This is a genomic window from Stenotrophomonas sp. 10N36, from assembly GCF_056395005.1.
On record NZ_JBFTIS010000004.1, the window covers coordinates 114,039 to 169,974 of the forward strand.

The 55,936-nt window shown below is 64.8% G+C and carries 53 protein-coding genes and 1 pseudogene (2 of these 54 only partly in view); 34 read left to right on the forward strand and 20 right to left on the reverse strand.

The window, feature by feature from the left end; translation table 11 throughout:
- The 4 genes and pseudogenes from AC1DCJ_RS06575 to AC1DCJ_RS06590 form a co-directional block, all read left to right on the forward strand.
- Positions 1-1,456: the 3' portion of a glycoside hydrolase family 3 protein gene (locus tag AC1DCJ_RS06575; RefSeq protein ID WP_478070523.1), read on the forward strand. The gene continues 1,205 nt to the left of window position 1, outside the view; the window shows 1,456 of its 2,661 coding nt (coding positions 1,206-2,661); its start codon lies off the left edge, out of view; its stop codon occupies positions 1,454-1,456.
- Positions 1,410-2,939: pseudogene (locus AC1DCJ_RS06580) on the forward strand (MFS transporter); the annotation flags it as partial. The gene AC1DCJ_RS06575 and the pseudogene AC1DCJ_RS06580, both read left to right, overlap by 47 nt.
- Positions 2,913-3,926: a glycoside hydrolase family 43 protein gene (locus tag AC1DCJ_RS06585; RefSeq protein ID WP_478070524.1), complete on the forward strand. Its 1,014-nt coding sequence runs from the start codon at positions 2,913-2,915 to the stop codon at positions 3,924-3,926. The pseudogene AC1DCJ_RS06580 and the gene AC1DCJ_RS06585, both read left to right, overlap by 27 nt.
- Positions 3,916-4,764, forward strand: coding sequence for an aldose epimerase family protein (locus AC1DCJ_RS06590; protein ID WP_478070455.1), 849 nt, complete (start codon positions 3,916-3,918; stop codon positions 4,762-4,764). Before AC1DCJ_RS06585 ends, AC1DCJ_RS06590 begins: the two co-directional genes overlap by 11 nt.
- 25 nt (positions 4,765-4,789) lie before the next feature.
- Here AC1DCJ_RS06590 and gcvA read toward each other — a convergent pair whose 3' ends face one another.
- Positions 4,790-5,731: a transcriptional regulator GcvA gene (gene gcvA, locus AC1DCJ_RS06595; protein WP_478070456.1), complete on the reverse strand. Its 942-nt coding sequence runs from the start codon at positions 5,729-5,731 to the stop codon at positions 4,790-4,792.
- Positions 5,732-5,832: 101 nt separating this feature from the next.
- Here gcvA and AC1DCJ_RS06600 point away from each other — a divergent pair, with 101 nt between their 5' ends.
- The 4 genes from AC1DCJ_RS06600 (at position 5,833) to AC1DCJ_RS06615 (ending at position 8,735) form a co-directional block, all read left to right on the forward strand.
- The gene (locus AC1DCJ_RS06600) at positions 5,833-6,687 is read left to right on the forward strand and encodes an MBL fold metallo-hydrolase (protein WP_478070457.1); all 855 of its coding nucleotides are present in this window, start codon (positions 5,833-5,835) and stop codon (positions 6,685-6,687) included.
- The gene (locus AC1DCJ_RS06605; protein ID WP_478070458.1) at positions 6,684-7,544 is read left to right on the forward strand and encodes an MBL fold metallo-hydrolase; all 861 of its coding nucleotides are present in this window, start codon (positions 6,684-6,686) and stop codon (positions 7,542-7,544) included. Before AC1DCJ_RS06600 ends, AC1DCJ_RS06605 begins: the two co-directional genes overlap by 4 nt.
- Positions 7,545-7,603: 59 nt before the next feature.
- A complete protein-coding gene (locus AC1DCJ_RS06610; protein WP_478070459.1) occupies positions 7,604-8,302 on the forward strand; it encodes a hypothetical protein in 699 nt (232 codons plus the stop codon).
- 73 nt (positions 8,303-8,375) lie between these two features.
- Positions 8,376-8,735 carry a nuclear transport factor 2 family protein gene (locus AC1DCJ_RS06615; protein ID WP_478070460.1) on the forward strand — a complete coding sequence of 120 codons (360 nt, stop codon included), beginning with the start codon at positions 8,376-8,378 and terminating at the stop codon, positions 8,733-8,735.
- A 571-nt stretch (positions 8,736-9,306) separates the two neighbouring features.
- Here AC1DCJ_RS06615 and AC1DCJ_RS06620 read toward each other — a convergent pair.
- The 3 genes from AC1DCJ_RS06620 to AC1DCJ_RS06630 form a co-directional block, all read right to left on the reverse strand.
- Positions 9,307-10,266, reverse strand: coding sequence for a hypothetical protein (locus AC1DCJ_RS06620; protein ID WP_478070461.1), 960 nt, complete (start codon positions 10,264-10,266; stop codon positions 9,307-9,309).
- A 76-nt stretch (positions 10,267-10,342) separates the two neighbouring features.
- The gene (locus tag AC1DCJ_RS06625; protein WP_478070462.1) at positions 10,343-11,065 is read right to left on the reverse strand and encodes a hypothetical protein; all 723 of its coding nucleotides are present in this window, start codon (positions 11,063-11,065) and stop codon (positions 10,343-10,345) included.
- A gap of 591 nt (positions 11,066-11,656) precedes the next feature.
- Positions 11,657-11,935: a hypothetical protein gene (locus AC1DCJ_RS06630; RefSeq protein ID WP_478070463.1), complete on the reverse strand. Its 279-nt coding sequence runs from the start codon at positions 11,933-11,935 to the stop codon at positions 11,657-11,659.
- 154 nt (positions 11,936-12,089) lie between these two features.
- On the opposite strand from AC1DCJ_RS06630, the gene AC1DCJ_RS06635 reads away from it, so the two are divergent.
- Both AC1DCJ_RS06635 and AC1DCJ_RS06640 read left to right on the forward strand, forming a co-directional pair.
- Entirely contained in the window at positions 12,090-12,314 is a 225-nt protein-coding gene (locus AC1DCJ_RS06635; protein WP_478070464.1) for a hypothetical protein, read from the forward strand.
- 114 nt (positions 12,315-12,428) lie between these two features.
- A complete protein-coding gene (locus AC1DCJ_RS06640; protein WP_478070465.1) occupies positions 12,429-12,776 on the forward strand; it encodes a hypothetical protein in 348 nt (115 codons plus the stop codon).
- Positions 12,777-12,833: 57 nt separating this feature from the next.
- Here the strand turns inward: AC1DCJ_RS06640 and AC1DCJ_RS06645 are convergent, their stop codons facing one another.
- The 4 genes from AC1DCJ_RS06645 to AC1DCJ_RS06660 form a co-directional block, all read right to left on the reverse strand.
- Complete coding sequence (locus AC1DCJ_RS06645; protein WP_478070466.1) at positions 12,834-13,094, reverse strand: hypothetical protein; 261 nt, start codon at positions 13,092-13,094, stop codon at positions 12,834-12,836.
- Positions 13,091-21,802, reverse strand: coding sequence for a GH36-type glycosyl hydrolase domain-containing protein (locus AC1DCJ_RS06650; RefSeq protein WP_478070467.1), 8,712 nt, complete (start codon positions 21,800-21,802; stop codon positions 13,091-13,093). The genes AC1DCJ_RS06645 and AC1DCJ_RS06650 overlap by 4 nt, the downstream gene beginning before the upstream one ends.
- Positions 21,803-21,907: 105 nt before the next feature.
- Positions 21,908-22,690: an SDR family oxidoreductase gene (locus tag AC1DCJ_RS06655; protein ID WP_137189520.1), complete on the reverse strand. Its 783-nt coding sequence runs from the start codon at positions 22,688-22,690 to the stop codon at positions 21,908-21,910.
- Positions 22,687-23,016, reverse strand: a complete 330-nt coding sequence (locus AC1DCJ_RS06660; RefSeq protein ID WP_313244252.1) for a nuclear transport factor 2 family protein — start codon at positions 23,014-23,016, stop codon at positions 22,687-22,689. The genes AC1DCJ_RS06655 and AC1DCJ_RS06660 overlap by 4 nt, the downstream gene beginning before the upstream one ends.
- 99 nt (positions 23,017-23,115) lie before the next feature.
- Here AC1DCJ_RS06660 and AC1DCJ_RS06665 point away from each other — a divergent pair, with 99 nt between their 5' ends.
- Positions 23,116-24,030, forward strand: a complete 915-nt coding sequence (locus tag AC1DCJ_RS06665; RefSeq protein ID WP_478070468.1) for a LysR family transcriptional regulator — start codon at positions 23,116-23,118, stop codon at positions 24,028-24,030.
- Positions 24,031-24,283: 253 nt separating this feature from the next.
- Positions 24,284-25,039 carry a hypothetical protein gene (locus AC1DCJ_RS06670; RefSeq protein WP_137189523.1) on the forward strand — a complete coding sequence of 252 codons (756 nt, stop codon included), beginning with the start codon at positions 24,284-24,286 and terminating at the stop codon, positions 25,037-25,039.
- Positions 25,040-25,715: 676 nt separating this feature from the next.
- Here the strand turns inward: AC1DCJ_RS06670 and AC1DCJ_RS06675 are convergent.
- Complete coding sequence (locus AC1DCJ_RS06675; RefSeq protein ID WP_478070469.1) at positions 25,716-26,120, reverse strand: DUF3693 domain-containing protein; 405 nt, start codon at positions 26,118-26,120, stop codon at positions 25,716-25,718.
- Between the two features lie 138 nt (positions 26,121-26,258).
- On the opposite strand from AC1DCJ_RS06675, the gene AC1DCJ_RS06680 reads away from it, so the two are divergent.
- The 9 genes from AC1DCJ_RS06680 to AC1DCJ_RS06720 all read left to right on the forward strand — a co-directional run bounded on the left by AC1DCJ_RS06680 (position 26,259) and on the right by AC1DCJ_RS06720 (position 32,332).
- Positions 26,259-26,477 carry a hypothetical protein gene (locus AC1DCJ_RS06680; protein ID WP_478070470.1) on the forward strand — a complete coding sequence of 73 codons (219 nt, stop codon included), beginning with the start codon at positions 26,259-26,261 and terminating at the stop codon, positions 26,475-26,477.
- Positions 26,478-26,888: 411 nt separating this feature from the next.
- Positions 26,889-27,821: a rolling circle replication-associated protein gene (locus AC1DCJ_RS06685; RefSeq protein ID WP_448134844.1), complete on the forward strand. Its 933-nt coding sequence runs from the start codon at positions 26,889-26,891 to the stop codon at positions 27,819-27,821.
- On the forward strand, positions 27,818-28,102 hold the full coding sequence (locus AC1DCJ_RS06690) for a single-stranded DNA-binding protein (protein ID WP_128097230.1): 285 nt from the start codon (positions 27,818-27,820) through the stop codon (positions 28,100-28,102). Before AC1DCJ_RS06685 ends, AC1DCJ_RS06690 begins: the two co-directional genes overlap by 4 nt.
- 3 nt (positions 28,103-28,105) lie before the next feature.
- Positions 28,106-28,327, forward strand: a complete 222-nt coding sequence (locus tag AC1DCJ_RS06695) for a hypothetical protein (RefSeq protein WP_128097226.1) — start codon at positions 28,106-28,108, stop codon at positions 28,325-28,327.
- A gap of 19 nt (positions 28,328-28,346) precedes the next feature.
- Complete coding sequence (locus tag AC1DCJ_RS06700) at positions 28,347-28,589, forward strand: hypothetical protein (RefSeq protein ID WP_478070471.1); 243 nt, start codon at positions 28,347-28,349, stop codon at positions 28,587-28,589.
- Between the two features lie 302 nt (positions 28,590-28,891).
- A complete protein-coding gene (locus tag AC1DCJ_RS06705; protein WP_478070472.1) occupies positions 28,892-30,148 on the forward strand; it encodes a hypothetical protein in 1,257 nt (418 codons plus the stop codon).
- A complete protein-coding gene (locus AC1DCJ_RS06710; protein WP_448133688.1) occupies positions 30,148-30,468 on the forward strand; it encodes a DUF2523 family protein in 321 nt (106 codons plus the stop codon). Before AC1DCJ_RS06705 ends, AC1DCJ_RS06710 begins: the two co-directional genes overlap by 1 nt.
- On the forward strand, positions 30,465-31,652 hold the full coding sequence (locus tag AC1DCJ_RS06715; protein ID WP_478070473.1) for a zonular occludens toxin domain-containing protein: 1,188 nt from the start codon (positions 30,465-30,467) through the stop codon (positions 31,650-31,652). The genes AC1DCJ_RS06710 and AC1DCJ_RS06715 overlap by 4 nt, the downstream gene beginning before the upstream one ends.
- Positions 31,649-32,332 (forward strand): TraX family protein, encoded by a 684-nt coding sequence (locus AC1DCJ_RS06720; RefSeq protein ID WP_478070474.1) that lies wholly within the window; start codon positions 31,649-31,651, stop codon positions 32,330-32,332. Before AC1DCJ_RS06715 ends, AC1DCJ_RS06720 begins: the two co-directional genes overlap by 4 nt.
- A 532-nt stretch (positions 32,333-32,864) precedes the next feature.
- On the opposite strand, the gene AC1DCJ_RS06725 is transcribed toward AC1DCJ_RS06720, so the two are convergent.
- Positions 32,865-33,128 carry a DUF3653 domain-containing protein gene (locus tag AC1DCJ_RS06725; RefSeq protein WP_478070475.1) on the reverse strand — a complete coding sequence of 88 codons (264 nt, stop codon included), beginning with the start codon at positions 33,126-33,128 and terminating at the stop codon, positions 32,865-32,867.
- Between the two features lie 237 nt (positions 33,129-33,365).
- Between AC1DCJ_RS06725 and AC1DCJ_RS06730 the strand changes: the two genes are divergently transcribed.
- Positions 33,366-33,734, forward strand: coding sequence for a DUF3653 domain-containing protein (locus AC1DCJ_RS06730; RefSeq protein WP_478070476.1), 369 nt, complete (start codon positions 33,366-33,368; stop codon positions 33,732-33,734).
- Positions 33,735-34,241: 507 nt separating this feature from the next.
- On the opposite strand, the gene AC1DCJ_RS06735 is transcribed toward AC1DCJ_RS06730, so the two are convergent.
- Positions 34,242-34,787 carry a hypothetical protein gene (locus AC1DCJ_RS06735; protein ID WP_478070477.1) on the reverse strand — a complete coding sequence of 182 codons (546 nt, stop codon included), beginning with the start codon at positions 34,785-34,787 and terminating at the stop codon, positions 34,242-34,244.
- Between the two features lie 205 nt (positions 34,788-34,992).
- Positions 34,993-35,631 (reverse strand): hypothetical protein, encoded by a 639-nt coding sequence (locus AC1DCJ_RS06740; RefSeq protein WP_478070478.1) that lies wholly within the window; start codon positions 35,629-35,631, stop codon positions 34,993-34,995.
- Between the two features lie 276 nt (positions 35,632-35,907).
- Between AC1DCJ_RS06740 and AC1DCJ_RS06745 the strand changes: the two genes are divergently transcribed.
- Complete coding sequence (locus AC1DCJ_RS06745) at positions 35,908-36,474, forward strand: hypothetical protein (RefSeq protein ID WP_313422712.1); 567 nt, start codon at positions 35,908-35,910, stop codon at positions 36,472-36,474.
- A gap of 9 nt (positions 36,475-36,483) precedes the next feature.
- Here the strand turns inward: AC1DCJ_RS06745 and AC1DCJ_RS06750 are convergent, their stop codons facing one another.
- Together AC1DCJ_RS06750 and AC1DCJ_RS06755 are read right to left on the reverse strand one after the other, a co-directional pair.
- Positions 36,484-37,617: a hypothetical protein gene (locus AC1DCJ_RS06750; RefSeq protein WP_478070525.1), complete on the reverse strand. Its 1,134-nt coding sequence runs from the start codon at positions 37,615-37,617 to the stop codon at positions 36,484-36,486.
- A 73-nt stretch (positions 37,618-37,690) separates the two neighbouring features.
- Positions 37,691-38,059 (reverse strand): hypothetical protein, encoded by a 369-nt coding sequence (locus tag AC1DCJ_RS06755; protein WP_478070479.1) that lies wholly within the window; start codon positions 38,057-38,059, stop codon positions 37,691-37,693.
- 113 nt (positions 38,060-38,172) lie between these two features.
- On the opposite strand from AC1DCJ_RS06755, the gene AC1DCJ_RS06760 reads away from it, so the two are divergent.
- Positions 38,173-38,607 (forward strand): hypothetical protein, encoded by a 435-nt coding sequence (locus tag AC1DCJ_RS06760; RefSeq protein WP_478070480.1) that lies wholly within the window; start codon positions 38,173-38,175, stop codon positions 38,605-38,607.
- 34 nt (positions 38,608-38,641) lie between these two features.
- Here the strand turns inward: AC1DCJ_RS06760 and AC1DCJ_RS06765 are convergent, their stop codons facing one another.
- The 5 genes from AC1DCJ_RS06765 to AC1DCJ_RS06785 all read right to left on the reverse strand — a co-directional run bounded on the left by AC1DCJ_RS06765 (position 38,642) and on the right by AC1DCJ_RS06785 (position 44,306).
- The gene (locus AC1DCJ_RS06765; RefSeq protein WP_478070481.1) at positions 38,642-39,571 is read right to left on the reverse strand and encodes a hypothetical protein; all 930 of its coding nucleotides are present in this window, start codon (positions 39,569-39,571) and stop codon (positions 38,642-38,644) included.
- A 211-nt stretch (positions 39,572-39,782) separates the two neighbouring features.
- Positions 39,783-40,253, reverse strand: a complete 471-nt coding sequence (locus tag AC1DCJ_RS06770; RefSeq protein ID WP_478070482.1) for a hypothetical protein — start codon at positions 40,251-40,253, stop codon at positions 39,783-39,785.
- A gap of 192 nt (positions 40,254-40,445) precedes the next feature.
- The gene (locus tag AC1DCJ_RS06775; RefSeq protein WP_478070483.1) at positions 40,446-41,828 is read right to left on the reverse strand and encodes an aldehyde dehydrogenase family protein; all 1,383 of its coding nucleotides are present in this window, start codon (positions 41,826-41,828) and stop codon (positions 40,446-40,448) included.
- Between the two features lie 35 nt (positions 41,829-41,863).
- Entirely contained in the window at positions 41,864-43,519 is a 1,656-nt protein-coding gene (locus AC1DCJ_RS06780) for an acetolactate synthase large subunit (RefSeq protein WP_478070484.1), read from the reverse strand.
- Positions 43,520-43,715: 196 nt separating this feature from the next.
- Positions 43,716-44,306: a hypothetical protein gene (locus tag AC1DCJ_RS06785; RefSeq protein WP_478070485.1), complete on the reverse strand. Its 591-nt coding sequence runs from the start codon at positions 44,304-44,306 to the stop codon at positions 43,716-43,718.
- Between the two features lie 260 nt (positions 44,307-44,566).
- Between AC1DCJ_RS06785 and AC1DCJ_RS06790 the strand changes: the two genes are divergently transcribed.
- The 4 genes from AC1DCJ_RS06790 (at position 44,567) to AC1DCJ_RS06805 (ending at position 49,251) form a co-directional block, all read left to right on the forward strand.
- Positions 44,567-45,715: an SPFH domain-containing protein gene (locus AC1DCJ_RS06790; RefSeq protein WP_478070486.1), complete on the forward strand. Its 1,149-nt coding sequence runs from the start codon at positions 44,567-44,569 to the stop codon at positions 45,713-45,715.
- Positions 45,716-45,736: 21 nt separating this feature from the next.
- The gene (locus AC1DCJ_RS06795) at positions 45,737-47,074 is read left to right on the forward strand and encodes a TFIIB-type zinc ribbon-containing protein (RefSeq protein WP_478070487.1); all 1,338 of its coding nucleotides are present in this window, start codon (positions 45,737-45,739) and stop codon (positions 47,072-47,074) included.
- Complete coding sequence (locus AC1DCJ_RS06800; protein WP_137189530.1) at positions 47,071-47,322, forward strand: hypothetical protein; 252 nt, start codon at positions 47,071-47,073, stop codon at positions 47,320-47,322. The genes AC1DCJ_RS06795 and AC1DCJ_RS06800 overlap by 4 nt, the downstream gene beginning before the upstream one ends.
- A gap of 276 nt (positions 47,323-47,598) precedes the next feature.
- On the forward strand, positions 47,599-49,251 hold the full coding sequence (locus AC1DCJ_RS06805; RefSeq protein WP_478070488.1) for a tyrosinase family protein: 1,653 nt from the start codon (positions 47,599-47,601) through the stop codon (positions 49,249-49,251).
- 78 nt (positions 49,252-49,329) lie between these two features.
- Here the strand turns inward: AC1DCJ_RS06805 and AC1DCJ_RS06810 are convergent, their stop codons facing one another.
- Complete coding sequence (locus AC1DCJ_RS06810; RefSeq protein WP_478070489.1) at positions 49,330-49,761, reverse strand: GFA family protein; 432 nt, start codon at positions 49,759-49,761, stop codon at positions 49,330-49,332.
- 137 nt (positions 49,762-49,898) lie between these two features.
- Between AC1DCJ_RS06810 and pip the strand changes: the two genes are divergently transcribed.
- From pip to AC1DCJ_RS06840, 6 genes are all read left to right on the forward strand, one after another.
- On the forward strand, positions 49,899-50,864 hold the full coding sequence (gene pip / locus AC1DCJ_RS06815) for a prolyl aminopeptidase (protein WP_478070490.1): 966 nt from the start codon (positions 49,899-49,901) through the stop codon (positions 50,862-50,864).
- A gap of 169 nt (positions 50,865-51,033) precedes the next feature.
- Complete coding sequence (locus AC1DCJ_RS06820) at positions 51,034-51,684, forward strand: hypothetical protein (RefSeq protein WP_478070491.1); 651 nt, start codon at positions 51,034-51,036, stop codon at positions 51,682-51,684.
- 100 nt (positions 51,685-51,784) lie between these two features.
- Positions 51,785-52,384, forward strand: a complete 600-nt coding sequence (locus AC1DCJ_RS06825; RefSeq protein ID WP_478070492.1) for a DNA-3-methyladenine glycosylase — start codon at positions 51,785-51,787, stop codon at positions 52,382-52,384.
- A gap of 109 nt (positions 52,385-52,493) precedes the next feature.
- Positions 52,494-54,161 carry a hypothetical protein gene (locus AC1DCJ_RS06830; RefSeq protein ID WP_478070493.1) on the forward strand — a complete coding sequence of 556 codons (1,668 nt, stop codon included), beginning with the start codon at positions 52,494-52,496 and terminating at the stop codon, positions 54,159-54,161.
- A 67-nt stretch (positions 54,162-54,228) separates the two neighbouring features.
- Entirely contained in the window at positions 54,229-54,927 is a 699-nt protein-coding gene (locus AC1DCJ_RS06835; protein WP_478070494.1) for a DUF3348 domain-containing protein, read from the forward strand.
- A gap of 10 nt (positions 54,928-54,937) precedes the next feature.
- Positions 54,938-55,936, forward strand: partial view of a DUF802 domain-containing protein gene (locus AC1DCJ_RS06840; protein WP_478070495.1) — the 5' portion only. It continues 1,563 nt past the right edge of the window; 999 of the gene's 2,562 nt are visible here — the first part of the coding sequence; the start codon lies at positions 54,938-54,940; its stop codon lies beyond the right edge, outside the window.

The window sequence follows — 55,936 nt, forward strand, 5'->3', positions numbered from 1 at the left end:
ACTGCTCGGCAACTACTTCGGCACGCCTGCAGCACCGGTGACCATCCTGCAGGGGATCCGCGATGCGGCCCAGGGCGTGGAGGTGCGGTACGCGCGCGGCGTGGACCTGGTCGAAGGGCGCGACGATCCCGGCGCAACGCCGTTGATCGAAGCGGCCTACCTGCGTCCCTCGGCAGACTCCCCCGAACGTGGCATGCGCGGTGAGTACTTCCGCACGGCCGATCTCTCCGGGACGCCGGCGCTGGTCCGCACCGATGCACAGATCGGCTTCCGTTGGGACCGCGGTTCACCGACCGACAATCTGCTGGCCCGCGGCGAGGCGGCTCCGGGGCAGGGCATTCCCAGCGACGGGTTCAGCATCCGCTGGCGTGGCCAGCTGCTGCCGCCGGTGTCAGGCCGCTACCGGATCGAGGCGGCTGCCGACGACGGCTTCCGCCTCTACGTGGACGGCAAGCGGGTACTGGACCACTGGGCCAACAGCGACCGCCTGCGCAGCGACGGCGTGGAGCTGGACCTGCAAGCGGGCCGTGCGTACGACCTGAAGCTGGAGTACTACGATGCCGAGCGCGACGCCGGCGTGCGCCTGGGCTGGCGCATGCCCGGAGCGAAGCCGCCGTTTGAAGAAGCACTTGATGCAGCCCGGAGCGCGGATGTGGTGGTGTTCGTCGGTGGGCTGACCGGCGACGTGGAGGGCGAAGAGATGACGGTCAACTATCCGGGCTTCGCCGGCGGCGACCGCACCGACCTGCGCCTGCCCGCGACGCAGCGCGCCCTGCTGGAAGCGCTGCACGCCACCGGCAAACCGGTGGTGATGGTGTTGACGGGGGGGTCGGCGTTGGCGGTGGAATGGGCCCAGGCGAATCTGTCCGCGATCCTGATGAGCTGGTATCCCGGGCAACGCGGCGGCACGGCCGTGGGCAACGCGCTGTTCGGCGACGTCAACCCGGGCGGCCGACTGCCAGTGACGTTCTACACCGCAGACCAGGCGATGCCCGCGTTCGACGATTACACGATGGAAGGCCGCACCTACCGCTACTTCCGCGGCACACCGCTGTATCCCTTCGGCTACGGGCTGTCCTATACCCGGTTCGACTACGGCAGTCTCCACCTCGATGCGCCCCGCATTGCCGACAACGGCACGCTCAAGCTGCAGGTGGACGTGACCAACACCGGCAAGCGCGCGGGCGATGAAGTGGTGCAGCTGTATGTGCGACGCCTCGCCGCCGGAGCAGGGGACGCGCAGCAGACCCTGCGTGGCTTCCAGCGCGTTCACCTTGCCCCGGGCGAGCGGCGCACCGTGGCATTCAGCCTGGACGCGCACCAGGCGCTGCGCGAGTACGACGAAGCGCGCGGCGCCTATGGCGTGCCGCCCGGGGCGTACGAGGTGCGGATAGGCGGCTCAAGCGCCGATGCCCGCGTGCAGAGCCGCTTCAACGTGGAGGCGAATCGTGACTGATTCGCGACCCCTGGAGACCCCCGAGCACACGCTGTCCATCCGGGAGAAGCTGGGCTACAGCCTGGGCGACCTTGCGGCCAACCTGATCTTCCAGACGCTGATCACCTACCTGGCGTTCTTCTACACCGATGTGTACCGCTTGCCGCCCGCCACGGCGGCCACGATCATTTTCGTGATCGGTCTGCTGGGAGCGTTTGTCTTCACGCCGCTGATCGGCATCGCGGCCGACCGCACCGCCACCCGCTGGGGAAAGTTCCGGCCCTGGATCCTGTGGACGGCGATCCCGTTCGGCGTGTTGTCGCTAATGGCGTTCAGTACGCCGGACCTCGGTGAGCACGGCAAGGTCGTCTATGCCCTGACCACCTATGGCCTGCTGATGCTGGTGTATGCGGCCAACAACCTGCCGTATTCCGCGCTCAGCGGGGTGCTGACCGGCAGCATGGCCCAGCGAAACAGCCTCTCGGCCTACCGCTTCGTGGCGGTGATGATCGCGCAGTTCATCATCCAGGTGCTGCTGTTGCCGCTGGTATTGATCTTGGGCGACGGCGATCGCGTGCAGGGCTTCGAGCGGGTGATGACCGTCTTCGCGGTAGTGGGAACGCTGTTCTTCCTGATCACCTTCGCCACCACGCGCGAGCGCATCGTGCCTGCCAAGGAACAGACGGGCGGGGTGCTGCAGGATCTGACCGACCTGCTGCACAACCGGCCGTGGAAAGTGATGCTGGCTCTCACCGTGCTGGTCTTCATCAACCTGGCCCTCAAGGGCGGCACATACATCTACTACTTCCAGTACTACATGAGCGAAGCCGCTTTGGCGGGCTTCCTCGACACGTCCGGCTTCAACCACTTCATCGGGGGATTGAACGCGACGCTCAATGGATGGGGTCTGTCCGGCTTCACCTGGCCGGAGGATCCGGCGACCTCTGCGTTCAGCCTGTTCAACGCCTGCGGCATCCTCTGCATGATCCTGGGCATTGGCGTGTCCCGCCATCTCGCCGATCGCTTCGGCAAGCGCAGTGTCTTTGGCGGCGCGCTGTTGGTATCTACCGTGTTTCTGCTTGCGTTCTACTTCCTTCCGCCCACGGCGGTTGCCGTGGGCTTCGCGGCCTTCATGCTGCACGGGTTCTTCTACGGCATCACCATCCCGTTGCTGTGGGCGATGATCGCCGACGTCGCCGATTATTCCGAATGGAAGAACCACCGCCGCGCCACTGCGATCATCTTTTCGGCGATGTTGTGTGGCCTGAAGATCGGCCTGAGCATCGGCGGCGCACTGGTCGCCGGCATTTTGGCGCACCACGGCTACCAGGCGGGCGCGGAACAGCAACCCCAGGCCGTGGTAGACGGCATCCGCCTGACCGTGAGCGTGTACTGCTCCCTTCCGTTCCTGCTCGCGGTCGTGCTGCTCCTGCTCTATGAGATCGACAAAAAGATGGAAGCCCGCATCGAGCACGACCTGCATGCGCGCCGGCAGGCCGGCAACGTGGATCACCTCACGGCACGCGCCATCTCTCGGCCGCTGGTGACCCACATCTACACGGCCGATCCGTCGGCCCATGTGTTCGAGGGGCGCCTGTACATCTACCCGTCGCACGACATCGACAGCGGCGCGCCCTTCGACGATGAGGGCGGTCACTTCGGCATGGAGGACTACCACGTACTGCGGATGGACACGCCCGACGGCGAGACCACCGACTGCGGCGTGGCGCTGCATGTCCGCGACGTGCCGTGGGCCGCACAGCAGATGTGGGCGCCCGACGCGGCCAGCCGGGACGGACGCTATTACCTGTATTTCCCGGCCAAGGACAGGCAGGGTATGTTCCGCATCGGCGTAGCCGCGTCACATCGCCCCGAGGGTCCGTTCACCCCCGAGCCCGAGCCGATGGAGGGGACATACTCGATCGACCCTGCGGTGTACGAGGACGACGGCACGCACTACCTCTATTTCGGCGGCATCTGGGGCGGTCAGCTGCAGAAGTACCGGGAAAACCGTTACGACGCAGCGCACGAAGAGCCGACCGGTGACGCGCCTGCACTCGGCCCGCGGGTCGGCCGACTCGATGCCAGCATGACCCGTCTTGCCGAAGCCACGCGCGAGATCATCATCCTCGACGAGCACGGGCAGCCGCTGCGCGCCGACGACCACGCGCGCCGGTTCTTCGAGGGACCGTGGCTGCACAAGTACCAGGGGCGCTACTACCTGTCGTACTCCACGGGTGACACCCATCTGCTCTGCTATGCCGTGGGCGACAGCCCGTACGGACCGTTCACCTATGGCGGCGTGATCCTCACGCCCGTGGTGGGCTGGACCACGCACCACTCCATCTGCGCCTTCGAAGGGCAGTGGTACCTGTTCTACCATGACGCCGCGTTGTCCGGCGGCGTGACCCACCTGCGCTCGGTCAAGTGCACGCCCCTGCACATGGACGCGGACGGCAGCATCCGGACGATCGATCCCTATGGCGCTTGAAACGGCCTCACCCAGGGACGATGCGCAGGCGCCGCTGCCTGCCGGCCCCCTTTACTGGTTGCGGGCAGGCAGGCTGGAGGTCGCGCTTGCACCGGATGCCGGTGGGCGCATTGCCCACCTGCGCTACGACGGCGTGGAGTGGCTGGTGGGTCCGGACGAGGTGGGGCAGGCAACCATCGCGTGGGGGTGCTACCCGATGGTGCCCTGGGCCGGACGGATCCGGCAGGGCCGCTTCAGCTTCGATGGCCGGCAATTTGGCCTGCCGGTGAACTTCGGGGCGCACGCCATCCATGGGGTAGGGTTCTCCCGGCCTTGGCGAATCGACAGCGCTGGTGCGGACAGCGCCACGCTGATGCTCTCGCTTCCAGAGGATGGCTACTGGCCCTTCGGCGGCGTTGCGACGCAGGCCATCCACGTACGCTCCAACCGGCTGGAGCTACACCTCGCCGTGCAGGCCGGCGACCAGGCAATGCCCGCCGTGCTCGGCTGGCACCCGTGGTTCCGGAAGCCGGAGCGCTTGCTGTTCGCCCCCCATGCCATGTATCCACGGGATGCTGAGGGCATTGCCACGTCACCCTGCGGCAGCCCCGAGTCCGGGCCTTGGGATGACTGCTTCATCAACCAGGGCGACGTGACCTTGGTGTCGGCGGGCCAGCGGCTGCGGCTGCGGGCGGACACCGATCACTGGGTGGTCTACGACGGTGCGCCGCACGCAACGTGTGTTGAGCCGCAGACCGGGCCGCCGGATGGTTTTACGTTGGCACCGAATCGGCTGGAGCCGGGGCAGCGGCTGCAGCTGAGGTTCGAGATTGAGTGGGAAAGCGACGACCTGGGGTAGCACCGGAACCGTGGCCCCCGATGTCTCAGGGGCGATGGCGTGCATCCAGCCCCAGGGTAGGGCAGGTTGAGGCCTCGGCGTGTATCCAGCTGCAGAACGCGTCCGTCGCTGCCTGGCGCTGACCCTTTGAGGGTCGGATGATCCAGAACGCATAGGCGTTGGGAAGATGGTTCTCAACGGGCCTCACAAGGCGTCCCCGGTGCAGATCGTCCTCCACCAAGGGCGCCAACCCCAACGCAACGCCGTGCCCGTGGATCGCTGCCTCCTGGGCTAGATAGATGCTGGGAAACACGGGGCCGGCGTCGGCGGATATGCCCTGCAGGCCAGCCGCGTGCAGCCAGGCCGCCCAGTCGGGAACGCCCGGCCGTCCCTCAGCGCTTTGATCGTGGATGAACGCGACATGGGCGAGATCGGCGGGCGATGCAATCGGCGTTCCATACTTCCGTGACGTGCCCGGAGCGCACACCGGAAACACCGGGGCGTCCATCAATTTCTCAACCTGCACGCCCGGGTATGTCCCCAGGCCGTACCGGATCGCGACATCAACCTGCTCCTGGCCAACGTCGACCAGCTGATCGGTGGTCAGCACCCGCACGTGGATATCCGGGTGCGCCTCGTGGAACCGATGAAGCCGGGGCGCCAGCCATTTCGCGGCGAACGACTCCATGGTGCTGACACGCAGATGGCCGGGTTCCGCCGGTGCGGCTCGGTCCAGCGCAAGATCGAGCATCCCGAAAACCTCGGCGAGGGACGCCGCAAGGGTGGCGCCCTGCGTTGTGAGCGTCACCGCCCGGTGGCCGCGCTCGAAGAGCTCGGTGCCCAGGTAGGCTTCAAGTCGTTTCATCTGGTGACTCACCGCCGCCGGTGTAACAAACAACTGGGTAGCGGCCTTCTGGAAGCTGAGGGATCGGGCTGCGGCCTCAAACGCTCTCAACGCATTCAAGGGAGGGGCGTGGCGTGGCTTCATCAGGCGTTCCTACCAGCACGGGTAACCGATCTTATCAGGTTAGTTTTAGTAATCTGAAGGTCAAATCTTCTCGTTTGTCGGCGTCTGCGCACCCGTCAATCATGGCGGCCTCCATTCAACGGGAAGCCGCTGTGCATCTGAAACCGCTGGGTCCGGACGTGTTCTTGTGCGTCGGCGAGGACCACCACTCCGTTGCAACCGTGTTCCTCGATGGCAATGACGCGCTGCTGGTGGATGCACTGGGAAGTGCGGCGGACGCGGCGGCGTTGCGCGTGCTGATCTGCGACGAGCTGGGGAAGACGGTGCGCGTCATCGTCGCCACCCATTTCATGAGCGACCACATCGCGGGGCTCTCGATCTTCCCCGATGCCATGGTCATCGCGCACCGCAACTACCGGCACACCTTCCTGTCACAGAACCGCCGTGTCGACGCGTTCTACCGCGAGCCGCAGGTTGTGTTCGACAGCGCGATGCGTATCCGCTGGGGCAGCCACGAGCTACGCCTGCTGCACAATCCCGGCAAGACGATGGATCACATCAGCGTCGATGTTCCCACCGCCGACCTGGTCTGCATCGGCGACAACATCGTGGGCAACATCGTCTACCTCTCAAAGGCCGACCCCGTCCAGATTCGAACGGCCATTGGTCGGGTGAAGCAGTTCGGGCGCGGCACCGTCGTCGGCGGGCACATGGGCTGCTTTGATGCCGCCGTGCTCGACAACGCACTGCACTACCTGGACCGGATCCGCCAGAGCGTGGTGGCGATACGCGCGCAAGGCGAGGGTGCATCGCTGGCGTCCCGGTTGGCTGCCATTCGGATCGGAGATTGCCTGGCGCCCGGCGTCGAGGCAAGCGCGTTCGAAACGGCGTGGCATCTGGGCAACCTGGAGGCCATTCAAGTCCAAGGCATCTTTGAGCTGGACACCTACCTGGCCGGTTCGGCGGATGTCGCATGAGCGGCGACGTGCCAGAGGGCGCACGCATGGGCCGCCGCGTCTTTCTTTCCGGCCTCGCCGCTGGCGCCACGGCCGCACTGTTGCCGGTCCCCCACGCCGTCGCACGGTCAGCGTTGGACGACCTGCGGATTCAGCGGCTTGCGTGGGCGGGCATTCGCCTGCAGCTGCCAGGCGCAACCTTGTTCATCGATCCCCTGACCAACGCCGCAGAGTGGGGCAGGGCGCTGCCCGATGTCCTGGTTCCCATTGAGGGCGGAATCGGCGACACGACGGTATTGCTGACGCACGTCCACTCGGACCACTTCGACGCCGGGGCGGTGGCGCAGGCGCTGCGGAACGGCGGGAGCTTGATCTACCCCGAGGGGACCCATCCGCTTCCCGTCCCTGGAGGCGCCCGGGCACGGCCCGCACCGCTTTGGGAGCCGCAGTTGCTGGGTGACTTCACCGCCACGGCGGTACCCGCCTCGGACGGATACGGCGATACTCAGGTGTCCTGGGTAGTGTCGGCCGCGGGCCGGCGGGTATTCCATGGGGGAGACACGATGTGGCACGGCCATTGGTGGAAGATCGGCCGTCAGTTCGGGCCCTTCGACGTGGCGTTCCTGCCCATCAATGGTGCCAGGTTCGGATGGCGCACGCCGGTCAGCGGGCAGCCCGGCGTCCTGACGCCCGAGCAGGCCATCGCCGCCGCCACCGTGCTGGGCGCACGTACTGTGGTGCCGATTCATTACGGCATCTCGGGCGTTGATGCGTACCAGGAAGTGGACGATCCTCTTGGCGCCCTGATCCGGGTGGCGCGGGGGACGGCCATCGAGGTCCAGTCAGTGCAGCCGGGGGCGTGGGTGGCGTGGCGGTGAGGTCCTGCCGCAACGTCGAAGCGCCCAGCCAGAAGCCACTCACCGCCACGGGAACCTGCATGAAGAACCTTGCCCTCGCTGCTTTCATTGCCTCGATCTTTGTCAGTCCCCTGTCCCATGCGACGGAGGATTCAGGGCCGTCGCGACCCTCGTTGGGTGCGCTGCAGCGCATCATCGAGTCCCGCCGTCCGGAGACAACGGTCGCCACGCCTGACCATGATCGAATCACTGCCCAACGCATCGATATCGTCGACGAGAACGGGGTGATCCGCATGACCCTTTCAGGCCGGACGCCGGCCCCCATCATCGACGGGATCCAATACCGACGGGCATTCAACGTCGCCGGGCTGGTGCTTTACGACGACAAGGGCAGCGAGCGGGGCGGCTTCGGCACCGCCGATGTGGCCGGGGGGATGGCCGTTCTGGCCCTGGATCACCCGGCGATGGATGCCATCGGCTGGCGCGTCTCGCCGGACGGCGAGGTGGCGTTCTCGATCAACCAGGCGCCGCCACTGCTGCGCGAGCCTGCCCTCGGCAACCGCCTGGTTCCCGGGGTCAAGACGTCCACGCGGATCCGCATGGTGGTGGGTGCTGACGGTACCCCCGCGATCGCGTTGAACGACAAAGCGGACAAGACACGCCTGCGGCTGACGGTGACCGAAGAGGGCTACGGCGCCATCGAGTTCCTCAACGCGCAAGGGGAGGTGATTCACACCCTGGCGCCAGAGGCGGATGCGGAACTGGCGAAGGCGCACTAGGTCTGGTACTGAAACGGGCCAGGGGTGTTGCACGGCACTTGGGGATGGGGCGCTATCAGGAGAGCTGACGCACATGCAGATTGAAGAATATGAAGAGCGGCTTCGCGTTGCCATGCTGCACAGCGATGTGGCGGAGCTGGACGTCCTGATTGATGACGACCTAGTGTTCGTCGGGCCAGGGGGCGGCATTTATACCAAGGCGGATGACCTGCAGCTGCACCGCTCGGGGGCGCAACGCATGTCTCAAGCGGACTGGCTTGCTGTGGAGGTGCGTTTGGACGGTTCGACATGCATCACTGTGGTAACTGCTGCGCTGTCTGGCACGCTCATGGGAGAGCCATTTTCTGGCCGGTTCCTTTATCTGCGCACCTGGGTGCAGAAAGAGGGCGGTTGGCGCGTGGTTGCCGGCAGTGTGTCGGCGATCAGCGAATAACGGGCCTATGCGAACCTTCCTCGAATCCGTGCAGAATCGGCACGAAGGAGAACATGAGGCTACATGGACGTACGCCTGGCGTTGCTTGTCGTCGGTTTATTGGTTTCATCGGCGGCGGCTGCACAGATTCACACGGCTACGGGGCCTGCGCCTCGGCCCACGCCTGCCGCTCCGAAGGCGGCGCACAACTCCATGTCGAAGACCACCACGCCCTTCGACTGCCAGCAGTATCGGTGGCCCAGCCACCGGCACCGCGGCCAGGCAGAAGCTCTGGTGGCGCACCCCCAAGAAGCATCCTCACCAACACACTCAACCACGACGGCCTGCAAACCTGCCGAGGCTGTCCGCCCATCCCGTGCCTGAAGCTGCGTGGGTTCTGGATACACCCGCTGGGCATCGAGCCGGGCACCGGGCTGTATGTGCACACCAAGCCCGGCGGGAACATGCTCACCTTGAATGAGCCTGCGGCAGCCGATGCCCCTGTGGTTGCGTACCGTTCGCCGCCGCGCAGCTTCGCCGCCTCGATGGAGGTCTCATCCGGGGTAGGGGAGTGCTGTTGCCGAGCCGAGTTTTACGGTGCCAGCCCGGGTGAGGAATAGCACTGTTCCGCTGCGTCAACATTGATGGGCGCCTGACCTGAAAACTCCCGGGCAAACGTCGCTGCCGCCCATGCGTCTGCCTGGGCTATCTGGGTTGGCGATAGTACGCCCAGCTTTCTGAGTTCGGCCAGGTTGTACTCAATGCGTTCGCGCTGTCCCGGCAAGCTTCGCAGCGACGCGAGGCGCGCCCCCCGCCAGGTCAGGACGGGGTCCGCCTTCGGTACGGCATCACGCCAGGACGGATGGACCGCAGGAGAGGCCGCATACCTGCCCAGCGCCCTCACCGCAACGCGGGGGTCACCCCGTTCAAGCGCCTTTTGGCTGAACACAGGCGCGTACGCCACGTATCTGTCCACCAGCGACTTAACGAACGACGCGGATTCCGACCCGTCCGAGGCCGATATCCCACTCATCACAAAACACACTTCCGCATCCGGATTCCCGCGTACGGCGGCATCAAACACGGCGGCCGACGATGCCTCAGCCAATGCCTGCGGATCAGAGCCGCTGCAGAACGCGTCCAACGTCTTTACCGTTGAGAGCACTCTGGACGCGCTGGCGTCCATCGCCTCAAGCGTCGCCAGCGTTTCGCTGGAAAGCGAATTCCATTGCTTCCCCTCCAGCAGTGCATCCACTTCATGGCGCGCGGAATGGTACAGCAGGCAGTCGTTGGCCTCCTTGTACGCCCTCACCACGGTGTCCAGGTCGCGGGATGCGCGCGTAGCTTCCCGGCGTCGTGCCCATTTGCTGGCATCCTTCCCGGCGGAATCCGCACCTGCTGACGCGTGGCCCTCAGCCACAGCATTGGCTGTGCGTGCTAAAGCCGCCGGTTGCGCAGTGGCGGGTTTATCGTGGTGACGCCATTGCCACGCGCAAACGCCCACTACTGCAGCAACGACAACCACCGATGAAATCTGCTTTACGTAATGCATGTTGCAATCCTCAAGGGCCCAGCGGAAATGGCTTTGTTACCTCACAAGCCCAACGCCCAGTCGTCCCGGCATCGACTCAATTCGAGTGGCCAGCACACTTTGCGCCCTTATCATTTCTGTAATTCGAAACGGCATTGATGCCATACCAGTCCGCAAGCTCCTCATTTTTCGCGTTTCCGCGCAAATGACTTGCCTCGTGCCCCGCGACATAGAGAAATTTCTCAAACGCCGTCATGGTTCCATTAATGGAATTGTCGGGATGACCTGCGCGAAACCCGCTTAGGGAATAGTTTCCACCCTGAAATGCCTGGTTGTACATCCGCCCATATGCAGTGCCGGGAGATGTAATCCCGGCGATGGGCACCCACCCTGAACCGGATGGCGGTGTGGCCGTGGCTCGGAACTCATACCCCCAGACATCAGAGGCATTCTTCTTCCCGAACGCGTACGCGTTGACTCGCTTCATACTACGTCCCGCGCCGAGTTTGACATCGCTATGAAGATAGTTGGATAAGGCGCACTCCAGCTTTGGAGACAAGCCGCGATCTACGAGATCGAGCTGTGGAGTGCCGCCGCCACCGCCGTACCCCCAGTCTCCGCCCCCTTCATACCCGCCACCCAGGCCGTCATCCTGGAATTCACAGTCCATCATGTCGGGCATCTGATGCATCACGCCGTCAACTGTGACTTTGCCGCCTGGTATGCTGGAGCAATTGAATGTGGTTCCGGCATGCGTCCCACGAGGAATCATCGAGAAAACAAGTACCAGAAGTACTGCACACAAAAGCTTTCTATCCATGAAAACCCCGGTCATTAGACGATGTGATAAGCGGACACCAGACCTTCTAGCTCAGCCTCTATCGATGGCACCCATCGACTCGAGTTCGGAAGGCGGACACGTGTTCGTGCATGCCGGAGTGATTGGAAACATGCTCGACAGCCGCATGCGCTCCCCCGAACGCAGCCCGCATGCTGCCGTGTTCAAGGCGCATTGTCTACTCCGGTCGCTCAGAGCTCACGCAGCTTCGCACCAAAACTGAAGATCCAATCGCCCTCGCGCTTGAACCGGGATGGCCAAGGACTTGAAGAACGTAGTGGCGGAGAGACTCAAGATCGTTCTCAACGCCATCGACACCTAATCTGGTTTGTGGTGATTCGTTTACTGCGCGGGATTGCCATCGTCTTCCGTGCCTCGCGTCGTATGAGCGGCGGATACGGGCGCTGGGCATCGAACCGGACAGCCGGCCGTATGTGCAGACGAAATCCAGCGGTATCATGTTCACCCTGGATGAGCCTGAGGCAGCCGATGCTCCTGTGAGTATCGAGCACCGCAGCGCAGCTTTGCTGCCTCGATGGAGGTCTATCGGGGGTAGGGGACGGGATCGTCGTCTCAGCCGGGCAGCTCGCATTTCATTTCGCCGTCCAAGTAGTACGGCTTGGGTACGTTCGGGTTGTCGCTGGTCTTCTCGAAGACCACCTCGAACGACGCCGCGTCGGGCGAGCCCTTGCGGTCGGTGCACGCGTCCCGCAGTTTCTTCTTTACCACCGTGATGCCGGCATCGCGGTTGGCGCCGTGGGCGCTGTTGGTGAGATTCACGGTTTCAGCCGACGCAACCGCACTGAACCCAATCAGGCAACCCGCGATCAACAGAGTTTGGAGCTTGGTCATGAAGCACTTCCTTGCAGAATGGAACAGGCGTCCAACATAGGGCGGGCGGGTTAAGAGGCCGTGGTCGGCGGGCGGAGAAACGGCAGGCGCAGGCGCGCGCTTCACGCTAGGATGCGTGGATCGGTACAGGGGCCGACGTGCCAGAGGAACAGCAATGGAGTTGCATGCACGGGCGGGGCGGGGTTCGCCGCAGCCGCAAGTCAAGGAGGCGCTGTCGTTCCAGTGCCTCCATCAACTGGTACAGGGGCTGGTCGATCACGGCATCCACCCGAAGGCGGGCAGGGTGGAGAAATGGTCATTCCGGGCGGGCATGGCGGCGGCGGGCATTGGCATCCTGACCGTCTTCCTCCCGACCGAATGGCTTCCACGTGGGGCGTGACTAATCGCTGCTTGTCTGCTGCTGGAGCTTTCCGGGTTTGCACTGGGCGGTCTCCTCGCGGCGCGCAGGGAGATCCGCCAGTACAGTCAGCCAAGGCTGTCGCATGCCCGGGAGATGGACAGCAACTTTGCGCACTGGCAGGCCGTCGTTGCCGATCTCTGCCAGTTCGCCAGAATCCTTCGCAAGCAGCGCCTCAGGTATGTCAGCAGCCTGCGAACCCAAATGATTGATCGCATGGGGCTCATGTATGGCGGGCTGCAACGCGTCGGGCCGTTCCCGCTGCTGGTTGCGCTGTATCTGCAGTTCCGTGGCTGGAAGTGGGGCGATTGGGGAGCCGTGTTCGACGTTGGCTGGGTAGGTGCGCTGCTTATCTTTGCGATGACCCTGCTGTATCTAATGGGCTGGGTGTTGATCGGCCGGCGCATACGGCTGGATACCTATGTCGCGCTGCTGGAGGCGTAGGTGCAGAAGCCCGGCGCGGGGCGAGACGGCGTTACGCCAGCGTAGCGCTACTGGCCATCACTCTTCTGGCGTGCCCGGCGGCAGAGGGTCGTCGCGCTCGTGCCAGGGCGGGAGCCCCAGTGCGTGGCGTTCCAGCATGGCGTGGATGCATGCGCGCGCATGGTCGCTCTCCGCGTTCTCGCATTGGTCAAGAATCTCGCCACTCAGCTGTTCAAACTGCGGCCAGAATTGCGCTGGGTGGCGCACGCGCGCCACCCAGTGGTCCAGCGTGTCGCCCAGCGCATCAAGTTGCACCTGTATCTCGGGACGAACGTTCATCCCGGAGGTGCACCCAGATCAAGCGCGACACGGTAGTAATGGCCGTCGTCGCGGAGCAGGACGGTGAGGTCCGGCTGCAGGACGTCATCCACATGCAGGGTCGGCTGACCCTGCGCGGTGCGGGTCACCACGAACTCGTACAGGCTGCGCCCGAAGCGGTAGCTCAATTCGAACGACGGCCAGTGATCGGGCAGGCAAGGTTCAAGCGAAAGACGATCACCGTCGCGACGGATGCCGAGCAGGGATTCCACCAGCAGGCGATACATCCACCCGGCCGACCCGGTGTACCACGTCCAGCCGCCTCGCCCGACGTGCGGCGACACGGCGTAGACATCGGCGGCCAACACATAGGGTTCGACGCGGTAGGTCTGGACCGCCTCGGCGTCCAGCGTGTGGTTCAGGGGGTTGATCATGCCGGCCAGCTCCCAGGCACGCACCGCATCGCCCTGTTGGGCGAATGCCATCGCCGCCCACACCGCCGCGTGGGTGTACTGGCCGCCATTCTCGCGCACGCCCGGGACGTAACCCCGAATGTAGCCGGGGTCCTCGGTGGTCTGGTCGAAGGGCGGGTCGAGGAGCTGGATCAGTTTGGCGTCCTTTCGCACCAGATGCGTGTATAGCGAATCCAGCGCTTGGCTGGCACGCTCAGGCCCGGCCACGCCCGACAGCACCGACCAGCTCTGGGAGATCGAATCGATGCGGCACTCCTGATTCTGTGACGAGCCCAACATGGCGCCGTCGTCGAACCAGGCGCGGCGATACCACGCGCCGTCCCAGGCATGCTGTTCCAGGTTCTGGCGCAGGCGTTCGGCCTGTTCTTCGCACCATTGCGCACGGGCGGCATCGCCACGCGCGTTGGCCAGCCCGATGAAGCGACGAAGCGTGTCATGCAGGAAGAACCCGAGCCACACACTTTCACCGCGCTGCTGGTCGCCGACGCGGTTCATGCCATCGTTCCAATCGCCGCTCCCCATCAACGGAAGCCCACGTTCGCCGAGCAACCGGCACCCGCGCTCCAGCGCGACGACGCAGTGCGTATACAGTGTCCCGCGCTGTGCCGAAAGGGTGGGCATGTCGTAGTAGCCTTCCTCTTCCGGGGTCACCGCGCGCCCCTCGATGAAGCCAACCACTTCGTCCAGCACGCTGGCGTCGCCGGTGACCTCCAGGTAGCGGCATGCGCCCTGCGGCAGCCACAGATAGTCGTCCGAGCAGCGGGTGCGCACGCCGCGACCTTGCGGCGGGTGCCACCAGTGCATCACATCGCCTTCGGTGAACTGGTGGGCCGCGCAGAGCAGCAGGTGTTCGCGGGTCAGGTCCGGGCGCGCGTGAACGAGGGCGAGCGCGTCCTGCAGCTGGTCGCGGAAGCCGAACGCGCCGCCGGACTGATAGTAGCCACTGCGTGCCAGGTAGCGGCAGCCCAGGGTCTGGTAGACCAGCCAGCCATTGGCCAGTGCGTCGAACGCCGGGTCCGGCGTGCGTACCTGCACCGTGGCCAGCACATTGCGCCAGTGGATGCGCACGGCGTCCAGTGCATCGATGGCCTCCTGATTGCCCTGGCGGCTTCGTGCCAACGCCAGCGTTTCCTCGCGGTCGCGCCCCGCGCCAAGGCGGAACGTGGTTTCACTGCGATCACCCGGCGCCAGCTCCAGCGGCACCTGGATCGCCGCGCAGGGATCCATGCCCGCACCGGACCGTGCATCCAGACGCTCGCGACGCAACGCCGCAGGTGCGTGCAGGCCGCCGTTGCGGCCGATGAACTCCAGGCGGTCGCAGGTCCAGCCGCAGCCCTCGGCATCGGTGTCGAAGAAGGCCATCCGGCCGCCGAACTCGGTGCTGTAGCTGTTGCGCGCCAGCAGCGCCCCGGTCTGCGGGTCGCGTTCGGTGACCACGTGCATGCGCGACTTCGGGCGCAGGTCACCCATGACCCACTCCACGTAGCCGATGGCCGACAGCCGCCGCGGCCGGCCCGAGAGGTTGTGCAAGCGCAGGACCGAGAACTTCAGCGGTGCGTTGACATCGACGAAGACCCACAACTCGCTGGCGATGCCGTCTTCGATGTGCTCGTAAACCGTGTAGCCGAAGCCATGGCGGGTACGGTACGCCCCGGTGCCCCGGCATGGCAGCGGCATCGGCGACCAGACACGGCCGGTGTCCTCATCGCGCACGTAGAAGGCTTCGCCGCCGGTATCGGACACCGGATCGTTGAGCCACGGCGTCAAGCGGAATTCGTGTGCGTTTTCAAACCAGGTATAGCCCGGTGCACTTTCGCTGACGACCGTGCCCAGGCGGGCGTTCGCGATCACGTTCGCCCACGGGGCCGGCGTCGGGGCACCTTCGCGTACCACCACCACGTACTCGCGGCCATCCTCGCTGAAACTGCCGGTGCCGTTGTCGAATCGGCCAGCGCCGCGGTACGGAAGGAACGGCCACGGGTCGTCCAGCTCTTCGTCGTGCTCAACGCCCGGGGGCAGGCCGGGTTCGGGCCCCGGGTCGGCGACGACGGGCAGCCCGGGCGTCGCGTCCATCGCCAGGGCCAGCTCCTGCTGCTCCGCCTGCGGCACCAGGGCCGGAATGCGTCGTACAGGCAGCGGCTGGCGCCCCACCTGCGCCGCCAGCGTGCCGTCCTCGTCGCTGAGCACCACCCGTGCCACCGCCTGCAGCAGAACGCGGTCCTCGTGGCTCATGTTCTGCACCGGCCGCACGAAAATGCCGCCGGGGCGATCGAGCAGGCCCGTCTCCGAACTGGCGGCCACCATCCCCAGGATCTGGTCCTGCAGTTCCTGCCGATAGCCGGCCTTGCTGTCGTTCCAGATCACCAGGTCGGTGTTGAGTCCCTTCTGGCGCCAATACGCATGCGCCTGCACCAGCTGCCTGACCAGTTCCACGTTCTCCGCGTCGGTGACCTTGAGCAGCACGATGGGCAGGTCGCCCGAGATGGCATGGCCCCACAGCCCGGATTGCCCGCGCTGGTTCTGCTGCAGGACGGCGTCGCCGGCGCGCAGCAGCGGATTGGCATACAGCACGTGGCTGGCCAGTCGCTCGTACAGCGAGGCCTCGGCCTGGCTGGCGTTGATCTGCCGGCGCACCACCTGACTGTGTGTCCAGGACAGGTCAAAGACGCGGTCTGCCAGGCGGCGATCCCGGTACTTGTCGACCATCGCCTCGCACCCGGTGCGGTCGGCGCCGATGCCAAACACCATGTCCAACTGCACGGTCTGCTCGGGCTCCAGCACCACCCGCACGCGGATGGCCACGATCGGGTCGAGCACCGAGCCGTCCGTGCCGGAGAGGTCGATATCGGTGGTCAACGCCTGCGGCGTCCGCGGCGTGTTGCCACGGCCCAGGAAGCGCGCACGGTCGGTTTCGTAGGAGATCGACACGACCTCGGCGTCATGCACCGCGACCAGATGGAACATCCACGGTGGCACTTCGTCGTGCGAACGGGGCCGGCGCGTGCAGAGCACGGCCTGCTTGGCGGCCAGGATCTCGCTCTGCACGAAGAGGTTGCTGAAGGCCGGATGCGCGTCGTCCGACGCTGCGGGTGCCAGCACCACTTCGGCATAGGTGGTGATTTCCACCGTGCGTTGGCGACGGCCGCGGTTGGTCAGGCGCAGGCGCCTGAGCTCGATGTCGTCCTCGGCGGAAATGGCGACCTGCAGATGGCTCTCGCAGCCGCGGCGGGCACCGCGGAACTCTGCCTTGGCGTCGGAGAAGATCGCCTCGTAATGGTCCAGCGCCACGCAGGTGGGCTGGTAGGCAGCAGACCAGAACTCGCCGCTGTCCACGTCGCGCAGGTAGCAGAACGACCCCCAGGCATCGGTGGTGCCGTCTTCGCGCCAGCGGGTGAGCGACAGGTCGCCGTGGCGGCTGTAGCCGCCGCCGGCATGGGTCAGCATGCCGTGGTAGCGGCCGTTGGAAAGCAGCTGCACTTCCGGGCGCGGGCCCGCCGGGTCGCGCAGGACGCGCAGGGAGGTCTCGTGCTCGGCCATGGCCGAGTGCTCGCCCAGGGCTTCGACCTCATGCGGATGGAACACGCCGATGCGCGGAATACGTTCCTGCAGTAGCAGCAAGGTGGCCTGGAACTCGGTATCGGCAACGAAACGGCGCTGCATCGGCTGGTCGCGCAACAGGTAATCCAGCGACAGCAGGCCCATGCCCTGGTGGTGGGCCATGAACGAACGCAGCAGAACGTGATCCTGCCCCGGCGGCACCCGGGCGGGGGTGTAGTCGATTGCTTCGTACATACCGAAGCGCCCGGAGAACCCGAGACCTTCGAGTGCCTGGAGGTTCTGGCACGCCGCCTCCGGCGCCACCATCAGCGCCATCATGCTGGCATAGGGCGCGATCACCCGATCCTGGCCCAGGCCGCGCTTCAGACCCAACCCCGGCACGCCGAACGCACGGTACTGATAGTTCAGGCGGGCATCGGCAGCATTGTAGCCCGACTCGGACACGCCCCATGGCAGGTTCAAGCTGCGGCCGTAGACGATCTGCGCCTCGACCGCATGTCGCGCGGTCTGGTCGAGCAGCGTATCCGGATAGCTGGGCATCACCAGCTGCGGCATGAGGTACTCGAACATCGAGCCACTCCATGACAACAGCGTCGGCGTGCCGTTGACCTCGGTGAGCATCCGCCCGAGCGCGAACCAGCTCTCCTGTGACAACTGCCCTTGGGCGATGGCGACGAAGGCGCACAGCCGCGCTTCGGACGCCAGCAGGTCGTAGAAGCTGTTGTCGAGGCGATGGTCGTCGACGTTGTAGCCGATCGAGAGCAGGTTGCGGGTACGGTAGAACAGGAACCCGTACTCCATCAGCGAGAACTGCCCGGCGCGGTGCGCCAGCGCCTGCAGCTGCTCGATGCGCACGCGCGCGTCCGCACCGGCGGAACCGGGCAGGGCGGCCAGGTGGCGCAGGCTGGGTACTGGCGCCTCCTCGTCCCCGCCGGCATCGGCAGGGAGGTCGGCGAGTGTCGCGTGGGCGGCATGGCATTCGGCAGCGAACAGGGCGGGCCAGTGCAGCGCACCTTCTTCCGGCGACTCCGGTGCCGGCCATTGCGCCAGCACGGCGTCGGCCAGACCGGCCAGCTCCTGCAACCGGGCGAGCAGCTGCGCGGTCCCACGGAGGTGGTCGGTACGCGTTGATGCCAGGCGCTGGCGAAGGTGGTTGAGCGCCTCGCCCAGTGTCGCGTCAGCGGGGCGATGGCGTTGCCGCTCCTCTTCCAGCACCCCGAGCGTATCGGCCAGGCCGTCGAACGTGTGCGGCGCCAGCACCGGCGCGTCCACCAGCGCGAGCAGGCCTTGGCGCAGCGTCAGCAGGTGGCCGGCCAGGTTGCCGCTGTCCACGGTGGAGACGTAGCGCGGCTGCAGCGGCGCCAGGGTTTCGGTGTCGTACCAGTTCAGGAAGTGGCCGCGGTGGCGCGGCAGCTGGTCCAGCGTATCGAAGGTGAGGGCGGTACGTTCCGCGACCGCGCCCAGCTGGAGCCAGCCGAAATCCCACGCGGACAGATTGGCCAGCAGGGACAGGCCGATGTTGGTCGGCGAGGTGCGCCGCGCCACCACCAGCGTCGGGTGCTCCTGGATATTGTCCGGCGGCAGCCAGTGATCCTGCTCGCGCACCCACGCCTGGAAGAACGACCAGGTGCGCCGCGCCAGCCGGCCGAGGAACGCCCGCTGGGTCACGGACAGTTCGGCCACGCTCGCGGCCGGCGGCCGGCCCAGCCATGCCATCAACGCGGGCGCGAAGGTCCACGCCAGCAGCAGGGGCAGGGCGACCGGCAGCGCGTGCGGAGCCACGCTGGCCACGACCGCCGCCAGCGCAACCGCCAGCACCGACGCCGGCGCCATCACCCGCCATTCCGCGCCGCGGTCGCTACCGAGGCGGCGCTCGACTTCGCTGGAGGGGTTCCATTGCAGCAGATGGCGGCGGGTGACGGTCATGCGCCAGAGCGTGCGCAGCACCGCGCCACCGGCCAGCAACGCTTCGTAGGGCAGACACGCGACCTGGGTGGCCGCGCGCAGCAACGACTGCAGCGTGCCGCGCCCGACCATGATGTAGTGCGCTTCCAGCGGCGTGTCGTCCGGAACGCTCAGCGCATCGCGCAGCATGCCGATCAGCGGCGGCGCGAACCACAGCGCCAGCACCCATGCCGTCCACGCAGCCGGGTTTTCGGCATACAGCCAACCCGCCACCAGCAAGGCCAAGGCGGCGATCGGCACCAGGCTCCGGCGCAGGTTGTCCAGCAACTTGCCGCGCGACAGCAGGCTGAGCCGGTTGCGTTCCCATCCCGATCCCGGGCGCGGTGTCCACGGCATCAACCAGGGCAACAGCTGCCAGTCGCCGCGGATCCAGCGCGCACGGCGCTTGGCGTCGGCGGCGTAGCGTTCGGGGTAGTCCTCGTACAGGCGCACGTCGCTGACCAGGCCGGCGCGTGCATAGCAGCCTTCCAGCAGGTCGTGGCTGAGGATGCGATTCTCTGGCAGGCGGCCCTCGAGCGCATGCTCGAACGCTTCGACGTCATAGATGCCCTTGCCCACGAACGAGCCTTCGTCGAACAGGTCCTGGTAGACATCCGAGACCATGCGCGAGTACGGATCGATGCCGGGCTCGCTGCCGAACATCCGGGCAAACCGAGAGGTGCGGCGCGTGCCCAGACTGGTGCCGACGCTGGGCTGCAGGATGCCGTAGCCCTCCACCACGCGTTGCAGCGCCGGATCGAAGCGCGGGCGGTTGAGCGGGTGCGCCAACGTGGCGACGAAGGCGCGTGCGGCATCCCGCGGAAGCTGCGTGTCCGAATCCAGGGTGATGACGTAGCGGACCCCGACCAAGGCCGCCGTGTCACCGACGGTGCGCATGAACGCGGCCGCATCGCCTTGGCGGAGCAGGGCATTGAGCGCTGCCAGCTTGCCGCGCTTGCGCTCGTGTCCCATCCACACCCCTTCACCCGGGTTCCATTGCCTGGGGCGGTGCAGCAGGTAGAAGCGATCGCCGCGCTCGGCCGCGTAGCGGCTGTTCAGTTCCTCGATGCGCTCCACGGCGTGCGCGAGCAGGGTGTCGTCCGTCGGCGTCTCGGCGGCCGCGGCGTCGAGGAAGTCCGTCAGCAGCACGAAGCGCAGCTGAGGATCGCGGTTGGCCAGGAAGCGGACCTCCAGCGCTTCGGTCAGGACATCGATGCCGTCGATGCTGGACAGCATCGAGGGGACCGCGACCACGGTGGAGCAGGCCACAGGGATGCCTTCGCTGAAATCGAGCTTCGGCAGCGGCCTGGGGGTGACCAACACCGTCGCGGTCCAGTTCACCAGGACGATGCCCAGCTCGCTGAACACCAGCAGCCCGAACAGCGCGGCCAGCCACACGGGCACCGCGCCACTGCCCGATGCCAGCAGGCCAGCGGTGGCCACCACCGCCAGCAGGGCGATCGGCAGCAGGTACAGGGCAAGGGGCACGCGATGCGCCCGTAGCCGGGCCTTGCGGTGGCGCGGTGCTGCCTCGGCCACCGCGTCCACGGTGGTGTTCACGCCTTCGCCGACGAGCCAATAGCCCACGTGCGTACGTGGCCCATCGAGCGGCTCAGCGGCCCGTGCCAGGTCCAGCGCGATGGTCGCAACGCGCTCTTCGGCGACGCGGCTACCGCGCGCAATCTTCTCTACGACATGGCGATAGGCGTCGCGGGTGCCGAAATCCATCTGCGGATAGACGCCCATGGGGTCCTCCTGCAGCCGCTGCTCGACCACGCTCATATCTTCGACAAAGGTGCGCCAATCCATCGTGGACAGAAAACGCAGGCTGCCGATGCTGTTGCCGATGGAGACCTGATCGGCCGCTTGCTGCTGCCCCTCGGCGGCGACCAGTTCGTCGATGCGCTGCCCAGCCGCGGCGGCCCACTGTTCCAGCCAGGCGACGGGCATGGCCCACGCGCCGCCGCGCCCCTGCAGCGAGCGGGTCAGCTCGGCGATGAACGCGCCGGTCAAAGGCGGCTCGGAGCGTGCCATGTCGGCCACCACCAGGACGACATCGGTCGGGGTGTCGGACGCCGCGCGATTGAGGTTGTCCGCCCATTGGGCCGCCAGGCCACGGTCCGTCCCGTCGCGCATCACCCGTGCGGCCATACGCCGCAGATTCTCCAGCAGGGCCAGACGCAGCATGATGGGAACGGCCCACAGTTCGCCCAGGCTCAGCGGCGCGAGCGACTGGTACGAGGCGATGAAGCGGCCCAGCGTATCGCCGTCAATCCGGCCATCCCCATGCGCGATGGCCTGCATCGACAGCTCATACACCCGCGGCAACCCGGCCGAGGGGCCGGCGACAAGCGACGGCAGCTGCCGGCTGTAGCCGCGTGGCAGGTGGCGGCGCGCGGTCTGGATCTGTTCCTGGATCAGGTAGTAATTGTCGAGCAGCCATTCCCCGGCCGGGGTCACCGGCCGCTGTTCGCGCACTACGTTGCTGAGCAGCGTGTTGGCGTCTTCCAGGACACGTTCGTTGGCCTGCAGGCGATCTAGCAGGCGCTCTGCGCCGGGTCGCATCCGCACCCGATGCTGGCGCGCAAGCGCGCGGCCGTACACCTCCATCTGTTCAACGCTGTACAGCGCAGCCCGCAGTGGGACCTCGGTGGCTTCGATGGCCGGGACCGAGGCCTGGCGCTCACGCCAGCGCCAACGGACAAGACGACGCAGGCGGAGCCAACGACCAAAAAGACGGCGAAAGTGGGGCATGGTTTACCGAGGGGGGAGGTCGCGTCCTTGCATAGTTGCATTCGGGGTGGCGTGGTAACTGTGAAGGCCGCGAGCGCGAGCGGCCCGGATGGTCGCGGCGCAACCTCAGGCGGTCGGCACCGTGCCGCCATCGATCGTGTACTCCGCGCCGGAGATGGACGCCGCCCGCGGCGAGACCAGGAACGCAATCAGATCGGCTACCTCGGCGGGCTTGGCCGGGCGCCCCAGCGGAATGCCGCCCAGCCCCTGCATGACCTGCTGTTTGGCACCCTCATAATCTGTGCCTGCATTGGACGCAATCCGCTCGACGAAGGCGATCGCAGCGTCTGTCTCGATCCAGCCCGGCGACACGCGGACCACGCGCACCCCCTTGGGGGTGACTTCCTTGGAGAGGGCCTTGCTGTAGGTGGACAACGCCGCCTTCGCCGCGGCATAGGCAATCGTGGCGTCATGCAGCGGCAGAAGCCGCTGGATCGACGTCACATGCAGGATCACCCCTGCGCCCTGGGCGATCATGGCGGGCAAGCAGGTCCGATCCATCCGCACCGCCGACATCAAGTTCAGATCGAGCGCTTTGGTCCACTCCATATCGTCCAGCCGAGCGAAGCCACCCGCCGGCGCCGACGACCCGCCCACCACGTTGATCAGAATGTCGAGGGTGCCGAGATGGCGTGTGGTTGCCTCCCACGTCTGGCGTACACCTTCGGCGGTAGCGAGATCCGCAGCTACATAGCGCACGCCATCGACAGGGTGCTTAGGCGCCGACAGCGCAGCCGTCACAACACGTGCCCCCAGCCTCGACAACAGATCGACGACCGCAGCGCCTAAGCCACGGGCACCGCCTGTCACCAGCACCCGCTTGCCTGTCAATTGGAGATCGAAGGTCATGCGGCAATCTCCAGCGAGGCGATCTTGCCGCGTTCCAGAATGAAGATGTAGCGCAGGTCAACCGGGCTGCCCTGGAAGTTGCCTGACACTTCGCTGGTCACGATATAGCTGCGATCCAGCGTCTCTACCGCTCGGGGGTGGGCGACATAGGTGTATTTCGCCGAGGAGGCGTCTTTCCATGCTTCGATCGCAGCTGTACCTGAATGGGTGGTCCTTTCATCCAGCACGCGCCCGTTGGGCGTGAAGCAGCGGGCAACCGCCCGGCCGTCGTGCTGGTCGGCGACAAAATAGGCCGCGATCGGTTCGGGAAGATCGAGTCTTTGCATGTCAGTTCTCCGTTGTGGTGGACGGCGCCAGATTGACTCGTTCCTTGTGGTAACGGAATCACCTATTATCTGAGCAGTCTATGTAGAAACGAGTGCACAATGCGCGGCTCTGAATTCGCAGAACTGAAGGCGTTCGTCGCCATCGTGGACAGGTCAAGCTTCGCCAAGGCGGCCGATCACTTGGGGCTTTCCCGGTCCGCGCTCAGTCAGACCATCCGCCAACTGGAGGCGCGACTGGGCGTGCGCCTGTTGAACCGGACCACACGCAGCGTTTCACCGACCGAGCCGGGCAGGCGGCTGCACGAACGCATGGCGCCGATGCTGCGGGAAATGGACGCGGCCGTAGCGGAGGCGGTAGACACACGGACACGTGCCTCGGGAACGCTGCGAATCAATACGCTCAGCATGGCCGCCAAGCGACTGATTGCGCCTCGGCTTGGACGTTTCGCGCATGCTCATCCCGATGTGGTGCTGGACATCGTGATCGATGACGGCCTGAGCGACATCGTGGGCAAAGGCTTCGATGCCGGCATCCGCGTGGGCAATCGCGTGCAGAAGGACATGGTTGCGGTTCGAATGACGCCAGATGTCGAACTGCTTGCCGTCGCATCGCCGGACTACCTTGCCCGCCACGGTGAACCCAGGACGCCCGAGGACCTGAGCCGACACGCCTGCATCCTTTGGCGCTTCCCCGGCAGCGGCAGGATTGCGGGCTGGGAGTTCAGTAAAGCGGGGAAAACGGTCGAGTTCTTCGGGGAAGGAAACGTGATCTCCAACCACCAGGACATCATCGTGCCCGCAGCGTTGCAGGGACTTGGAATCTTGTACGCCTATAACGATGATGACATCGCCGAGGCACTGCGTGATGGCCGCCTGCGGCGCGTGCTGGCGGACTGGTCGCCCAAGGTTCCTGGCCTTTACCTGTACTACTCGAGCCGACGGCATATGCTGCCGGCGTTGCGCGCCTTCATCGACTGCATGCTGGATCGGGACTTGGGTGGTGAGGCGGGGTGATCGGCGCGGAGTGGACGATCAGCGGCCGGTTGGGAGGGCAGCCTTCCCCAATTACCCGCTTTTCGTCCTAGTGCGGGCATGGGATAGGACGGGTGATTAGGCTGCGTTATCAGGGGTAGGGTAGAGGTCCGCTTCTGGCCGGTAGCGGACTCGGTGAGGGTCGTCGGCCGCGCCTTGGCGGCCGAGCGCAGCGTCGAGCAGCAACAGGGCCTATACTTCGCCTCAACCATGAGCCAGCTTGGATTACAGCCCCATGCGTTTCACTGCAGCCGCCGGTTCTCTTGTCGTTCTACTGACCGTTTCGTCCACCGTCTCGGTATCTGCGGCGGAAACTGACATATTCGGAATCAAGTTAGGGGCACAACTAACGCTGCCTGTTTGCGAACTATCCTCACCCGCTCCAGCTGCCCGCAGGAGCAACATCGGATTGGGGGCTAGGGCGTTCAACAAGCTGACGACCCCGCCGCCGGAGCCGCTGAAAGCCATGCCACCGTCAACAGGGTTGTGCGTCGCGCCCGGCACGACGAACATGGCCGTAGGCAATACCGAGTTCGGGCCAGGCGAATACGGTTACCTGGTCTTCGCCACGGCTGAGGCACCGGCGTGGGTTGCGCCGATCGGCATGGGGATCGGCGCGGGCGCAGGTGACGCTTTTTCCCTGGAGGGTGCGGGCGGCCTGGTGTTGCTGCGCAACGGGCGTGTGATCGCCCTGCGCTTCAACACCACGGGGTTCGAGGCCGAGCCGCGCGTGATGGAGCTGCTCAAGCGCAAGTTCGGTTCGCCCGGTTCGCAGAGGGCCGTGACCTGGAACAACGACCTGGGCGGCAGTCGCGATTCGATCTCCGCGCAATGGCGCAAGCCCGATTTCTTCGCGGATTATTCTTCGGTCGTGCAAACGCAGGCTATGCGAGCACAAGGGCTCTCGGGCGGAATCGGGTTCCTCAACATCGGCAATGAGCTAGGGCAGCAAGTGTTGCAACCTGCTGCCAGCAAGGAAGCGGAATTCTAGGGAACTGACGACCTTGCGGGAGGCAGTGGTTGGATCTCGGCCAGCGCCTTGAGGCCTTGGGAGGAATGCCCTTTTAGGCGAAGGAGATGACCTGAAGATGTTCGCTCCTGGCCAGATGCGGACATCAACCACGTCTGATTTCAGCGACTGTCGACGGCCGTCCGCTGGAAAGACTCGCTAGGCCGATGGATCCTGACCTTATCAGACGCCCATCCATCCGTCGGCTTTGATGTGATTGATGAACCCATCCAAGGCTCCCGTGTCGAAGTCCATCAATGCGATGAAGCCGCCTTTGCGATGTGGCTCGACAGATGTAACAGCCGTGACTCCTGGCGCTCGCAACAGCAATTCCCTGAGGGCTACAGCCTCGTCCGGAGGCTGTCCGAACGGCGGATGCCTTCGCATGAGACGTGGTACGAATTGCAAGCCTAACGCCTGACTTAAGCTGGACCGCAAAGCGGCGTCGGCTCGAATGAGTTGTTAAAAACCATCGCCTCCATTGTCAGAGCGCACCCCAATCTCTTCGGGGTGCCTTGTAGGCACTCGAAACTATGGAGAAGGCGCCTGGGCGAACGCTCTTATGCGGCCATTCTGTTTCCCTAGACGCTGTCATCTGAGCAAAACAAACCTCAATGAAATCAATGGCTGGCAGGGTGAAGGGTAAAATTGACAACAATTAGGAAGGCCGACAGCAGGCAAGATCCGGGCCAGCCACGCCATCAGTTGCCTTACATAATATACAAACGGGGCTTTCGTTAATCCCCGAATCCCTTGCGGCAGTAGGCGTTGCGGACATTCCGACGCTGATGGCAATGAGCATGGCTGTAGCTGCCAACTTGCGCCAAACCGCTTTTTCTTCGCGGCTGATTGCCCGCGCCTCTCCGATGATCCCAAGCACTCGCGCCAGCGGCACCCCCGTCAGCCCGGCCAATGTTGCGCAAACCACCGCGTCCGGGTGCGAAACGCCCTTTCGGTAGTTGCTGATTGCGGAAGGCCGCACACCCAGACGCGGCGCTAAGTCCTTGTCGTAGCTCACTCCGCAGACTTCTTTCGCCTGGTCGAGCAGGGAATTTACGTCCATTTGATCCAAGGGCCTTGATTTATGGAATCCAAGGGTATTGAATCACGTCCGCGATCCAAGGACCTTGAATCGCACCCGCCAGTCGGTCCCCCTAGGCCGCTGGCGGGGATCTAGGGGCTGGGGGCAGGGGTAAGGGGCATGGAAGGAATCATGTTGGTCTGCGCGCTCTTTGGGGCGCTCTCCGTCTTCATCGGCTTGGCTCGTCTCGGTGCGTGGGTAATCGACCGCAGGGAAGAGCAGGGCACCAAGGCGATTCGTGACGCTTCATTCGTTGCCCAGGCACGCGCCGAGATGGCCGACCGCGACTACGCGGTGTCCATGCTCGATCAGCAGGACATGGGCGAGGGCTGGTCATGATCGCCTTCATGCGTAAGGGCGTCGCAGTTCTCGGCCTCGTCTTGCTCTCATGCATCTGCGTTGCGTTCGTCGCTGCGCCTTTCGCACTACTGGGTGCTGATTTCCTGTCCGCGTTCCTATGGGTTTGGTGCCTCATCGGCTGCTTTGTTGCCCTTACAGCAGGCGTTGGCGTGTGCGTATACGTATTCGATTGGTGCAACAAAACGCTGTTCGGTGACGACCGATGATCTTCCTCGTCCCCATTGCGATTGCCGCCATCTTCTGGTGGTTCAAGTACATGCGTAATGGCCGGGGTCCGTTCGAATGAGCCGGACCACTTGCGCCTTCTGCGGCGATCCCACGTCCTATTTCTTCCCCGGCGGCCTGTGCGCAGGCTGCACGGGCAAGAATGCCCGCATCAAGCTCGATGCTATGGCCCCTGCGCAGCGCGCAGAGCTTGTCGCGTTCGATGACTCCATTGGCCTCATGCAAGCTGCTGCGCGACGCACTGAGCAAGCCTCAGAAACCGTCGCGCGCCATAAGCGCACGTCCGGCGCTTCTCTTAAGTCGTACCTCGCGGCGGCACCGCTCGCGCTGACTCCAGAGGGCCAGCGCGAAGCGCTGGCCCTTGGGCTTGTCCATTACAAAACAAGTGACACCGCGTCGAAGACCGGTCGTCTTTCCATCGAAATCGATCCGCTGCAGCAGCGGGCGCAACGGCTGCGTAAGGCCGTAATCACGAGTGCACGACTCCATGACCAAGAAGCGAAGAAGGGATCACGCCGTGGCGCGTGGTACATGCTCACGCTCACCTACCGAGACGGAAGCCGTAGCGGCCCTCGTGACGTTAGCGAGCTACTTAAGCGCATGCGCGGCCACTTCAATCGAACTGTCGTTAGGCTCCGACGGCTCGCGGGTCAGGTGTTCCGTTACCTGTGGGTCGGGGAACTCACCCAGCGCGGACGACCGCACTACCACCTCCTAGTTTGGGTTCCCCAGGGCATGTGGTTTGGCCGCGTCGATCACCGCAAGTGGTGGCCTCACGGCTCAAGCAAATTTGAGAAGGCCCGCAACGCTGTCGGGTATCTCGCCAAGTACGCATCCAAGTTCAGCAGCCTCATGGCCGCTTCGTTTCCGAAGGGGTTCCGCACGCACGGTTGCGGTGGCCTCAATGAAGAATCTCGCCGCGAACTGCGGTGGTGGAAAGCGCCCATATCCGCACGTGAAGTGCTGGGCGGCGAGGCCGACATTCGCAAGTGCAATGGCGGCTATTTCGACAAGCTCACAGGGGAGTTCTGGCCGTCCCCATGGAGAGTGACCTTTGCATTCGGCCGGACCATCGCTTGGAAGGTAATCCCAATATGAAAGTCCAGATCATCAGCGAAAACATCGCCGTCCGTTCGTTCCCCGCACGCGAGGGCAAAGCCGCAACCGTGTTCCGCGAGCAGAAAGCTGCCGTGGTGCGCGAGAACGATTTCCCGCTGCCCTTCACCATCGGCCTGGACGAAGACCAGCAGCCGTACAAGATCGGCACCTACGACCTGTGCGCAACGTCGCTGCAAAACAACAAATTCGGCGGCTTGGAATTCGGTCGTCGCATCCGCCTGCTGACGCCTTCCCCGGCACCCGGCAAGGCGCAGGCCTAACCAATGTCCGATCCGGCACCGCTCTACGTCGTCGGTTGCGCTGCTGAAAACATCCAGCAGGACGGCACGTGCTTGGTGCCGGTTTGGATGCCATACCACCAGCCGATTCTTCCACCCCTGAGTCTGGCTGATGGAACTCTGGTTGCCTTCACCATCGTGAGCATGTGGGCAATCGGGTTGAAAGCGCGCCTCGTATTTCGCGCGGCGCGTATCGGGGTCTACTGAAATGACGAGGAAAACCGCAATGAAGAACATCATGAACACCGCCCGCCGCGTTGCCGCCTCCACCACCGCGAAGGTCGGCACCGCCGTCTCCGGCCTGATGGCGTCGGGCATGGCCCTCGCCAGCGGCTCCGGCTCGCCGGGCTCGGCCATCGCTGGTGAGATGGCAGGTGGCAAGGCTGACATTGGCCTGGTCGTCGGTGCGTGCGCCGTCCTGCTCGCGCTCATCGTCGTGTGGGCCTACACCAAGCGCGCGGCGAAGTAACAGCACGCGGAGCGAACGGCAGGGGGCGCGCGGAAACGTTCGCCCCCTTTTTCTTGAGCGAAGGGAGGGGTTATGGGGTATTTCGTGATCGTAGCTATCTGTGGGGCCGTATGGCTCGCATTCGAGGGCACGTGATGAACTGGCTGGCTCGTTCATTCGCATCAGCCGTTGCCCGAAGGGTTGCTTACGTTCTAGTCGCTGCCCTACTGGCCTACTGCGGAATAGGGCGCGCCTCCGCCCAGGCACAACAATGCGCCACGTCCCAAGCTGGCTGCGATGAGGGTCAGGCCTATTCCGCGTGCATGTCTGAATTGAGTGCATACATAGCTACTAGGGCTCCAACTCAGCATCGTAACCAGCGCTGCGAGAAGACTTTTCCAACCTCAACAACATCGATCACGTCGCGTTTTGAGTACCTCAACGGCACCGTATGGATCGAGGGTCAATACCGCACCTACGCCATGAATGGCTCTTGCGCTGCGCGTGGTTCCAAGGTCACACCATTCTTTCCTCCATCTGGTTCTGTACGTTGCATGTCAGGCTGTGAATCTGTCTTTCGCAACAACGCCGACGATACGAGCACTTATAGCCCTACCGGAAAGCTCTGTAATGAAAAGCCAGATTGCGCCGCCCAGGGCAAGAACATGGTGTGGAATGCGGGCTTAGGCGTTTGCCAACCTGTTGAGCCTGAGTGCCCAGCAGGAAAGGTGCTCGTCGGCAATGCGTGTACCGATGAGAAGCCTTGCCCCGATGGCATGGCGCTCGTCAATGGGTCGTGCAAGAAGAAGGAAGAGGAGTGCCCAGCCGGGCAGATTCGATCCCCGCTTGGCAGCTGCATCCCCGGCGACAATCAATGCGCGGCGGGCGAGGCACGAGGCAAGGACGGCACCTGCAAGCGCGACGGGAACGGTGATGGTGAGCCTGACGAAGGCGAGGAAGAAGGCGAGGGCCCTGACGGCCAGAAGGTTAAGGAGAGCTTTTCCGGCGGCGATGACTGCGATGCGCCTCCGTCGTGCAGCGGCTCGCCCGTCATGTGTGGACAAGCGCGTATCCAGTGGCGCATTGACTGCAATACCCGACGCCGGGTCAACATCTCGGGCGGCCAGTGCAGTCAAGCCGGTACGCCTACATGCACCGGCAAAGAATGCAACGCCATGGAGTATTCCCAGCTGCTCATGAACTGGCGGGCCGCCTGTGCCGCCGAGAAGCTTCTTGCGAAGGGCGGCGAGTCGACGGGAACTAGTCCGACCGACGCGAACAATAACGGTGTCGCCGATGTGCTTGAAGGGCAGGGCGATGTTACTTCCCCTGGCAGCGGAAGCGCGGATGTTGCAAGTGCAAAGAAATGGGGCATCGGTGTCTCTTCCAGCATGCTTGACACTAGTGACATGTTTGGGGGTGGGTCGTGCCCGCAGCCGCCAACCATCGTGATTATGGGCAAGTCGGTCAGCGGCTCAGACGTCCCGTATTTCTGCCAGCTCGCTGCGGTCATGCGCGCGCTTATCTTGGTCTTCGGCGCATACCTTGCGCTCCGCATCCTGATGGGAGGTGGTTTCTAATGATGGTCTGGACATGGATCGCAAAGGCGATCATTCACCTTATCGGCTCCTTCAAGGAAGCCGCAGCCGGCATCGTTGGGCGTGTGCTCGCCACGTTTGGCCTTACCACGGTCACGTTCAATGCGATCCTTCCTAACCTCAAGCAGACGGTCATGCAGTACGTGGGCGGCCTTGATGGCCCCGCCATGCAGATGCTGTCTTACCTCGGCGTCGGCACTGTCATGTCAATGGTGCTTTCCGCACTTACCGTGCGGTTGACGTGGAAGGTATTCATTGTTCCCAAGGCCGTGGCCGACCAGCTTGGCGGAGGCGCGTCATGATCTACTGGTATACGGGCCAGCCTGGACACGGGAAGACGCTTCACGCCATTGAGCGTCTTCTTGAGTTTAAGGATCAGGGGCGCATGGTGTACGCCTGCAATATCCGCGAGTTCGACTACGCAAAAACGGGCGTTCTTGAGATGACGCCCGAACAGTTCCGTGACTGGCCTGCGTTCTTGCCCGATGGTGCCGTTGCGCTTGTCGATGAGGCTTATGAGCATCAGATGCTGCCCAAGCGTGCACCGGGCGCAAAGGTTCCGCACCACGTTGAGCAGCTTGCCAAGCACCGGCATCGCGGTCTTGATTTCATCTTCGTCAGCCAGTCGCCGGACAAGCAGTGCGATCAGTTCGTCCATGACCTGATCGAGCGTCATATCCACGTGCGCCGTCGCTTCGGTACGAAGTTCGTACATCTGCGCGAGTTCGATCGGTTTGAGGCCAATGCCGAGAAAGCGATCCCGCTGACGGTCAAGCGCAAGGCGCTGCCCAAGCGCCCCATGGGCATGTACAAGTCGACCGAGTTGGATACCACGCAGGTGCGTATCCCCTGGTACTACATCGCGCTGCCGATCTTGCTCGTTGGTGGCGTGGCGTTGATGTACTACGCGTTCGGGCGCATGGGTGGCCGGATGGGCGGCGGTGACATCAAGCCGGAAATCACGTCTGGACAAGGCTCGGCCGCACCGCGCGACGGAGCGTCAGCGACGGCGGGCGGGGTGGGTGTGCCTACACCCACGACAACCATTGAGGATTACGTCAGGGAGCATATTCCGCGCATCCCATCGCAGCCGTGGAGCGCTCCTGTCTATGACAGCGCCATCAGCGTGCCCAGTGCGGCGCCGCGACTGTTTTGCATGTCGTCTGCCGGTGGTGTCAATGCGCAGGGCGTACATGACGATCCCAGCTGTACGTGCCTCACTGAGCAGGGCACGTCATACGATCTCGATGACGCAACGTGTCGATTCGTTGCCCGGCGCGGGCAATACGAGCCATACCGTGATCAGCGCCAAGATCGGTACGTTGATGCCCAGACGCAGATGGATCGAGCTCGGGGTGAAATTGCCGCGCGGGGCAGGGCCGAGCAGGGGGCGACAATTGAACACGGCCAGCGTCCGTTGGGGAGCTTTCCCGAGTCCCCCGGTTATAAGGGCGGCGTTACGGTCCTTGGGGAGGCAAAGCTGTGACCAGTGGCGGACGTGAATTCTTGAAATGGCTGGCCGTGCTGCTGATGACCGGCGATCACGTGGTGACGGCTCTCGGCCTTGGGTACGTGCCGGTGGTATCCGAAGCGGGGAGGGCGGCGTTCCCCGTCTTCGCCCTGGTCATGGCTTACAACCTCGCCCAGCCCGGTGCCGATGCTCTGAAGTCGATCAAGCGCCTCGCACTTTGGGGGCTGGTCGCCATGCTGCCGGCATACCTCGTGTTTGGCTCGGCGCTGCCATTGAACGTTCTGCTCACATTCGCCCTCGCTGCGTCCGCGATTTGGGCTGTGGAGCGTCGCCTGTGGCCGCTGCTGGCCGTTTGCGCGGTGGCGCTGCCGCCGTTCGTGGATTACGCGTGGCCGGGCGTGTGGCTCGTTCTGGCGGCTTGGGGCTGGTTTCGCCAGCATGGCCGACGCATGCACTGGCTGCTGGGGTCATGGGACTGGCGACGGGCGCGCCTGTACGCCGTCATGCCGATTTGGGTCTGGATCTCCATGGGCCTGTTGTGCGTCTACAACGGCAATGGCTGGGCGCTTCTTGCGCTGCCGCTCATGCAGGTCGGGGAATGGCGCTGGCCGGTGCCCAGGACACGCTGGGCTTTCTACGGCTACTACGTCGGCCATTTGGCTTTGCTCGCGCTGGCTGCATCGATACTTGCGTGACGCATCAGGCCCGAGACGGGCCTAGCAAGGCTCGTCCGGCCTATCCCGCCACCCGCCTTCAATTGGTTGCAGCCGACGCCCACGAATGCACCGCTCTCCCGGTCGCAAGGGTAGGGGCATGTATTCGGCCTGTGGCAGCGGTATCTGCCGAACCTTGGGCATGGCCTCCCGCAGGACCGTAGCCATTTCTTTGTCGGCGCGGGCCATTTCAGCCTTAAATTGCGCCTCTTCCTCCGCTGTCATGGGGCGGGTCAGCTCCCTAGTGATGGCAGCAGCTTGTCTACGTGCATTCCATTCGATTAGGCCCATGGCTATGACGATGGCCAGGACAGCGCCTGCGGCGATGTGTGCCCACGGAGGGCCGGGTTCACTGTGACGCACATGGCGCTCTCGTTCGGTACGGAAGCGCATTTCGGTCATGTCCGGCGTGCTGAATGTCGGCTCTTGGCGTTCGCGGTCCATGTGATCCCCCTAGATCGGTTCCTGCGCGCATTCTAGCCGGGGTGTAGGGGCGGCGCCCCTACGGTGGCGCTCATCCAGCAGACTTCCCGAAGTGCCGCTCCCGGAACTCGCCTAGGTCTACGACAACGACCTTTACCATCTGACGCCGACCCGCGATTGCCGTACCGGCCTCGGCCTTGCGTCTGGAGGCATAACCGGCCAGCCTGAGTTCCATCTTGTCGCGCCATGCAAGGCCGACAAGGCGTTCGGGGGTCATCCGGTCGCCGTCAGGGCTGACCAGGTAGTTGCCGCGGACGCTCCAGCCTGCGAAGGGGCCGCTTAGGTACTGAGACATGCATCAATGCTCGCTTTGTCCTTGGAACCACGGAGAGGCAAGAACGATGCCAGCACCAGCTTGATCAGGCCGCCGTAGTACCTCACGACCCCGGCGGCAACTTTACATAATATACATTATGCGCAATGCTGTAATGGCCCGGCTGGCCCGGTTCGTTGGCTCCGGCTGGCGCTGGCTCAAGCTCTGGATCGGCTCTTGCTTCCCCTCTCGGACACCCAGCAAGGACGAGATTGCAGCATGACCGAGATGGATACGCACGACCGCATCAACCTAACCGGCCCTTGGGCCGGTTTTGGCTTTCAGGCCGGTCACATGTTCACACCTGAGGGCTACAGCCTTGAGCCTGTCGATATGACCTGGTGGTCGCTCACCTGCAATATCGCCCGGGAATGGCGGTTGATGATGGAGGAAGCCCGGCCGCGGCCGACGCGATCGCTGACCGCTGGAAAGCCCTGCGCCACAATGGATTCCAGCGTCGTATACCTGCGCGAGTACGTCAGAACTCGCAGAGAACGGCGGCTGGGCATGGGTGATCCCGGTCCCGCCGCCGAGGTGTCAAATGTGGTCCACATGTCCCTAGGGCCACGACGCCCCAAGCGCGGATAAGGCGTTGACCGTAGGGGCTTAGCCCATACACCCCAATCACTGCTCGCGGCACCGCCGCCAATTCCCCTGAGCGTCCCGCAGCTGCTCCCAGCCATTCGGCAGGCGCCGCATTGCGGTGCCACTGATGCACGCCGCACCAAGCGCCTTGGCACCAGCGCTCCCCATCGACGGCAGCGAGATTACGTCCGCCGATGGAACAGGAAGCCCCTGTCGTTTCGCCATGCCTTGAACATGGGCGCGCTCAATGTCGTTGCAAAGCAGACGGTACCGGGGATCAGCGTGCTGATCGCACTTCAGAGGCGTTGCGCCGGGGTTGTATCGCTGTTTGGCCTTTTGCACGTAGCTGGGGGCGGGTTGAGGCCCTGAAGCCGTTTTGATCCCCTGCCCCGCGACGGCTGACGAGATGGCCATGAGTGCTACGGCAACAACTCTTCGAATGTCCATGTGCATCCCGCTCCGTGTGAGCGGAAATTGTAACCGGGCCGCCCAGCATGGCCCGTCGCGGAATTAGCTGCCGCCGTATCGATTCTGTGGCGACTCGGGCAACGTTGCCATGGGCCGGGTGCCGACAGAAATTATCGTGTCGCGGGTGCTGGCGGCGGTCGTCGGCTGTGTCTCGCTCGCGCTCGTCACAGGCGACGCCGCCGCCCTGATGCGAGCGGTCGCGCCGCCCAGTTCATCGGCATGGGTGAAGCGCGCATCGAACTCGACGAACGTGCCGGCGAGATTGCTCTCTATCACCCAGCGGCCCATCTTGGCGCTGTTAGGAGCAATGTCGCCGAAGTCGATCAGCAGCGAGTTGATGGACCGGCGCGTCCTGCACATAGCTGCCGACCAGCACGAAGTTGATGGCCAGGACCTGCTGGTTGTCGATAATCTGAGGAAGTAATCGAGCGTCAGCGCGGGCATCGGCTTGACCAGGATGGAATCCGGGTTCAGCACCATTTCCTGCGTCTCGTTGCCGTAGCGGTAACGCAGCGTGGCACCGACCAGGTAGCGCTGCCGGCAGCGAGTTGGTGATGCGCATCTCCGCATCGAAGGCCTGGCGCTCAAGCGTCAGCTCCTGCTTGATCTCGATCTTGACACGCGCGCAGACGGATTCCTGGGCGTGGGCGACATCTGCCACCCCACACACCAGAAGAACCGCAGTCATGCAGGACAGCAGCAGCGAAGTGCATTGCCTAATCATCTATTCCTCCGACTCATCCCTGAGCACTGGTCAGTCGAATCGATCAAAAACCGTGAATGTGCCTGTCACTCAAGCTTCGGAACGAGAGGCATCACCAGTGATGAACTCCGCTGTATTCACGTCTCCCAACATGAGGGCGACTCCATTTCTTGACAGTGCGACCGCTGCCGGCGTCGCGAGCAGCGACGGGTAAAACTGAGATTCACCTGCCAATGGATTACGAACGGTCGCTCCCCTGATCAATGGCTTCTTGAACCGATTGAGAAGCTTCCGCCACATGGCCAACTGCTCGGGGTAGTTGCCATGAAGATCGAGCACCCCGACCAGCGTGTCCTTCAGTCGATCGCCATCGACTTCAGGGACGTTGAAACTTAGAGGAGCACAACGCTCGTTGAGTGCTTCCAGGTCATCACCGATGCTTGCTGTTGCCCCCCGCGGAAGTGCAATCACACTTGAGTACTGCGCAACTGTGCTCGAGGAAAGTTCCTGCCATTCGATCTTTGCCTGCACTTCATGGCGCGCGAATCCCAGCAAATCACCACGTTCACCATCTCGCATGGCCAGAAGCAGCCCAACGAGGTCATCAACGGTGGCATGCAGTTGAATGCTGATGCGCGGCATTAGTTGTACCCCTTGAAGGTTGTCGGAACGTTGCCCTTGTTCGTCAGATCGTTCATCGCCTGCAAGAGATAGCATCTTCAAGATCATCGTCAGCTTCACGATCTATGAAGAAGTGCAGACTGAACGCGTCCGGACCCGTCATGAAGGCATAGACCGCTACCAGTGAAGGAAACACTTCACCGATCAGCGCACGGCTCACACTGAGAGATATCTCTACCCGGAAACTACTCGTCATGGATAAGGCCTGGAGGGTACGATGTGGGTGCTGTCCTTTGCATATCGTCCGAAGCCGCTTGCACTAGGCCAGAACAAGAATTGCGCGAACCCGTGCGTCGATGACCAACGAATGGAGAACGATTTCAGATGAAGAATTGGCTGATCGGCGTAGTAGTCACCATGGCATGGACCAGCCCCTGCGCTGCTCAAATCGCCCCTGAGTTGCTCGGCGGCGCGGATCCGGGCAAGCCGATGTTCAGCGAATCCTTCTACAAGGGGGTTGAGGGCAATTGGGTGCTGGTACGCGAACCCGTCAACACCGGTTACCACTGCTCGGTTAATTTCATCACGCCAGATTCCACCTTTTCGCTTCGTGGCCCCGCCGACGCTGGAATGGCGCGAAAAGGTCATGGCGGCGTTTGGTTCGTCAGCGAGGCGATCCCTCCGGTGACAAAGACCGAGATCGTTCCCATCACGTTGTCATCTACCAACCACCCCACGCAGAACGTCCAGGCCGCCCATGTGAGCATGCCGGGCCAGAGCACTGGGGCGCTGTTGCTCACCATCGACGTGCGGAAATCGGTGAAGGAAAAGCCGGACAGTAATGAGCTCGCTATCCAGTTTCAGGGGAAAGAGGTGTTCCGCTCAAAGGTTGTCCAGCTGCAGCTGGCGTATCGCCAGCTTTCGGCTTGCATGAGCGCGGCTCAAAAATAGGCCATGATTTCAGCCGTTTGGTACGTTCAAGATGTCGGCGCAGGCGTCACGTATCTTTCTTGTGTCGCCACTTGCTTCACTGAAGACATTCACATCGGCAACCCTCAGCATCCCGGCGCCGTCCGGGATCAGCACATAGCGGACGTTGCAGCTTTTATAACCGCCGCCGCCATACGTCGCGCCGGTCGCGAGGTTCTGCCACATGACGCGATTGTCAAAGGACTGCCCATAAGACAGCGTCCGCGCAATCCCGGCCTGACGGACAGTTGGGTTGCCGTTCGCCGCGACGACCTCTTGCTCGGTCTTGCCCGTCCAGACCTGGATCAGGATCGATTCACTGCGCGATAAACGCCTTGTTCCCCGGTATTCAGCGGCGGCCTGAGTAAAATCCAGATCGGCCTTCATCGTCGCCAGACTGCCCTGCACCCTCCCCTGCGCTTCGGTTACTTGTTGCTGCATTTGCGCCAATTTTGCCTTGTGCGCTGCCGATTCTGCCGGCGTCAGCTTGCGGCCGTTGTTGATCGCAGGCTTCGGTACATCGGACCACAGCTTTTCCCAGGTAAAGTCGGCAAGCGAACTCATCGACAGTCCGTCCGGGACCAGTTCCAGTCCATTCAAACCAAGGGCTGCCAGTTTCGGTCGCAATGCTTCGGCCTTAACCACACGATTGACCGAGGCAGTTTCTTTGGCGCCGATAATGCTGTCACTGTTGCAGGCTACATTCCATGCCTGTCGCATCGTATGGCTGCTCGTACTTTGCCAATCGGTGGGCTGGAGATCAATGATCGCCGGATCCTGTTTCATGGACTTTGTGCCGCTGGCCACCCGGAATTCCACCGAATTCGGCGTGTCCAACATGCCGGTTGAATCAGCCTTGTGCTTGGGCGCGCCATTGCCGCGTTTGCTCGGCTTGGGGCATTTGAACTGGAGTTGATATTCCAACCATAGCGGTTGGTCGATCGCTTCATAGACCATTGTCAGATCAATCTGACGGATCCGGTTTGGGCCAGGATTCGTGACATCATCGACCGGCGTGTGGTCGGTCGCCGCGTCATTGGCGTACACATTGACACGCTTTCCGGCTGCACCCTGCATATCGATCAGAAACTCGCTGGCCCCGACTTGCGCCGCGATAGCCATGATGCCCGCGCCGATTACGAGTTTTGTGATTTGCCGTGTCATGAGCGCTTCCTTGTCCGTTTTACCAACTCGCGCTCTACCGCGCACGTACGCTACGCAAGCTTTGGAGCTTCTGCCGGAACCAGGCGCTTCCTGGTCGATCGTGCTGCAGCGATGCTAAGCATCGGCAATGGCTCTGGCAACCCCCGGCCCCCTCCAGCGCCTGCGACGCGACCAGGGTTTCGCCGATGGATTCTGTTGCCTTGGCTGCCATGCCGGCAGGAAGTCCGCCGGGTAGTTCGATGGCGTTGCGGTAGCTGGATGCCAGCATCAGCCCAAATCCGGTGATGCCCAAGTCCGTACCCAAGTCGTAGCGGGTGGCTTCCAGTGCCTTGGCCGCCCCGGCTTTCTCTTCAGGTGCACTGTCCATGATCGCAATGTGCGACGCAGTCAGGCCGATGCTCAATGAGGTGCCCCAAGCACTGCATCCAGGTGAAGTACGCACCCAGCGCCTTGCCGTCGACCTCCCTCTTGGCGGAAAAGTTAAACTCTGCTCTACCTACAAGGAGCTCAGTCAATATGTCATGGCAGACCCCGCCACCGCTCACTGAAGTACAGCAGGCAATCTCCCTGTTCTTCGACGAGCTTCGCTTGAATCCTGGCCAGGTACCGTCTTCCGTATCGATCAAGGCATTCAGTGGGCGCAGCCAGGCTGAAACCTTGGAGCACCATCTGCGCTGGCTGTGGGATGATCTGGAAGACTGGGTGGCCGAACTGCCCGACCCCAGCTTTGAAGGCCCGTGGTTGAGTCATATCACCTCGCTTGGCGACGCCCCGGAGCTGGCGCTGGCCTGGCGGATCCAGGCGGACGACAGCAACCGGATCGTTGAACATGATTGGGTGACCGTCAACGTGCAGTACGACGGCGAGGCGACCGACAGCACAGCCCGCTTCGACATGACCAAGGTCGATGGTCGCTACGTGCTCGCGCTTGACTCCATTCGCGTCATCTAATGGGATCAGCGGCTGAGCATGGAGAGCCATGAACTCATTGGCAGCTGAAGCGCTCCCAATGGGTTCCATCGAAGCGCAGGATCGCGTCATCGCCAACAGTCCACATTGCTCCCGCGGTGGCGGATGCGCTGTAGTAGGCCAGATGTCCTTCCAAGGGCACGATCACCCTTTCCACCGTGCCGCCCGACAACGCCAACAACGCCCGCTGCGCGCACAGGTAGAGCGTGTCCTGGAACAGGCAGGCATGTTCGATGCTGAGATGCGCCAATGCCGGCACAGTGAGCGTACGCCAGCCGTCCACGCGATTGCCGCGGAACACCGTGCCCGCATCCCCGGCCAGCACCACGCTGCCATCGGGCATGCAGTGCACCACACGAATGGTCCACACGGAAGGTGATGCTAGCGCCTGCCACTCCCGGCCATCCCAATGCCAAAGTGCACCGCCCTCGCCTGCGGCATATATGTTGTCCGCCCCAAAGCCATCCATCGCGTTGAAACCACAGGTGACCTGGTCCACCAATGGCGCGTGGCAACCATCATCCATCCGAACCCATCCGTCGGCGCCGCGATGGTGTACTTGTTGCTGCGTGCCGCACGCATACAACTCCCCTGCGATCTGCTGCAGGTGCAACACGTATGCATTGGGCAAGGTCAGCGTTTCATCGTGCGGTGCTTGGCCGGTCGGGTTGAACCGCAGCAGTCCACGCCTGCCCAGCATGGCGAAGGCGAAAGGCTGCTCGTCCGTGGCTGGCAGCAACGTCGTGCCGTACGTGATGTCGGGCAGATCGTAGACAAAGTAGAACGTGCCATCGCGTAGCAGCATCACTCGGGTGATGCTGGGGTCGTGGCCCTCCAGGTACAGGTGGCCCAAGAGCAGCGCGACGTTGGGCGCGCCGGATATCACATGGGTGAAATAGAGGTCCGTGTCCTTCCGACCTTCGGTGCTGCGTTCTTCATTGCTCATGCTGAAGGATAATATGCCGCGCTCGCCCCTGACAGGCCCGTCATCCCGGCCGACCCCAGCGGAAACATCCATTCGCCAACTTTGGACTCAGCGCTCGGTCCGCTGAAGATTGCGCCACGCTGCCGCGGGGGCGGACGGTCGAACCGGCCTGCCCTCATCCATCCCCACAGCCTGCCCCCGGGCCGGCAAGCCAGGAAGGCTCACTGAGTAGTCAGCGGCATTGCTGTGCGACGTCGATGCCGTCACGATGCTTCATGACGAAGGCCTCGAACCCCGACGGCTCCACATGGACCGGGCCGGATTTGGCAGGCTTCCCTTCGGGCACGAAGGTCGTAACCATCTGGCTCTCAAGGTGTGCAATGCCTGGCGCGCGTTGGTCGGCATGTCCAAAAACATGAAGGGTGAGAAGGTCATATCCGTTCTCGACCAGCATCAAGGGAACGCCCTTGCATCGTAGTTCGAACGCCTGAGACAGTTCATGCCCTGGGTTGATAACAATTCCCTTGGCGGCATTCTCTTGAGCGAACGTGATCGCACTGGCTCGGATCACCTTGAAATCCTCCGGCGACACTGCCCGGAAGGTCTTGAGCTCAGACTCCAGCACAGTGGGATACGTGATCCAGACGATGCCTGCCGCAACCACCAAGCCCAGGAATGTGAGGAAGGACGTTGCCTTCTTCATTGGGGAGCCTTCACGTTGCCGACTTGAGCCTTGGCGGTTGCCACCATGCAGAACCCCGCTTCCCAATTGCCATCCATGGTTGCCATCCTCCTGAAGTCAGCACCTTGAAGGAATGCTAGCAGCACCCCCTCGTGACAAGGGGCAGGAGCGGTGTCGAAAGCACCCTGACCGCTGCCCTCCCCCACACCCCACTCAGCTCCTCCGCATGAGAATCATCTTCTCCTGCGACATATCCCGCATCGTGTAAGGAATACCCCCAGTGCCATAACCGGACTCCCTGCGCCCTGCAAACGGCATCCAGTCGGTGCGGAACGCGGTGGGGTCGTTGATCATCACCGCCGAGGCATCCAGCCGGTTGGCGGCACGCATCGCGATGTCGATGTCCTGCGCGAAGACGCTTGCCTGGAATGCGGTAGGCAAAGAGTTCGCCCGCGCGATAGCCTCATCAAGCTCGCCATAGCGATACACCGCCACCACCGGGCCAAACACCTCCTGCGTGGTCACTCGCGCGTCGCTGGCGGGATCGAGCAGTACGGTAGGCTGCAACGTCGTTTCGGAAAGGCGTTTGCCGCCGGTTGCACACTGCGCCCCACCCTTCACTGCCTCCTCGATCCACTCAGCCACCCGGTCCGCCTCGCGGGGCTGGATTAGCGGCCCCACCTCGGTATCTTTCAGTGTGGGGTCACCGGTACGCAGCTTTTCTACGCGCGCGATCAGCGCCTGGGTGAAGTCGTCGGCGATGGCGTTGTGCACGAAGATGCGCTGGGTGGATACGCAGACCTGGCCGGCGTGGTAATAGCCGCCCTTGACGATGGGTTCAATAATCTTGGCCAGATCCGCGCTTCGATCCACGATGGCCGGCGCGACGCCACCATGCTCCAGCGCCGAGCGCGCCCCGTGTGCCAGCTTGGCGTGCAGCGACCAGCCGACGCGGGCCGAGCCGATGAAACTGAGGAACGCAACGCGCGGGTCGGTGACAAGCGCCTCGGCCAGTTCGTTGCCGTCCGGCAGGAAGCTTTGGCACCACGCCTCCGGCAGGCCTGCCTCGTGGACCATCGCCGCGAATTCCAGGCAGGACAACGGCGTGGTGGAGGCCGGCTTGATGATGACCGGGCAGCCCACCGCGATGGCCGGCGCCACCTGGTGGACGATCAGGTTCAACGGGTGATTGAACGCCGAGATCGCCGCGACGACGCCGATCGGCTCGCGGGTAGTGAACGCCCAACGGTTCTCGGCCGCGGCTGAGAGACCCATCGGAATTTCCCGGCCGGCAAAGTTGCGCAGCTCATCGGCAGCATTGTGGACGCCATCGATGGCACGGGTGGTCTCGACGATGGCGTCGGGCAGTGGCTTGCCTCCCTCGCGCGCGATCTGCATGGCCAGGTGGTCACGTTTGGCCTCCATCAGCGCAGCCAGCTTGCGCAGGATCGCGATGCGCTGGTGCGGCTGCAGCCAGCCGTCGCGGTTCTTGAACGCCCGCTGCGCGGCGCTGAGTTTGCGTTCCAGTGCTGCCGCATCGTCGTACGGGACGTCGGCGATGGGCGCGCGGTCGAAGGCTTGTACGACGGTCAACATCGGGAATTCCTTGTATTGGGCGTCAACGCGACTGCTTACGCGCAGCCCACGTCGGGCGTGCGGTTGCGCAGTTCGTCGACCAGGACGCGGGTGTTCTCGGAGTAGTCGATGGGCACATCCAGCAGGTGGACGCCACCGCCCGCGAGGGCGGCCTCGATCGTGGGCACCAGCTGCTCCACCGCCGTGATCCGGCTGCCTTTCGCGCCGTAGGCTTCGGCGTAGCGCACGAAATCGGGGTTGCCAAAGCGCATGCCGAAATCCTCGAAGCCGTCCACCGCCTGCTTCCACCGGATCATGCCGTAGGCGCTGTCGTTGAGGACGATGACCACCAGGTTCAGGCCCAGCCTGACGGCGGTCTCCATCTCCTGCGAATTCATCATGAAGCCACCATCGCCGCACACGGCCAGCACGCGGCGCTGCGGAAACAGCATCGACGCCATCATGGCTGACGGCAGGCCGGCGCCCATCGTGGCCAGCGCGTTGTCGAGCAGCAACGTGTTGGCCACATGCGTGCGGTAGTTGCGGGCAAACCAGATCTTGTACATGCCGTTGTCGAGGCAGACGATGCCGTCTTCGGGCATCGCCTGCCGCACGTCATGGACCAGGCGCTGGGGCGTGACCGGGAAGCGGTCTTCCTCGGCACGGTCATTGAGGCGGGACAGGATTTTTTGACGCAGCTCACTGGCGCCCGCATCTTCGACCACCCTGCCCTCCAGCCGTTCGGCCAGCGCGGTGGCACTGGCGCCGATGTCGCCGATCACCTCGATATCGGGGTGGTAGACCTGTTCGACCGTGGCGGACTGGAAGCCGACGTGGATGACCTTCGGACCGCCGTTGTCTTTCATCAGGAACGGCGGCTTTTCGATCGTGTCATGGCCGATGGCAATGATCAGGTCGGCGCGTGCGACGGCCTCGTGCACGTAGTCGCCCTCGGAGAGGGCGGCCGTGCCCATGTACAGGTTGGAGCCCCCGGTAACGGCGCCCTTGCCCATCTGCGTATTGAAGAACGGCAGGCGCGTGCGCGCGACGAATGAGGAGAGCGCCTCGGTCAGCGAGGGACGGCTGCAGGCCGCGCCGATCATCACCAGGGGGCGCTTGGCGGCCAGGATCGCAGCGGCGGCCCGGTCGAGCGCGGCGGCAGTAGCAACAGGGCGATCCAGGGCGTGCACCGGAATCACCGGCACCTCGTCCACTTCTTCCCCGGCGATATCCTCCGGCAGCTCCAGATGCACCGGCCCCGGTCGCTCCTCCATGGCGACGCGGAAGGCATCGCGCACCATCGCCGGAATCGCCGCAGGGCTGACGATCTGGCGGGTCATTTTCGTGAGCGGTTTCATCGAGGCCACGATGTCCACGATCTGGAAGCGCGCCTGCCGGGCGCTCATCACTGCCTTCTGGCCGGTGATCAGGATCATCGGCCATGCCCCGAGGTGCGCGTAGGCCGCGCCGGTGGAGAAGTTCAGTGCGCCCGGACCGAGAGTGGCCAGGCAGACCCCGGGCCTGCCCGTGAGGCGGCCGTGGGTGGCGGCCATGAAGGCGGCGGCCTGTTCGTGACGGGTGAGGACCAGCTCGATGCTGGAATTTCGCAGGGATTCCAGGAAATCGAGGTTTTCCTCACCTGGAACGCCGAAGATGCGGTCTACGCCCTCATTTTCGAGTGCGGCGACCAGTAAGTCTGAGCCCTTGGGCATTGCTTCGATCCTTGCGGTGATGAACTGCAGAGAGTTCTGTGCCATGGGGAAAAGCGGGGTGTGGGACGACTATACGCCCGGTACTGTGCACGCCCGTCGAAGAGACGGCATCACGCGATAGGACGGTGCGGTCCATGAGCCGGCACGAAGGTTGCGTCCTCGCCCCCCCCGGGGTCCTCACGCGCCCGCAGTGCCCTCAGCAGCGCTGGCTGACGGTATGGAACCGCTGCTGCTGCGCGTCGAAGAACAGGTAGGCCTGGCCGATATCGTGGCCCAGCCCGCGGATGTCCAGTTGCCCGACGAACACCATCGGCACGTCGTCGGCCAACGGCCATTCCGGCTCCTGCAGCCACTTGGGCGGCGCTTTCAGGTAGCGGAAGTCACGCGTGATCGCCCCCTTCAACGCCGTCTTGAGGGCCTTCGGATCCAGCGCATCGTGATCGGCCATGAAGCGGGCGATGTACGCCGGGGGCAGTGACAGCCATTTCGGCTGGGCGTTGAGCGCCAGAGTGAAGCGGCGCTCGTGGGTGTCGTCCACGGCATGCGCAATGCCCTGGCTGTCGAGCCGTTCGGACAGCAGGGTCTGCACGTTGTAGATGCACGCCAGGCTCTCGTAGTCCTGGCTGATCAGGTGCAGATACAGATCGGGCTCTGCCACGTAGGCCGGGAGGTCTCGCTCGCCCTCAAGCAGCGCCTGCAGCGCCGCGTCGGAGTGGAGGCACTGCTCGAACGCGCGCGGTGCGAGCCGGCCTTCGACGAACTGCTTGATGATGTCCACGCCACTCATGCGGTGTTGCCTCCGTGCCGCAGATGCGCCGCGCCGTGCGCCGCCCCTGCCCTGCTGATGGCCGGCCATCGTGGCATCGGCGGCGTCGGCTTCGCAATGCCATGCATGCGGGGTGCGCCTGTCGCGCCCGAACCGATCGCCGCCGGGGCGGGGCCAATGCCACGCCGTGGCCCGCTCCTGTGGCCCTCTTCCCGGTGCCTGATATAGTCCAGCAGGTACGGCGGGCACCCTGCCCGTCCACGAACGACACGGAGTTGGCCATGGGTCTGGTACAGGCGGTGAAGGGTGCAGTTGGCGGCGTTCTGGCGGACCAGTGGAAGGATTTCTTCACCGTGCCCGCCGGCCTGCCGTCCACGGCGGCGCTGTTCGCGGCGGTCCCGCGCGGCACCAATGCCGGGCGCGGGTCCAACACCAGCGCCTCGTCCAACATCATCAGCAACGGGTCGAAGATCGTCGTCCCCGAAGGCTACGGCCTGCTGCTGTTCCAGGACGGGGCCATCACCGGCTTCGTTGCCGAGCCGGGTGGCTACGAATGGCGCTCCGATGACCTGAATTCGCAGTCGATCTTCGCCGGCGACGGCGTGGTCACCCCGCTGATCAAGCAGAGCTGGGACCGCTTCAAGTTCGGCGGCCAGCCCGGCGCGCAGCAGGCGGCGTACTTCGTCTCGCTCAAGGAGCTGCCCGACAACCGCTTCGGCACCCAGTCCGAGATCTACTGGGACGACGGTTTCCTGGGCACGCAGGTGGGTGCGGTCACGCGCGGCTCGTACACGCTGAAGATCGTCGATCCCATCCTGTTCGTGAAGAACTTCGTGCCGGCCAGCTACCTGCAGCCGGGCCAGGTGTTCGACTTCACCGACCTGGACAACGCCGCGGCCAGCCAGCTGTTCAACGAAGTGGTGGGCTCCCTGGCGCCGGCCTTCAGCCTGTATACCAACGATCCGGGCAAGGGCAACCGCATCACCAAGCTGCAGCAGGACTCGCTGGGCTTCGCCAAGAGCCTGTCCGACGCCGTTGAGCAGGCCTACCAGTGGAAGTCCGACCGCGGCCTGGCCATCGTCAAGACCGCCATCGTCTCCATCGAGTACGACGCCAACACCCGCGAACTGCTCAAGACCGTGCAGCGCGCCGACGCGCTGGCCGGTGCGCGGGGCAATTCCAACCTGCAGGCCAGCGTTGCCCAGGGCATCCAGTCGGCCGGTGAGAACGGCGGCGCGGCAGGCCTGGTGGGCGTGGGCATGGCCTCGGGCATGTTCGGTGCCGGTAGCCTGCAGCAACCGGTCGCTCCGGCCGCACCGGCTGCCGATGACCCGGTGGCCAAGCTGAAAAAGGCCAAGGAAATGCTGGATCTGGGGCTGATCACCCAGGACGACTATGACGCCTTGAAGGCCAAGGCGCTGGGCCTGTAACAGGCAAGGCGCCCAACGACCATGTCCGATTCCCGCACTCCGCCGCCCCTGCCGTCGGCGCCGCCACCACTGCCTGCGCAGCCGGTGACCGGCCCCGGTTCGCCGCAGGAGGTGCCGCCCCTGCCCGGCAGCTTCCCGGTCGACCCGGCCACACTGCCACAGCCCATCCGCGACGAGATCGAGGCCCCGGATCCGGTGGCCCTGGATACTCGTGCAGCCGAGCTCAAGGACGGCCTCAACCGCTGCCCCAAATGCGGCAGCACCGACGTCCGGCTCAAGCTCGGCACCGACGTGCTGGTCTGCCAGTTCTGCCGCAACGAATGGCATGGCACCCGCGCCGAAGAGGCCTTCGGGCTGGGCGATGGCCTTGACCAGTTGCGTGGCACCGTCATCGCGTCCGGCGCACGGGACATCCAGGCCGATACCGCCAGCCTGATGAGTTTCAAATGCACCGGCTGCGGCGCCGAGGTCACGATCAATACCGAAAGCACGATGACGGCGCGCTGCCACTGGTGCCGTCACGTATTCGGGGTCAATGAGCAGGTCGCCAACGGCGCCGTGCCCGATGCGGTGCTGCCGTTCCGCATCTCCAAGGACGATGCGGTAGCGCGCATCCGCCAGTTCGTGGACAAGCGCCGGCTGTTTGCATTGAAGGCGTTCAAGGACCAGTTCACGCCTGAGAACGTGGTCGGCGTCTACCTGCCCTACATGATCGTGGACAGCAATGTCAGCGCGAGCGTCGCCGGCAAGGGGGAAATCAAGACGCGCGAGTACACCCGCGGCACTGGCGACAAGAAGCAGACCTACTACGATGCCGACGTGTACCAGGTGGAGCGGCATGTCGACTTCACCGTGGACGACCTGACGCTCGAATCCTCGGCCGAGCGTGGCAACCTGGATGCTCGGGCCAACACCAACAACATCATCAATACCATCCTGCCGTTCGACACCAAGAATGCGCTGAAGTGGAACGCCTCGTTCCTGACCGGCTTTACCTCGGAAAAGCGCAACCTCGACGTCGAGAAGCTGCGGCCGCGGCTTGAAGACCAGCTGTTGTCGATCGCCCGCGCCGAGGTCGAAGATTCCGTGCGCCGTTACACCCGCGGCGTCCGTTGGGAGCAGGAGCGCCTGGAGGTGCACGGCACGCGCTGGGTATCGATGTACCTGCCGGTGTGGCTGTACTCGTACCACCAGCCCGGAAAGAACGGCGGCATGCTGCATTACATCGCGGTCAATGGCCGCACCGGCGAAACCATGGGCAGCGTGCCGGTGCAACAGTGGAAAATGCTGCTGGCCGCGTTGACCACCGGCACTATTATCGAAGCCCTCGTGCTTCTCTTCCTGGTAGCGTCCTCATGAGCGATGACAGTGGACTGTGGTTGCTGGCCGCCGGCCCCGCCGGTGCGTCGGCGTTGTACTGGGCGCTGTACCGGTACTACCGGAACACCGACAAGTCGCACGCGTTCGAGCGTGAAACCACCATCGAGGCCAAGCCGGTGACCGGCTCGGACCGCAAGATCGACACCATCACCGGCACCCAGAGCACCAGCATCTCCGGCAACAACGTCGGGGCGTACCGGTCACGGGTACAGCGCGATACGGGCTGAGCCGGCCACGCCGAAGCGCCGCCATTCCCCATGGATATGTGCGGCGCTTCTCATAACCGAAGATTGATCCCTGCACCGGGCGGCCATTTCCCAGCGCCCGGTGCGCGCGGCGTGCTACTACTGCCCCGCCATCCCGCGCCGGGGGCGGGGTTTTTGACCGTTGACGCGTGCTGGCACGGGGCCTGGAGGCCCCGTCGGGCATGGCTGGGTGTCGTGGCGTGCCCGCGCAGTGATTCGTAACCCATGCGGTTCCATCGATCACCAGGGAGTACCACCATGCGCTACACACGCCGTGATTTCCTTGCCACCGCCGCCAGTGCCTCGGTCGCCTCCTGGGCATCGAGTACTGCATTCGCCGGGGGCGCCACCGGCACCGACGCGACTGCCGCTGCTACCTTCCATCGTTACAACGTCAACACGCCGCAAGGCCAGCGCATGCTGGCCAGCTACGCGCGCGGCATCCAGAAGATGCTGGCGCTGCCGGCCGATCACCCGCACAACTGGTTCCGCAACGCCTTCGTGCACCTGATGGACTGCCCGCACGGCAACTGGTGGTTCTACGTCTGGCATCGTGGCTACGTGGGCTACTTCGAGCAGACCATCCGCATGCTCAGTGGCGATCCACAGTTCGCCATGCCGTACTGGGACTGGACGTCGCAGCCCGAGATTCCGGCCGCCATGTTCGACGGCGTGCTCTCTCCCACCGACCCGGCCTACGCGCCATACACCGGCAACCTGGCACGGTTCACAAGCTTCATCCAGCCGGCGTTGCAACAGTACTGGAACAGCCTCGACACCCAACAACGCCAGCAACTGGCCGCGCGTGGCTATGCGGACTTCGGCGCCTTGTGGAACGATGTCACCGGCTACAACGCCGACGCGAAGACCGGCATCTCCGGCAATGCGGGCTATGCCATCACCTGTGGGGCGCGCTACCTGTGGCGCCAGAATGCCCGCCTCGATGCCAAGACCGCCGCCGCGGTATCGCCCGACACCATCCACGCCGGCTTGTCGCCGGTGGAGTTCTACAACAGCGACGTCAGCCGCAGCTTCACCAGTTCGCGTACGGCTTCGCACGTGGACTCACCGGACAAGAACACCCAGTTCTCGGTACTGGAGGGCTTCCCGCACAACAAGGTGCACAACTGCATCGGAGGCGTCGGTGCGATCGATCCGGGCCCCTACGGCAACATGACCAACTTCCTGTCGCCGCTGGACCCGATCTTCTACCTGCACCACGCCAACATGGACCGGCTGTGGGATGTGTGGACCCGCAAGCAGTTGGCGCAGGGGCTGCAGATCATGCCGCCGCCGGGGCAAGCCCGCGACGCCTTCATGACCGAGCCGTTCCGTTTCTTTGTGCAGGCCGATGGCAGGTTCGCCGGGACCAAGCGTGCCGCGGACTTCTTCAGCACCCAGGCCTTCGACTATGACTACGTGGGCGAAGCGGCTGGCGCGCTGCAGAGTGCGGCGCTGGCGGTGAAGGCCGCCGGACCGGCCACGCTGGTGCGCGGCAAGCGCCGCGGTGCCGCCGTATCCGTGTCGCTGCCGGGTACGGCCCGAGGCCAGTTGGGTGCCACGGCAGCGCCCGCGCTGATTGCCGAAGTCACCGTGGAGCGGCCGCACGGCCTGCACAACACGCGCGAGTTCGACGTGCTGGTGAATGCACCGGCAGGGGTCGAGACGGTGGATGCGAACAGCCCCTACTACGTGGGCACGGTGTCCTTCTTCGGTCCGCCGATGACCGGTATGGACCATTCGCACCCCACCACGTTCGCCGTGCCGCTGCCACAACGGCTCAACCTGCTCAAGGCTGGCGCGGCCGACGCCAGTGGCAGTACGGCGCTTGAGTTCCGGCTGGTGGCATCCTCCGGACAGGCCGCCGAAGCGTTCCCGGTCCTGGACGCGGCGGTGCTGGTGGTGCCCTGAGGGAGGCGCCAAGGGCCGTAGTACGTCACGCAGGCAGGGCCGCCGCGCGGTCCTGTCTGTGCTCCCTGGTGACGTGCGTCAGGCCGATTCGGCGTCGTAGGTTGGGCCATCCCAGCCGTCCAGGAATTTGGGCAGGGCGTCGATGACGTCGACAATGCGGTCACGGTAGAACAGATGCATCGTGGGCGCGAAGGACTCGGTCAGTGCGCCACCCAGGGCGCGGGCCACCAGCGCATTGGGCACCACGCGCATCTCCAGTCGATTGGTGCCGAACAGCACGTCCCCACAGCCGCTGCAGAAGGTTTTTGAGAGCTGCTTGTGCGGATGCGGGAACACCGTTGTCGCGCCCTCCTCCACCTCGACCGCGTCTGCGTTCCAGGCCGTGGCCGAGAGCATGGCCGTGGCGTAGAAATCCCGGCAGGTACTGCAGTGGCAGATGGCGCGCGCAACCGGCGCGCCGTTCAGGGTAAGGGTGGTGCGTCCACACAGACAGTTGGCGCGAAGCATCATGCGTGTCTCAGCGTTCAGTAGGCCGGCATGTTACCGGCAATGGCGGCCCGCCAGCGCAGCATTGCCTTGCACGCGGGAGTACTGCGGATTCAGTCCAGGCTGGCTATGCTTGTGTTCTCCGTCCACGAGCACCCGCCATGCGCACGTTGTATCCCACCATCGAACCTTACCGCGAGCATCGTCTGGCGGTGGATGCCGTGCACACGCTGCATGTCGAGGAATGTGGCGCAGCGGACCGCATTCCCGTGGTGTTCCTGCACGGCGGCCCCGGCGCGGGCGTGTCACCCACGCACCGTCGTTTTTTTGATCCCGCGCGCTATCGCATCGTACTGATCGACCAGCGCGGCAGCGGTCGCTCCACTCCGTTCGGCGAATTGCGTGACAACACCACCGCGCACCTGGTGGCCGACATCGAGACCGTGCGCGAGCACCTGGGCATCGAGCGCTGGCTGGTCTTCGGCGGCTCGTGGGGATCCACGCTGGCGCTGGCCTACGCGCAGGCACACCCGGAGCGCGCCACCGGGCTGATCGTGCGCGGCGTCTACCTGGGCCGTGCCGAAGAGAACCGCTGGTTCAACGAGGCCGACGGCGGCGCCCGCTGGATTTTCCCCGAACGGTGGGCGCGCTATGAAGCGCACATTCCCGAGGCCGAACGCGGCGAACTGATCGCCGCTTACTGGCAGCGCCTCGACAGTCCCGACCAGGACGTGGCCATCGCCGCGGCGCAGGCATGGCTTGGCTGGGAAGACCATGCGGCCACGCTGGTGCATGACGTGGAAGCGCGCTCGCACGCCGATCCCTTGGCGACGCTGGCCAAGGCGCGCATCGAAGCCCATTACTTCCGCCACCATGCGTTCCTGGAGCACGGGCAGCTTTTGCAGGGCGTCGATCGCATCCGCCACCTGCCGGGGGTGATCGTGCAGGGCCGCTACGACATCATCTGCCCCGCGCGCAGCGCCTGGGATCTCGCGTCTGCCTGGCCGGAGGCGCAGCTGGAGATGGTGTTGTCGGGCCATGGCGCAACCGAACCGGCCACCGCTGACGCGCTGGTACGGGCCACCGACGCCTTCGCCGACCGCATCGCCGGTCCTGTCCGCGCCTGAAGCGGTCGGATGCAGTAGCAACACCCAGGCATCGCGCGACGCGGCATTGCGCTGCATCGCCGGTCCATGGCACGGCGTTAACGGGCTGCGGTGCACGCTCGCAACCACGTTGAGCGAAGCAGGACCCCATATGCACCCCACCCTTCGAACCGTTCTGGCCGGCGCTGCCGTGGTGGCGTTGGCCACGGCCTGCACCGCGTCCGATGCCGATGCGGCACGCCAGGCGCCGGCGCCCTCGGCACTGTCGACAGCCACGCCACCGGACACGGTCGCGTCGGCGGCAAACCGCGCCGCACCACCCGCGCAGGCAGCGGATGCCTTCGCCGAATCTGCGCCGGGCATCGCGGTCCGACCGGTGGCGGGCACCACCGTGCTCCGGGACTTCAAGCGCAGCTACCTGGCGATGGATGCGTGGACGCTGTACCCCGCCGAAGGCAGCACCGGCCGGCCGCTCGCGGCGCTGGTGCTGGATGGCTCCAACGAGATCACATCGGCAGAAATGCGGATCGGGCGCAGCGACAGCGCCGCAGACGTGAAGACGTGCACCACGCCCCCGCCCGATGCGGCAGGCAGGGCGGATACGGCGGATGTGGACGGTGTGCGTACCACCCACTTCAGCAGCAGCGACGCGGCGATGAGTCACTACCTGTCGGCCGACAGCTATCGCGTCGTCCAGGGCGGCGCCTGTTATGCCATCGACCTGATCATCGCCGGCACCCGCCCGGAGGTGTACGACCCACCGCGCACGCCACCGTTTGCCGCGCAGCAGGCCAAGGCGGCGCTGGCGTCCATGCTCGCTGCGGTGCACTGGACGCACTAGCGGCGTAGCTGCGGGCCCGTTGATGTCGCCACCACGCAGCAAGGCTCACCATCCAAGGCGACGGCGCGCGCCACCGGCGCCCCTTTGATGAGGTCTCTGCATGCACGACTGGGCAACACTGCCGCGATCGTTCTACCAACGCCACCCCACCGAAGTGGCACCGGCGCTGCTCAACAAGCTGCTGGTGCGCGACGATGGCCGTGCGGGCCGCATCGTCGAGGTGGAGGCCTACGCCGGCAGCGAAGACCCGGCGGCGCATTCGTTCCGCGGCCAGACGCCGCGTACCGCCACCATGTTCGGTGAAGCCGGTCACCTGTATGTGTACTTCAGTTATGGCATGCATTGGGGATCGAACGCGGTCTGCGGCGAGATGGGTCAAGGCTGGGGGGTTTTGCTGAGGGCGCTGGAGCCGGTGCACGGGCTGGCACTGATACGTGAGGCGCGCCCGGCCATTCGCCACGACCGCGATCTGGCCAGTGGACCGGGCCGGTTGTCGCAGGCGATGGGCATTACCAAGGCGCTGGACGGCGCGGACCTGGTGCGCAACGACCGCGGCGTGCGGATTGTGTCCGATGCGATGGCACCGCCCACCGAACCGGGAGTGGGCCCGCGTATCGGCATCAGCAAGGCGGTGGATTTCCCGTGGCGCTGGCACGTGCCCGGGCATGCGCACGTGTCAGGCCGGTCCGCGCGGCGCTGATCCTACCCTGGCCTGCACTGGTATCCTGTTCGGCTGCCTGGCACCGGTTGACGCGCGCGTCGTGATCGCGCGCCGTCACCCGGTGTTGCACCACGAAAAGGATGTCCCGATGAAATCCCTCCCCACCCTGCTGCTGGGCGCTGCCTTGCTGTGCGGCGCCGCGCCGCTGCTTGCCGCCGAGCACGTCTACTACGTCGGCCTGGACATCCGCCTGGCCGGTCAGGACCGTGGCACATTCGGGCAGCGCAGCCTCAGCAGTCTGGCGATCGACACCGCGGCCGATGGAAGTGCCCGCCTGCGCACCCGCGTGCTGTGGACCGAACAGCGCGCCCCCGGCGACAGACAGACGGTGCTGGATCTGGATCCGGAGGTGGGCGACGAGCGCGCGATGCTGGCACTGCTGGACGGCGGCTTCGAGCTGACCGTGGCCGCTGACGGCACCAGCACGGGCATGCGCGCCGTCGACCAGGAGGCCTGGCGCGACACCGTGACCCTGCAGCCGCAGGCCGCACGCCTGATCAACGCCGAGCAGCAATTGGGCGGTCTGCAGCCGTTGGCGCTGCCGGCCCAGCTGGACATTGGCCAGCGCATCACCCGTCGCGCCCAGACCCGGGACTTCGGCGAACTGACCTCGCAGATGCAGGTGCAGTCGCTGACCCCGGCCGAAGTAGTGGTCAGCGTGGAGCTGGCCGGTACCGACGTGCAGGGCCATGGCCGGCAGGTGCTGCAGCGTGCCGACGGCATGCCGATCGAAGCGCGGATGCACCTGACGCTGGCACCCCGCGACGACCTGCCTGCCACCGAGCAGCGGATGTACCTGGCGCGGATGGACCTGGACCCGCTGCAGCGCCTGGACACCGGGAGCATCGTGGAGACGTACCCGGCGATGATCCAGGCGCAGCTCGACGCACCGCCGTTCTCGGCGCTGTCGTCCAATGCCGACGACTACCCGCCGGCGCCGCCGGAGGAGCGCGTGCCCGGGCTGTTGGACATGGCGGCACTGAAGCAGACCGAAGCCAGCCTGATGTTCTCGGTGAACCGCAACTACCGCGACGGCCGCCCGTTGATCCGCATTGCCGGTCGCGTCGGCACCGGCGCCCCCACCCGCGACGCCCCGGCCGCGCCCGCCATCGCCGCGGCCACCCCGCGTGCCGTGCACTTCTTCGATGCCAGGGGCAAGCGCCTGTCGAACCTCGCCGCGCAGCCGGTGCTGGACCCGTGGGTGTTGGCGGGCGACTTCCATGCCGACGAAAAGGACATCGCGTTCCCGTTCCGCCTGCCGCTGAACACGCGCGGCAGCCAGGTGGACGCCATCCGCCGCATCCGCCTGGATGTCGATGTGGACACCTACCTTGGCACCGAGGTGGAAACACTGGCCCCGGGCACCCTCTCGCGGCGCTACCCGAACGCGCAGGTGCAGTGGACCTCGCCCACCCGGGTGACCGTGCAGCAGCCGCTGCCCTGGCGCGAACGTAGCGAGGGCTACTGGACCACCGCCGTACCGCTGGATGCGCAGGGCCGTGAGATGCCGGCGGCAATGGTCGATGTGCAAGGCGCGCTGGCACTGGCCGACGCGCACCCGGGCGACCCGGCGCAGTCGCCGCTGCACTGGGAACGCATGCGCCAGCCCCACCGACTGGAGATCGCCACGGCGGCGCCGATCGCCGCCCTGCGGCTGCGCCACCAGCGCTGGCAGCGCCAGCCGCGGCAATGGACCTTCCGCTACCTTGCCCCGGACGCTGCTGCTGCGGGCACGGCGGAGAGGGGCGCCGACTAGCCCGGCGGCCTCGTTCAGACAGGCCGGTTGTCTTTCCGGTGTAAAATTCAGCGTTTTAACCGGAACAATGGCGAAAACGCAGCACCGCCCGCCCCTGCCCGGCCCCGCGTTCATCCGTCTGTTGGCCGGATTGGCCGACGGCCAGGCAACGCCGACCAGCCCGGACCTGTCCGACCGCCTGAGCCAGTGGGTCGACTGGAACCGTGCGGTGGCGCTGTCGCGGGCGCTGGACGGCCGGGTGCCGCCCCCGCCTGCCGAGGCGGTCGCGTTCGATGCCGCGGAAGAAGTCGAATGCGCGCGGGTGCGCTCGGTACTGCAAGCCGCCATTGTTCAGCAACCTGACCCGCCAAAGCCGGGTGCTCGCGACGATGCGGCGGCGATCCGCCAGCGCGTCATTGCCCTGCAGCGCTCGATGCAGGCCAACACCGGGCGGCTGCGTGGGCGCCTGCGCGACATGCTCAGCCTGGCCGGCCCCGAACTGGGGCGGCTGGCCGAGGTGGATGCGGTGATGGAGCAAACGTTGAGCCCGCGCGAGCAGGCCTTGCTGGCCACGGTGCCGACGCTGCTCGCCCAGCACTTCGAGCGGCTGCGCAACGCGGCGCTGCCACCGCCCGTCGAAGGCGAGGCCGCCGACGCCGAGGCGGTGCCGGCCGACGACGGCTGGCGGCAGCGGTTCAACCACGCGATGCAGAGCGTGTTGCTGGCCGAACTGGATGTTCGTTTTCACCCCATCGAAGGCCTGCTTGCAGCGCTTCGCCCCCGATAACTGGGACGTCATGTTCAGAACTAGTCTTTATCTCGTCGTTTTCCTTGCAGGTCTGTTTGCCGCGTGCTGGATCGGCGTGGGGTACCTGGGGTCGAACCCCGTAGGGTTCGCAGTCGCCCTCGTGATCGCGGCCTGCTACACCGCTGGTGGCCTCGAGCTGTTCCGCTACCGCCAGGCCACTGCGGGACTGGGCCAGGCCTTGGCCGATGTGTCGGCGGCCGAGCAGGATCTGGGCGCCTGGTTGCAGCGCGTGCCGGCCAGCCTGCGCAATGCGGTGCGCCTGCGCGTGGATGGCGAGCGCGTTGCCCTGCCCGCCCCGGTGCTGACGCCCTACCTGGTGGGGCTGCTGGTGCTGCTGGGCATGCTCGGCACCCTGCTGGGCATGATGGCCACGCTGCGCGGCACCGGGCTGGCGCTGGAAAGCGCCACCGACCTGCAGGCCATCCGCGGCTCGCTCGGTGCGCCGGTGGAAGGCCTGGCCGTGGCCTTTGGCACCTCCATCGCCGGCGTGGCGACGTCGGCGATGCTCGGGCTGCTGTCGGCGCTGTGCCGCCGCGAGCGCCTGCAGACCGTGCAGGTGCTTGATGCACGCGTGGCCACCGACCTGCACCCGCATTCCCAGGCATGGCAGCGCAGCGAGGCGTTCCGCCTTGCGCAGGCGCAGGCCGCGCTGATGCCGGCGCTGGTCGACCGCCTGCAGGCGATGACCGCTGCGATCGAGCAGCAGAGCCTGCAGGCCAACCAGCAGTTGCTGTCCAGCCAGGAGAGCTTCTATGCCAAGGCCGACGCCGAACACGCCCGGTTGGCGAGTGCGGTCGAGCTGGCGCTGAAAGACAGCATCGCCGCCAGCGCTCGCGCCGTGGGCGAGGCGCTGCAGCCGATCATGGACAGCACCCTGCGCGGCATCGCCGCTGAAACGACCGCCCTGCAGCGCGATGTCGGGCAGGCCGTGCAGCGCCAGCTGGACGGTCTCAACGCCGGCTTCGAGGCCAGCCGCGCGGCCAGCGCG

What these genes read in the sequence shown, in the direction of transcription:
- AC1DCJ_RS06590 (WP_478070455.1), top strand. Translation starts at nt 3,916, where the DNA reads ATGGCGCTTGAAACGGCCTCACCCAGGGACGATGCGCAGGCGCCGCTG.
- gcvA (WP_478070456.1), bottom strand. Translation starts at nt 5,731, where the DNA reads ATGAAGCCACGCCACGCCCCTCCCTTGAATGCGTTGAGAGCGTTTGAG.
- AC1DCJ_RS06600 (WP_478070457.1), top strand. Translation starts at nt 5,833, where the DNA reads ATGGCGGCCTCCATTCAACGGGAAGCCGCTGTGCATCTGAAACCGCTG.
- AC1DCJ_RS06605 (WP_478070458.1), top strand. Translation starts at nt 6,684, where the DNA reads ATGAGCGGCGACGTGCCAGAGGGCGCACGCATGGGCCGCCGCGTCTTT.
- AC1DCJ_RS06610 (WP_478070459.1), top strand. Translation starts at nt 7,604, where the DNA reads ATGAAGAACCTTGCCCTCGCTGCTTTCATTGCCTCGATCTTTGTCAGT.
- AC1DCJ_RS06615 (WP_478070460.1), top strand. Translation starts at nt 8,376, where the DNA reads ATGCAGATTGAAGAATATGAAGAGCGGCTTCGCGTTGCCATGCTGCAC.
- AC1DCJ_RS06620 (WP_478070461.1), bottom strand. Translation starts at nt 10,266, where the DNA reads ATGCATTACGTAAAGCAGATTTCATCGGTGGTTGTCGTTGCTGCAGTA.
- AC1DCJ_RS06625 (WP_478070462.1), bottom strand. Translation starts at nt 11,065, where the DNA reads ATGGATAGAAAGCTTTTGTGTGCAGTACTTCTGGTACTTGTTTTCTCG.
- AC1DCJ_RS06630 (WP_478070463.1), bottom strand. Translation starts at nt 11,935, where the DNA reads ATGACCAAGCTCCAAACTCTGTTGATCGCGGGTTGCCTGATTGGGTTC.
- AC1DCJ_RS06635 (WP_478070464.1), top strand. Translation starts at nt 12,090, where the DNA reads ATGGAGTTGCATGCACGGGCGGGGCGGGGTTCGCCGCAGCCGCAAGTC.
- AC1DCJ_RS06640 (WP_478070465.1), top strand. Translation starts at nt 12,429, where the DNA reads ATGGACAGCAACTTTGCGCACTGGCAGGCCGTCGTTGCCGATCTCTGC.
- AC1DCJ_RS06645 (WP_478070466.1), bottom strand. Translation starts at nt 13,094, where the DNA reads ATGAACGTTCGTCCCGAGATACAGGTGCAACTTGATGCGCTGGGCGAC.
- AC1DCJ_RS06650 (WP_478070467.1), bottom strand. Translation starts at nt 21,802, where the DNA reads ATGCCCCACTTTCGCCGTCTTTTTGGTCGTTGGCTCCGCCTGCGTCGT.
- AC1DCJ_RS06655 (WP_137189520.1), bottom strand. Translation starts at nt 22,690, where the DNA reads ATGACCTTCGATCTCCAATTGACAGGCAAGCGGGTGCTGGTGACAGGC.
- AC1DCJ_RS06660 (WP_313244252.1), bottom strand. Translation starts at nt 23,016, where the DNA reads ATGCAAAGACTCGATCTTCCCGAACCGATCGCGGCCTATTTTGTCGCC.
- AC1DCJ_RS06665 (WP_478070468.1), top strand. Translation starts at nt 23,116, where the DNA reads ATGCGCGGCTCTGAATTCGCAGAACTGAAGGCGTTCGTCGCCATCGTG.
- AC1DCJ_RS06670 (WP_137189523.1), top strand. Translation starts at nt 24,284, where the DNA reads ATGCGTTTCACTGCAGCCGCCGGTTCTCTTGTCGTTCTACTGACCGTT.
- AC1DCJ_RS06675 (WP_478070469.1), bottom strand. Translation starts at nt 26,120, where the DNA reads ATGGACGTAAATTCCCTGCTCGACCAGGCGAAAGAAGTCTGCGGAGTG.
- AC1DCJ_RS06680 (WP_478070470.1), top strand. Translation starts at nt 26,259, where the DNA reads ATGGAAGGAATCATGTTGGTCTGCGCGCTCTTTGGGGCGCTCTCCGTC.
- AC1DCJ_RS06685 (WP_448134844.1), top strand. Translation starts at nt 26,889, where the DNA reads ATGGCCCCTGCGCAGCGCGCAGAGCTTGTCGCGTTCGATGACTCCATT.
- AC1DCJ_RS06690 (WP_128097230.1), top strand. Translation starts at nt 27,818, where the DNA reads ATGAAAGTCCAGATCATCAGCGAAAACATCGCCGTCCGTTCGTTCCCC.
- AC1DCJ_RS06695 (WP_128097226.1), top strand. Translation starts at nt 28,106, where the DNA reads ATGTCCGATCCGGCACCGCTCTACGTCGTCGGTTGCGCTGCTGAAAAC.
- AC1DCJ_RS06700 (WP_478070471.1), top strand. Translation starts at nt 28,347, where the DNA reads ATGAAGAACATCATGAACACCGCCCGCCGCGTTGCCGCCTCCACCACC.
- AC1DCJ_RS06705 (WP_478070472.1), top strand. Translation starts at nt 28,892, where the DNA reads ATGTCTGAATTGAGTGCATACATAGCTACTAGGGCTCCAACTCAGCAT.
- AC1DCJ_RS06710 (WP_448133688.1), top strand. Translation starts at nt 30,148, where the DNA reads ATGATGGTCTGGACATGGATCGCAAAGGCGATCATTCACCTTATCGGC.
- AC1DCJ_RS06715 (WP_478070473.1), top strand. Translation starts at nt 30,465, where the DNA reads ATGATCTACTGGTATACGGGCCAGCCTGGACACGGGAAGACGCTTCAC.
- AC1DCJ_RS06725 (WP_478070475.1), bottom strand. Translation starts at nt 33,128, where the DNA reads ATGTCTCAGTACCTAAGCGGCCCCTTCGCAGGCTGGAGCGTCCGCGGC.
- AC1DCJ_RS06730 (WP_478070476.1), top strand. Translation starts at nt 33,366, where the DNA reads ATGACCGAGATGGATACGCACGACCGCATCAACCTAACCGGCCCTTGG.
- AC1DCJ_RS06740 (WP_478070478.1), bottom strand. Translation starts at nt 35,631, where the DNA reads ATGATCTTGAAGATGCTATCTCTTGCAGGCGATGAACGATCTGACGAA.
- AC1DCJ_RS06745 (WP_313422712.1), top strand. Translation starts at nt 35,908, where the DNA reads ATGAAGAATTGGCTGATCGGCGTAGTAGTCACCATGGCATGGACCAGC.
- AC1DCJ_RS06760 (WP_478070480.1), top strand. Translation starts at nt 38,173, where the DNA reads ATGTCATGGCAGACCCCGCCACCGCTCACTGAAGTACAGCAGGCAATC.
- AC1DCJ_RS06765 (WP_478070481.1), bottom strand. Translation starts at nt 39,571, where the DNA reads ATGAGCAATGAAGAACGCAGCACCGAAGGTCGGAAGGACACGGACCTC.
- AC1DCJ_RS06770 (WP_478070482.1), bottom strand. Translation starts at nt 40,253, where the DNA reads ATGAAGAAGGCAACGTCCTTCCTCACATTCCTGGGCTTGGTGGTTGCG.
- AC1DCJ_RS06775 (WP_478070483.1), bottom strand. Translation starts at nt 41,828, where the DNA reads ATGTTGACCGTCGTACAAGCCTTCGACCGCGCGCCCATCGCCGACGTC.
- AC1DCJ_RS06780 (WP_478070484.1), bottom strand. Translation starts at nt 43,519, where the DNA reads ATGCCCAAGGGCTCAGACTTACTGGTCGCCGCACTCGAAAATGAGGGC.
- AC1DCJ_RS06785 (WP_478070485.1), bottom strand. Translation starts at nt 44,306, where the DNA reads ATGAGTGGCGTGGACATCATCAAGCAGTTCGTCGAAGGCCGGCTCGCA.
- AC1DCJ_RS06790 (WP_478070486.1), top strand. Translation starts at nt 44,567, where the DNA reads ATGGGTCTGGTACAGGCGGTGAAGGGTGCAGTTGGCGGCGTTCTGGCG.
- AC1DCJ_RS06795 (WP_478070487.1), top strand. Translation starts at nt 45,737, where the DNA reads ATGTCCGATTCCCGCACTCCGCCGCCCCTGCCGTCGGCGCCGCCACCA.
- AC1DCJ_RS06800 (WP_137189530.1), top strand. Translation starts at nt 47,071, where the DNA reads ATGAGCGATGACAGTGGACTGTGGTTGCTGGCCGCCGGCCCCGCCGGT.
- AC1DCJ_RS06805 (WP_478070488.1), top strand. Translation starts at nt 47,599, where the DNA reads ATGCGCTACACACGCCGTGATTTCCTTGCCACCGCCGCCAGTGCCTCG.
- AC1DCJ_RS06810 (WP_478070489.1), bottom strand. Translation starts at nt 49,761, where the DNA reads ATGATGCTTCGCGCCAACTGTCTGTGTGGACGCACCACCCTTACCCTG.
- pip (WP_478070490.1), top strand. Translation starts at nt 49,899, where the DNA reads ATGCGCACGTTGTATCCCACCATCGAACCTTACCGCGAGCATCGTCTG.
- AC1DCJ_RS06825 (WP_478070492.1), top strand. Translation starts at nt 51,785, where the DNA reads ATGCACGACTGGGCAACACTGCCGCGATCGTTCTACCAACGCCACCCC.
- AC1DCJ_RS06830 (WP_478070493.1), top strand. Translation starts at nt 52,494, where the DNA reads ATGAAATCCCTCCCCACCCTGCTGCTGGGCGCTGCCTTGCTGTGCGGC.
- AC1DCJ_RS06835 (WP_478070494.1), top strand. Translation starts at nt 54,229, where the DNA reads ATGGCGAAAACGCAGCACCGCCCGCCCCTGCCCGGCCCCGCGTTCATC.